The 56,725-nt window shown below is 74.8% G+C and carries 50 protein-coding genes (2 of these 50 only partly in view); 21 read left to right on the forward strand and 29 right to left on the reverse strand.

From position 1 onward, the window contains the following. Positions 1–116: the 5' end (the start) of a YncE family protein gene (locus ACPFP2_RS20375; protein ID WP_424090755.1), read on the reverse strand. The gene continues 1,174 nt to the left of window position 1, outside the view; 116 of the gene's 1,290 nt are visible here — the first part of the coding sequence; its start codon is at positions 114–116; its stop codon lies off the left edge, out of view. Positions 117–274: 158 nt separating this feature from the next. On the opposite strand from ACPFP2_RS20375, the gene ACPFP2_RS20380 reads away from it, so the two are divergent. After that, on the forward strand, positions 275–1,435 hold the full coding sequence (locus ACPFP2_RS20380; RefSeq protein WP_424090756.1) for a helix-turn-helix domain-containing protein: 1,161 nt from the start codon (positions 275–277) through the stop codon (positions 1,433–1,435). Positions 1,436–1,444: 9 nt separating this feature from the next. On the opposite strand, the gene ACPFP2_RS20385 is transcribed toward ACPFP2_RS20380, so the two are convergent. Next, complete coding sequence (locus tag ACPFP2_RS20385) at positions 1,445–1,948, reverse strand: ion channel (RefSeq protein WP_424090757.1); 504 nt, start codon at positions 1,946–1,948, stop codon at positions 1,445–1,447. Positions 1,949–2,021: 73 nt separating this feature from the next. Here ACPFP2_RS20385 and ACPFP2_RS20390 point away from each other — a divergent pair, with 73 nt between their 5' ends. Then, positions 2,022–2,474 (forward strand): N-acetyltransferase family protein, encoded by a 453-nt coding sequence (locus ACPFP2_RS20390; RefSeq protein ID WP_424090758.1) that lies wholly within the window; start codon positions 2,022–2,024, stop codon positions 2,472–2,474. A gap of 124 nt (positions 2,475–2,598) precedes the next feature. Here ACPFP2_RS20390 and ACPFP2_RS20395 read toward each other — a convergent pair whose 3' ends face one another. From ACPFP2_RS20395 to ACPFP2_RS20415, 5 genes are all read right to left on the reverse strand, one after another. Next, positions 2,599–3,318 (reverse strand): ABC transporter ATP-binding protein, encoded by a 720-nt coding sequence (locus ACPFP2_RS20395; RefSeq protein ID WP_424090759.1) that lies wholly within the window; start codon positions 3,316–3,318, stop codon positions 2,599–2,601. Next, positions 3,315–4,313: an ABC transporter ATP-binding protein gene (locus tag ACPFP2_RS20400; RefSeq protein ID WP_424090760.1), complete on the reverse strand. Its 999-nt coding sequence runs from the start codon at positions 4,311–4,313 to the stop codon at positions 3,315–3,317. The genes ACPFP2_RS20395 and ACPFP2_RS20400 overlap by 4 nt, the downstream gene beginning before the upstream one ends. Position 4,314: 1 nt before the next feature. Next, on the reverse strand, positions 4,315–7,068 hold the full coding sequence (locus ACPFP2_RS20405) for an FtsX-like permease family protein (RefSeq protein WP_424090761.1): 2,754 nt from the start codon (positions 7,066–7,068) through the stop codon (positions 4,315–4,317). Further along, entirely contained in the window at positions 7,065–10,265 is a 3,201-nt protein-coding gene (locus ACPFP2_RS20410; protein ID WP_424090762.1) for an FtsX-like permease family protein, read from the reverse strand. The genes ACPFP2_RS20405 and ACPFP2_RS20410 overlap by 4 nt, the downstream gene beginning before the upstream one ends. A gap of 89 nt (positions 10,266–10,354) precedes the next feature. Next, a complete protein-coding gene (locus ACPFP2_RS20415) occupies positions 10,355–10,756 on the reverse strand; it encodes a hypothetical protein (RefSeq protein WP_424090763.1) in 402 nt (133 codons plus the stop codon). Positions 10,757–10,797: 41 nt separating this feature from the next. Between ACPFP2_RS20415 and ACPFP2_RS20420 the strand changes: the two genes are divergently transcribed. Further along, the gene (locus ACPFP2_RS20420; RefSeq protein WP_424090764.1) at positions 10,798–11,091 is read left to right on the forward strand and encodes a hypothetical protein; all 294 of its coding nucleotides are present in this window, start codon (positions 10,798–10,800) and stop codon (positions 11,089–11,091) included. Between the two features lie 50 nt (positions 11,092–11,141). On the opposite strand, the gene ligD is transcribed toward ACPFP2_RS20420, so the two are convergent. Next, entirely contained in the window at positions 11,142–12,170 is a 1,029-nt protein-coding gene (ligD, locus tag ACPFP2_RS20425; RefSeq protein ID WP_424090765.1) for a non-homologous end-joining DNA ligase, read from the reverse strand. 47 nt (positions 12,171–12,217) lie between these two features. On the opposite strand from ligD, the gene msrB reads away from it, so the two are divergent. After that, entirely contained in the window at positions 12,218–12,628 is a 411-nt protein-coding gene (gene msrB / locus ACPFP2_RS20430; RefSeq protein ID WP_424090766.1) for a peptide-methionine (R)-S-oxide reductase MsrB, read from the forward strand. 16 nt (positions 12,629–12,644) lie between these two features. Here the strand turns inward: msrB and ACPFP2_RS20435 are convergent, their stop codons facing one another. Continuing rightward, entirely contained in the window at positions 12,645–12,920 is a 276-nt protein-coding gene (locus ACPFP2_RS20435) for a glycoside hydrolase (RefSeq protein ID WP_424090767.1), read from the reverse strand. 151 nt (positions 12,921–13,071) lie between these two features. Here ACPFP2_RS20435 and ACPFP2_RS20440 point away from each other — a divergent pair, with 151 nt between their 5' ends. From ACPFP2_RS20440 to ACPFP2_RS20460, 5 genes are all read left to right on the forward strand, one after another. Beyond that, positions 13,072–13,329: a Prokaryotic metallothionein gene (locus tag ACPFP2_RS20440; protein WP_424090768.1), complete on the forward strand. Its 258-nt coding sequence runs from the start codon at positions 13,072–13,074 to the stop codon at positions 13,327–13,329. 169 nt (positions 13,330–13,498) lie between these two features. After that, positions 13,499–14,104: a redoxin domain-containing protein gene (locus ACPFP2_RS20445; protein ID WP_424090769.1), complete on the forward strand. Its 606-nt coding sequence runs from the start codon at positions 13,499–13,501 to the stop codon at positions 14,102–14,104. Between the two features lies 1 nt (position 14,105). Continuing rightward, positions 14,106–15,002 carry a cytochrome c biogenesis CcdA family protein gene (locus tag ACPFP2_RS20450; RefSeq protein ID WP_424090770.1) on the forward strand — a complete coding sequence of 299 codons (897 nt, stop codon included), beginning with the start codon at positions 14,106–14,108 and terminating at the stop codon, positions 15,000–15,002. A 9-nt stretch (positions 15,003–15,011) separates the two neighbouring features. Then, entirely contained in the window at positions 15,012–15,467 is a 456-nt protein-coding gene (locus ACPFP2_RS20455; protein WP_424090771.1) for a GNAT family N-acetyltransferase, read from the forward strand. 65 nt (positions 15,468–15,532) lie between these two features. Next, positions 15,533–17,014 (forward strand): hypothetical protein, encoded by a 1,482-nt coding sequence (locus ACPFP2_RS20460; RefSeq protein ID WP_424090772.1) that lies wholly within the window; start codon positions 15,533–15,535, stop codon positions 17,012–17,014. Here ACPFP2_RS20460 and ACPFP2_RS20465 read toward each other — a convergent pair. From ACPFP2_RS20465 to hemE, 6 genes are all read right to left on the reverse strand, one after another. Then, entirely contained in the window at positions 16,989–18,362 is a 1,374-nt protein-coding gene (locus ACPFP2_RS20465; RefSeq protein ID WP_424090773.1) for an extracellular solute-binding protein, read from the reverse strand. The genes ACPFP2_RS20460 and ACPFP2_RS20465 overlap by 26 nt on opposite strands. After that, positions 18,359–20,926 (reverse strand): trypsin-like peptidase domain-containing protein, encoded by a 2,568-nt coding sequence (locus ACPFP2_RS20470; RefSeq protein ID WP_424090774.1) that lies wholly within the window; start codon positions 20,924–20,926, stop codon positions 18,359–18,361. Before ACPFP2_RS20470 ends, ACPFP2_RS20465 begins: the two co-directional genes overlap by 4 nt. Before the next feature lie 24 nt (positions 20,927–20,950). Next, a complete protein-coding gene (locus tag ACPFP2_RS20475) occupies positions 20,951–21,277 on the reverse strand; it encodes a CU044_2847 family protein (RefSeq protein WP_424090775.1) in 327 nt (108 codons plus the stop codon). Positions 21,278–21,535: 258 nt separating this feature from the next. Further along, entirely contained in the window at positions 21,536–22,237 is a 702-nt protein-coding gene (gene hemQ, locus ACPFP2_RS20480) for a hydrogen peroxide-dependent heme synthase (protein ID WP_424090776.1), read from the reverse strand. Continuing rightward, entirely contained in the window at positions 22,234–23,667 is a 1,434-nt protein-coding gene (hemG, locus tag ACPFP2_RS20485) for a protoporphyrinogen oxidase (RefSeq protein WP_424090777.1), read from the reverse strand. Before hemG ends, hemQ begins: the two co-directional genes overlap by 4 nt. Before the next feature lie 11 nt (positions 23,668–23,678). Beyond that, a complete protein-coding gene (hemE, locus tag ACPFP2_RS20490; RefSeq protein WP_424090778.1) occupies positions 23,679–24,821 on the reverse strand; it encodes a uroporphyrinogen decarboxylase in 1,143 nt (380 codons plus the stop codon). Positions 24,822–25,027: 206 nt separating this feature from the next. Between hemE and ACPFP2_RS20495 the strand changes: the two genes are divergently transcribed. The 6 genes from ACPFP2_RS20495 to ACPFP2_RS20520 all read left to right on the forward strand — a co-directional run bounded on the left by ACPFP2_RS20495 (position 25,028) and on the right by ACPFP2_RS20520 (position 32,755). Beyond that, on the forward strand, positions 25,028–25,600 hold the full coding sequence (locus tag ACPFP2_RS20495) for a DUF3000 domain-containing protein (RefSeq protein ID WP_424090779.1): 573 nt from the start codon (positions 25,028–25,030) through the stop codon (positions 25,598–25,600). A 127-nt stretch (positions 25,601–25,727) separates the two neighbouring features. After that, positions 25,728–27,041 carry a ribonuclease D gene (locus ACPFP2_RS20500; protein ID WP_424090780.1) on the forward strand — a complete coding sequence of 438 codons (1,314 nt, stop codon included), beginning with the start codon at positions 25,728–25,730 and terminating at the stop codon, positions 27,039–27,041. Between the two features lie 289 nt (positions 27,042–27,330). Next, the gene (locus ACPFP2_RS20505; protein ID WP_424090781.1) at positions 27,331–28,524 is read left to right on the forward strand and encodes a thiolase family protein; all 1,194 of its coding nucleotides are present in this window, start codon (positions 27,331–27,333) and stop codon (positions 28,522–28,524) included. Then, positions 28,521–30,590 (forward strand): 3-hydroxyacyl-CoA dehydrogenase NAD-binding domain-containing protein, encoded by a 2,070-nt coding sequence (locus ACPFP2_RS20510; protein ID WP_424090782.1) that lies wholly within the window; start codon positions 28,521–28,523, stop codon positions 30,588–30,590. The genes ACPFP2_RS20505 and ACPFP2_RS20510 overlap by 4 nt, the downstream gene beginning before the upstream one ends. A gap of 193 nt (positions 30,591–30,783) precedes the next feature. Further along, positions 30,784–31,809 carry a hypothetical protein gene (locus ACPFP2_RS20515; protein WP_424090783.1) on the forward strand — a complete coding sequence of 342 codons (1,026 nt, stop codon included), beginning with the start codon at positions 30,784–30,786 and terminating at the stop codon, positions 31,807–31,809. 169 nt (positions 31,810–31,978) lie between these two features. Next, entirely contained in the window at positions 31,979–32,755 is a 777-nt protein-coding gene (locus tag ACPFP2_RS20520) for a hypothetical protein (protein ID WP_424090784.1), read from the forward strand. 51 nt (positions 32,756–32,806) lie between these two features. Here ACPFP2_RS20520 and ACPFP2_RS20525 read toward each other — a convergent pair whose 3' ends face one another. The 3 genes from ACPFP2_RS20525 to ACPFP2_RS20535 all read right to left on the reverse strand — a co-directional run bounded on the left by ACPFP2_RS20525 (position 32,807) and on the right by ACPFP2_RS20535 (position 35,179). After that, on the reverse strand, positions 32,807–33,193 hold the full coding sequence (locus tag ACPFP2_RS20525; RefSeq protein ID WP_424090785.1) for a VOC family protein: 387 nt from the start codon (positions 33,191–33,193) through the stop codon (positions 32,807–32,809). Positions 33,194–33,365: 172 nt separating this feature from the next. Further along, positions 33,366–34,514 (reverse strand): sensor histidine kinase, encoded by a 1,149-nt coding sequence (locus ACPFP2_RS20530; protein ID WP_424090786.1) that lies wholly within the window; start codon positions 34,512–34,514, stop codon positions 33,366–33,368. Continuing rightward, positions 34,511–35,179, reverse strand: a complete 669-nt coding sequence (locus ACPFP2_RS20535; protein ID WP_424090787.1) for a response regulator transcription factor — start codon at positions 35,177–35,179, stop codon at positions 34,511–34,513. Before ACPFP2_RS20535 ends, ACPFP2_RS20530 begins: the two co-directional genes overlap by 4 nt. 133 nt (positions 35,180–35,312) lie before the next feature. On the opposite strand from ACPFP2_RS20535, the gene ACPFP2_RS20540 reads away from it, so the two are divergent. Continuing rightward, positions 35,313–36,665, forward strand: a complete 1,353-nt coding sequence (locus ACPFP2_RS20540) for a C39 family peptidase (protein WP_424090788.1) — start codon at positions 35,313–35,315, stop codon at positions 36,663–36,665. On the opposite strand, the gene ACPFP2_RS20545 is transcribed toward ACPFP2_RS20540, so the two are convergent. Next, positions 36,666–37,952 carry a PQQ-binding-like beta-propeller repeat protein gene (locus tag ACPFP2_RS20545; protein WP_424090789.1) on the reverse strand — a complete coding sequence of 429 codons (1,287 nt, stop codon included), beginning with the start codon at positions 37,950–37,952 and terminating at the stop codon, positions 36,666–36,668. An 85-nt stretch (positions 37,953–38,037) separates the two neighbouring features. On the opposite strand from ACPFP2_RS20545, the gene ACPFP2_RS20550 reads away from it, so the two are divergent. Further along, positions 38,038–39,930, forward strand: coding sequence for a hypothetical protein (locus ACPFP2_RS20550; protein ID WP_424090790.1), 1,893 nt, complete (start codon positions 38,038–38,040; stop codon positions 39,928–39,930). Between the two features lie 45 nt (positions 39,931–39,975). On the opposite strand, the gene ACPFP2_RS20555 is transcribed toward ACPFP2_RS20550, so the two are convergent. Further along, the gene (locus ACPFP2_RS20555; protein WP_424090826.1) at positions 39,976–41,871 is read right to left on the reverse strand and encodes a hypothetical protein; all 1,896 of its coding nucleotides are present in this window, start codon (positions 41,869–41,871) and stop codon (positions 39,976–39,978) included. A 411-nt stretch (positions 41,872–42,282) separates the two neighbouring features. Between ACPFP2_RS20555 and ACPFP2_RS20560 the strand changes: the two genes are divergently transcribed. Then, positions 42,283–43,476: a hypothetical protein gene (locus tag ACPFP2_RS20560; protein ID WP_424090827.1), complete on the forward strand. Its 1,194-nt coding sequence runs from the start codon at positions 42,283–42,285 to the stop codon at positions 43,474–43,476. Positions 43,477–44,071: 595 nt separating this feature from the next. Here ACPFP2_RS20560 and ACPFP2_RS20565 read toward each other — a convergent pair. Then, complete coding sequence (locus tag ACPFP2_RS20565) at positions 44,072–44,494, reverse strand: MarR family winged helix-turn-helix transcriptional regulator (protein ID WP_424090791.1); 423 nt, start codon at positions 44,492–44,494, stop codon at positions 44,072–44,074. A gap of 86 nt (positions 44,495–44,580) precedes the next feature. Here ACPFP2_RS20565 and ACPFP2_RS20570 point away from each other — a divergent pair, with 86 nt between their 5' ends. After that, a complete protein-coding gene (locus ACPFP2_RS20570) occupies positions 44,581–45,585 on the forward strand; it encodes a quinone oxidoreductase family protein (RefSeq protein WP_424090792.1) in 1,005 nt (334 codons plus the stop codon). A gap of 650 nt (positions 45,586–46,235) precedes the next feature. Here ACPFP2_RS20570 and dxs read toward each other — a convergent pair. The 4 genes from dxs to ACPFP2_RS20590 form a co-directional block, all read right to left on the reverse strand. Then, positions 46,236–48,185 (reverse strand): 1-deoxy-D-xylulose-5-phosphate synthase, encoded by a 1,950-nt coding sequence (gene dxs / locus ACPFP2_RS20575; RefSeq protein ID WP_424090793.1) that lies wholly within the window; start codon positions 48,183–48,185, stop codon positions 46,236–46,238. Positions 48,186–48,256: 71 nt separating this feature from the next. After that, positions 48,257–49,417, reverse strand: coding sequence for an anhydro-N-acetylmuramic acid kinase (locus ACPFP2_RS20580; RefSeq protein WP_424090794.1), 1,161 nt, complete (start codon positions 49,415–49,417; stop codon positions 48,257–48,259). 13 nt (positions 49,418–49,430) lie between these two features. Next, entirely contained in the window at positions 49,431–50,648 is a 1,218-nt protein-coding gene (locus ACPFP2_RS20585; protein ID WP_424090828.1) for a class I SAM-dependent RNA methyltransferase, read from the reverse strand. A gap of 71 nt (positions 50,649–50,719) precedes the next feature. Beyond that, entirely contained in the window at positions 50,720–52,792 is a 2,073-nt protein-coding gene (locus tag ACPFP2_RS20590) for an APC family permease (RefSeq protein WP_424090795.1), read from the reverse strand. Between the two features lie 162 nt (positions 52,793–52,954). Between ACPFP2_RS20590 and ACPFP2_RS20595 the strand changes: the two genes are divergently transcribed. Together ACPFP2_RS20595 and ACPFP2_RS20600 are read left to right on the forward strand one after the other, a co-directional pair. Beyond that, entirely contained in the window at positions 52,955–53,620 is a 666-nt protein-coding gene (locus ACPFP2_RS20595) for a potassium channel family protein (protein ID WP_424090796.1), read from the forward strand. Between the two features lie 3 nt (positions 53,621–53,623). Then, entirely contained in the window at positions 53,624–54,313 is a 690-nt protein-coding gene (locus tag ACPFP2_RS20600) for a potassium channel family protein (RefSeq protein WP_424090797.1), read from the forward strand. Between the two features lie 61 nt (positions 54,314–54,374). Here the strand turns inward: ACPFP2_RS20600 and ACPFP2_RS20605 are convergent, their stop codons facing one another. The 4 genes from ACPFP2_RS20605 to dut all read right to left on the reverse strand — a co-directional run. Then, entirely contained in the window at positions 54,375–55,058 is a 684-nt protein-coding gene (locus ACPFP2_RS20605) for a DUF3159 domain-containing protein (RefSeq protein WP_424090798.1), read from the reverse strand. Then, entirely contained in the window at positions 55,055–55,435 is a 381-nt protein-coding gene (locus ACPFP2_RS20610; protein ID WP_424090799.1) for an OB-fold nucleic acid binding domain-containing protein, read from the reverse strand. Before ACPFP2_RS20610 ends, ACPFP2_RS20605 begins: the two co-directional genes overlap by 4 nt. A 250-nt stretch (positions 55,436–55,685) precedes the next feature. Continuing rightward, on the reverse strand, positions 55,686–56,366 hold the full coding sequence (locus ACPFP2_RS20615; protein ID WP_424090800.1) for a DUF3710 domain-containing protein: 681 nt from the start codon (positions 56,364–56,366) through the stop codon (positions 55,686–55,688). Between the two features lie 25 nt (positions 56,367–56,391). Beyond that, positions 56,392–56,725: the 3' portion of a dUTP diphosphatase gene (gene dut, locus ACPFP2_RS20620; RefSeq protein WP_424090801.1), read on the reverse strand. The gene runs 200 nt beyond the window's last position; 334 of the gene's 534 nt are visible here — the last part of the coding sequence; the start codon falls outside the window, past its right edge; it ends in the stop codon at positions 56,392–56,394.

The following is a 56,725-nucleotide window of genomic DNA, read 5'->3' on the forward strand; positions in this document are numbered from 1 at the left end:
GTCACCGGGGCTCCGACGGCGGTGAGGGCGAGCACGGTGAGGGCGGCGACCACCGTGCGCCGGGCGCGGACACGGGACGCGGACGGCGGTACGCAGACGGGCGGTACGGGTGCCATGGACCTCTCCTGGAAGGCCGGTGCGCATCGACACTTGTCAGTGTTACCTTGCGGTAACACCCAGGAGACCAACCGGCCCGCCGCCCCGGATAGGGGCCGGACTCCAAAACCGGGGCGGTCCCTTGTGGCGGGACTACAACGGGAAGGCGGCAGCAGCGATGGCCGGCACCGGAAGCGCCACCTCCCTCGGCACGCTGCTGCGCGAGCTGACCGCCGACACGGCGGCCGTGGAGGAGGTGGTGCGGGCCGCCCGGGGAAACTCCCCCGAGATCGCCCGGCTCCCCCCGGCCGAGGTCCGCCGACAGGTCGTCGCCCTGCTCACCTGCGGCCTGACCGCACTGGAGCGCCGGGACGACCCGGCCGAGCGGGACTTCGCCGAGGCGCGTCGACTCGGCGCCGACCGGGCCGCGCAGGGAGTCACCGTCGCCGGACTGCTGCAGGGCGTACAGGCCGGGCGCAACCGGGCGGTGGAGCTGGTGGTCCGGCACGGCCGGGCGGCCGGGATCCCGGACGACGTGCTGGTGGAGGGGCTGCTCACCATCGGGCGGTACGCCGCCGCGCTGGAGCGCGCCGTGGTCGACGGGCACCGCCGCGCCGAACGGGACCTGGCCCGCGCCGGCCACGACGCCCGTACCCGGCTGCTGCGCCGGTTGCTGATCGGGCAGGAGCCGGTCGAGCGGGCGGCGGAGGAGCTGGGCCGGTTCGGGCTGCGCGCCGAGGGGCCGTACCACTGTCTGGTGGCCGAGGGTGGCGACCCGGTCCGGGCCCACGCGCTGACCCGGCGGCTCTCCCACTACGGGGCCGTCCTCGGCACGGTCGAGGGCCGGCTGGCCGGGCTGGCCCGCCGGCTGCCCCCGGCCGACCGACTCGACCCGGGCGTGCTGGTGGTCGCCGCGCCCGCCGGCCCGCTGGACCGGGCGCCGGCCATGTACGCCCTCTGCGTGGCCGCCCTGCGCGCGGCGGCCCGGCGCGGCCGGCACGGCCTGCACCAGGTGACGGAGCTGGCCGGCGAGACCGCGCTGGCCGCCCAGCCGGCGCTGGCCGAGCTGCTCGGCGCGACCCTGCCGGCGGGGCTGGACCCGAGCGACGAGTTCCACCGGGAGCTGGCCTCGACCGCGTTGACCTGGCTGGACCACGGGCAGCGGTTGGACCACGCGGCGGCCGCGTTGCACGTGCACCCGAACACGGTCCGGTACCGGCTGCGCCGGCTGCGGGAGCTGACCGGTTTCCCGGCGGTGGTCGAGACGCCCGGCGGCTGGCCGGTGCTGGAGACCGTCCGCTGGTGGTGGGCGCTGCGGACCTGGCGGGAGCGGGGCTGACGGCCGGGGTCACCCCTGCGGCGGACGCCTCTTCCTGGACCGCTCCCAGACCGGCACCGACCGCTCCGGCGAGGCGGGCGGCAGCGGCTCGAGCTCGGGCAGGTCGATGCCCTGCCGGGCGGCCAACTCCTCCAGCAGCGCCCGCATCCGGCGCACGTCCCGCTTCAGCTCCTCCTGCTCGTTGTGCTCGAAGGCGTCGTCGTCGACGATGAGCCGGCTGGCGAAGTGCGCGGTGATCAGGGGGATGACCAGCAGCACCATGGTGGAGATGAGCAGCGCCGCGAGGCTACGCCCCTGCCAGGTGGTCGGTGAGATGTCGCCGTAGCCGACGGTGGAGGCGGTGACCACCGCCCACCAGACCGCGTCGGCGGGGGTGCGGTTCTCCACCTGCCCGTAGATCACGCCCGCCACCACGATCATCAGCAGGTACGAAATGATCAGGGTGCGCGGCGAGTTCGCGAACCAGACCAGCCCGCGGTAGATCCAGCGGAACGGCAGCAGCAGGAGCTCCATGCCGCACCATGCTGCCCGCTGCGGGCAACCCCGGCGGGCACATCGGCCGGTGTCGTTGTGGCAGGCTGCGGCCATGACCGACGTGATCTTCCGGGAGGCGGTCCGGGCGGACCTGCCGACCCTCATCGCCCTGCTCGCCGACGACGTGCTCGGCAAGGCCCGGGACTTCACCGAGGTGGACGAGGCGTACGAGCGGGCGTTCGCCGACATCACCGCCGACCCGCGCAACCAGCAGATCGTCGCCGAGCGGGGCGGCGAGATCGTCGGCTGCATGCAGATCACCTACCTCCCGGGGCTTGGCCGGCACGGCGCCGAACGGGCCCTGATCGAGTCGGTACGGGTCCGCTCCGACCTGCGCGGGCAGGGGCTGGGCCGGCTGATGATGCAGTGGGCGATCGACCAGGCCCGGCAGCGGGGCTGCGCGCTGGTGCAGCTCACCACCGACAAGTCCCGCGACGACGCCCACCGCTTCTACCGCACCCTGGGTTTCGTCGCCAGCCACGAGGGCATGAAGCTCCCGCTCTGACGGCAGTGGCCGGACGGGCCGCGATCCATCCACGCCATCAGGTCCGTAGCGTCCGCGCACCCACTCCGAGGCCTGGCCCGATCCGCGATCCGACCCGGACCCGGACCCGGGCCGGGTCGGGCCGTCAGTCGTCGACGAGGTGGCCGTCGCGGAGGGTGAGGGTACGGTCGGCCAGTTCGAGCAGGGCCGGGTCGTGCGTGGCGACCAGCGCGGTCATCCCCCGGGCGTGCACCACCGCACGCAGCAGATCCATGATCGACCGGCCGGTCTCCGAGTCGAGCTGGCCGGTCGGCTCGTCCGCGATCAGCAGGTCCGGCTCGTTGGCCAGCGCCCGGGCCACCGCCACCCGCTGCTGCTGCCCGCCGGAGAGCTCGTACGGCCGCTGCGCCGCGTGCCCACCCAGCCCCACCAGCTCCAGCAGCACCGCCACCCGTTCCTCCCGCTCCGCCGCCGGCACCCGGGCCAGCCGCAACGGCACCCCGACGTTCTCGGCGGCGGAGAGGATCGGCACCAGCCCGAAGGTCTGGAACACGAACCCCACCGTGCCCCGGCGCAGCCGCAGCAGCTCCGCCTCCCCGGCGGCGGTCACGTCGTGCCCGGCCACGTGCACCCGGCCGCTGTCCGGCCGGTCCAGCCCGCCGACCAGGTTGAGCAGGGTGGTCTTGCCGGCGCCCGAGCGGCCCCGCACCGCCACCAGCTCGCCCCGGCCGGCCCGGAACGAGACGTCCCGTACGGCGTGCACGGCGTGCGCGCCCCGGCCGAAGGTCCGGCTCACCCCCTCGACCCGGACGACCTCGTCGACGACCGCGTCGACAGCCCCGAGGGTGGAAACCTGCTCGCTCATGCGTCACTCCGTTCGGTGCCGGCGCCCGTGTCGCCGGAGCGGACCTCGACGTGGTCCGGTTCGAGGTTCAGGCGGACCCGGTCGCGCAGCGACAGGGCGTCGACGAAGGACGCCGGCAGCTGCATCCGACCGCTGCGGTCGAGCACGGCGTACTCCTCGCTGACCAGTTCGGTGCTGCCGTCGGCGGTGACCCGCGCCGTCCGGCGTACCTCGGAGGAGGTCCGGCCGTCGCGGATCGCGACGGTCCGGCGGACCTGGGTGGCCACGGCCTGGTCGTGGGTGACCACCACGATGGTCACGCCCAACTCGGCGTTGATGGTGCGCAGCGCCGCGAAGACCTCCGCGCCGGTGGCCTCGTCCAGCTCGCCGGTCGGCTCGTCGGCGAAGAGCACCTCCGGGTCGTTCGCCACCGCCACGGCGACCGCGCAGCGCTGCTGCTCGCCACCGCTGAGCTGGCCCGGCCGGCGGTCGGCGCAGTAGCCGACGCCCACCATCTCCAGCAGCTCCTGCGCCCGCGTGCGCCGGGCCCGCCGGCCGCCGGAGCGCCCGGCCAGCCGCATCGGCAGCTCCACGTTCTCCCGCGCGGTCAGGTACGGCAGCAGGTTGCGGCCGGTCTGCTGCCAGACGAAGCCGACCACGTCCCGCCGGTAGCTCAACCGCCGCCGGTTCGACAGCGCCAGCAGGTCGTAGTCGGCGACCCGGGCGATCCCGGCGGTCGGGGTGTCCAGCCCGGAGAGGATGTTGAGCAGCGTCGACTTGCCCGAGCCGGACGCGCCGACGATCGCCACCAGCTCGCCCCGGTCGATGACCAGGTCCAGCCCCTGCAGGGCGACCACCTCGACCCCCTCGGTCTTGAAGATGCGAACCAGCCCGTCGCAGACGATGTGCCCGCGCAGACGGTCCCGGCCGCCGGCCCGCTCGGCCGCGCGGTGCGCGGCCCGCCGCTGCAACTCGGCCAGGTCCGGTACGGCGGTGCTCTCGGCGGTAGCGGTCATCTCAGCTCTCCTCTCCGAGCCGGAGCACCTCGCCGAGGCGCAACCGACGGTTGTTCACGGCCTCGACCGCGACGGCGAAGGCCAGGGCCAGCACGGCCAGCCCGAGCACCCCGGCGACCAGGCCGGGCTCGAAACGGACGGTCACCGGCGCCCCGCCCGTGAACGCGGACAGCCCCAGCACCGGATTGAGCAGCACCGGCAGCAGGGCGCCGACCACCGCCCCGGTCAGCACCGAGACCACCACCAGCGGAGCCAACTCGATCAGCAGCAGGCCCTGCCACTGCCGGCGGGACAGCCCCATGGTGCGCAGCCGGGACAGCACCTGACCGCGCCCCCGGGCCCCGGCCAGCACGGCGAACGCCAGGGCGAGCAGCCCGAGCAGGGCGCCCCCGGCCGCGCCCACGGCGAAGCCGAAGACGAGCAGCCCGTTGACTCCGCTGCCGCCGAGCCGTTCCCGCTCCGCCGCCCACGTCGTCACCCTCGGCGGCAGCGGGCGCTTCCCGCCGGTCACCGTCCCGTCGGTCTGGTAGCGGGTCTGGCCCTCCTCGGCGACCCGGGCCAGGGCGGCCGGGTCGACCGGGCGGTCGCCGGCGGCGAGCAGGAAGCCGGTCGGGGCCAGCGGGTACGGCCCGTCGGCCGGCAGCTCCGGCCAGGGCAGCACCACGAACCGGCCGATCTCCGCCGGCACCAGCGGGAACCGCGGGGTCGTGCCGGCGATGCGGAACGGCAGCTTGTTGCCCTGCACGTCCACCCAACCGGGGCGCTTCCCGGCCCGGTCGGCGAGTTCCGCGTCGGCCAGCGCGGCGGCGAAGTCCGGTGACACCAGCGCCGGCAGCGAACTCGCCCGATCGCCACGCAACGTCCCCGGCACCGCCACGTCGAGCCCCGACCGGCGGGCCACCTCCGCGAAGCCGGCCGGCTCCACCAGCAGCACGTACGCCTCACCTGCGCCGGCGGGGCTGCCGTCGGCGTCGGCGTACAGCCGCTGGCCCCGCTGGGCGAGCACGGGGGTGACCGCCCGGACCCCGGGCAGCCCGCCCAGCGCCGCCGCGGTGTCCGGGGCGAACCGGTCCCCGGCGACCAGCGCGTCGGCCGGCACGGCCCGGGTGACCGCCCGGTCCCGGCCGTCCTCGATGCCGACGGCCACCACCCCGCAGAAGGCCGCCGTCGCGATCGCCAGCACCACCACCACCAGCGGCGCGGCCACCCCGGCCCGGCCGGCACGGGCGGTGCCGAGGAAGGCCACCACCCCGCGTGCCCGGACGGCCAGCCGGCTGGCCAGCCGCAACGGCCACGGGTACGCGCGCAGCGCCAGCAGCGCGGCGGCGACCGCGAGCAGCACCGGCACCGACACCAGCAGCGGATCCACCTCCCCGCCGAGCGTCAGGCCCCGCCGGCGCAGCAGGAACGCGGCGAGCACGGCCAGCCCGACCAGGGTGACCTCCACGGTCAGCCGGCCCGCCCCGCCCCGGAACCGGAGCAGGTCCCGACGACCGCCCACGCCGCCGCGCTGGGCGGCCAGCACCGCCACCGGCAGCGCCACGGTGGCCAGCAACGCGGCGGCCACCGCCAGCCGGACGGCCGGGCCGGGCGTGTTGCCGTCCAGCGGGTCGGTCGGGAGGAGACCGCCCAGCAGCCAGCCCGCCACGGCGGCGGCCGGCACCACCAGCGCCGACTCGGCCAGGCCACGGCGCACCACCCGCAGCGCCGAACCGCCCCGGGCCCGCAGCAGGACGTACTCGTCGCGGCGGCGACGCACCGCCAGCCCGGCCGCCAGCGCGGTCAACCCGGCGAGGGTGGCGAGCACCCCGGCGGCGATGACGGTGAGCAGGGTACGGGCGGCGGCGAGCGCCTCGGCGTACTGCCGCAGCGGGATGTCGACGCCCTGGGAGAAGTGCAGCCCGGACGGTCGTTCACGGTCCACCTCGGAGAGGCCGGCGATCAGCGCGTCGAGCCGCCCCGGGGCGAGCCGGCCGGGGTCGACCCGGTAGCGGTAGCTGACGCCGGCCGCCCAGCCGCCCTCCACCCGGTTGTCCAGCCCGACCGGGTCGGTCAGCCCGACGAGCTGGAACGGCTGCCCGTCCCCGACCGGCGGGGTCAGCCGCAGCGCGGACGGCAGCCCGTCCCAGATGCCGTCGGCCGGGTCGTGGGGACGGAACACGCCGACCACCACCACGGGGGCGGCGCCGTACTCGCTGCCGTCCGGCCGGTACAGGGCCGCCCGCAGCCGGCTGCCGGCGCGCACCCCGAGGGTGCGGGCCACCGGCTCGGCGAGCGCGATCTCCACCGCCGCCTCCCGGCGGGTCCCCTGTCCCGCCCAGCGCCCCTCGACGAGGGTGGCCGCCTCGGGCAGCCCGGTCGTGGTGCGCAGGGCCAGGTCGAACAGGCCCTTGTCGCGGGTGAGTTCCGGGCCCTTCAGCCGGGCGAAACCGGTGTCGGCGGCGTACCAGCGCTCGCCGATCACGTCCCGCACCACCGGGGGCATGCCGGCGGCCAGGTCGTCGAGCGGGCCCCGGTGGGTGGCGGTCCAGCGGGTCGTGCCGGGCGGCGGGATCTCCGGCGCACGCCGGTAGAGCAGGTCCCGTCCCTGGCCCGGCACGTCGGCCAGCTGCTCCCGCAGGCCCTGGCCGGACAGCCGCTCCGCCAGCCGGGGCACCCCGGTCACCAGCACCGCCGTCACCAGCGTCAGCGCCATCAGGAGCAGGAAGTGTCCCCCGTACGCGCGGACCCTGCGCGCCACCGCCAGGACGCTCATCGTTCTCCCCCGATCCGGAGCTGGACCGCCGCGACGCGCTGCCGCAGGCCGGTGGTGAGCACCGCGCTGAACGCGAGGGCGGCCACCAGCAGCCCCAGCGCGGTGAGGCCGATCGGCGTCCACGGCACGGTGAACGCGGCCTCCGGCACGGGCCGCCCCGCGCCGGGGGTGAGGATCACCAACGGGGCCATGGTGGCGCCGACGCCCGCGCCGACCAGCAGGCCGACGGTCACGCCGATGCCGGCCAGGAAGGTCTGTTCGGCGAGCAGCGCCCGGGCCAGCACGGGTGGCCCGGCGCCCAGGGTGTGCAGCACCGCCAGCTCGGCCATCCGGCGTCGCCCGGTGGCCCAGACGTCCACGGCGAGGCCGACCAGGGCGAGCAGCACCGACCCGAGCGCCGCGGCGAGCAGTCCGGTCCGGGCGCCCCGCCAGTACGGGTCGCGGGCCGCCGCCTCGGCGGCCTCCCGCCGGTCGAGCACGGTCACGCCGGGCAGTTCCCGCACCGCCGCCGCGGCGGCGACGTGCCCGCCCGGATCGGTGCGCAGCCACCACTCCGGCACCGGCCGGACGGTGGCCCGCTGCCGGACCAGCCACTGCGTGGCGGCGGGCAGGTCGATCAGCATCGCTCCCCCGGCGTCCCCGGCGCCCGGCACCGCACGCAGCTCACCGACCACCCGCACCGGCACCGACGCGCCGGACAGGGCGAGCGGCACCACGTCACCGGGGCGGACGTCGAGGGCCGCCAGCACCTGCGGGGTGACCAGCGCCGGCACCGCCGCGCTCTCGCCCGCCGGGACGACCGCGTAGCGGATCGTCGGCTGGCTGGCGAAGCGTCCGCCCTCGGTCAGCACGACCGGATAGTCCACGTCCACCCCGACGGCGGAGACCCCGGTCGTCCGCACCGGCTTCTCACGCAGGGCGTCCACCAGGGACCAGTCGCCGGTCAGCTCCACCGCCCGGGCGGTCCCGGCGGCGTCCTCGACGCGCAGGCCGTCGACCTGGAGGCCGTAGCCGCGGGCGGCGGCGTCACCGGCGTCGGCCTGGAAGCCGGCCACCCGCCACGGTGGCCCGGCGGGCAGGTCGACGGTGAACGGCACGGCCCGGTCGTCGGCGGAGTTCGTGGTGGCCAGCGGCAGCCGCAGGGCGAGCCCGTCGGCGCGGGTGAGCAGCACCGTCACCTCGATGGACTGCGGCACGACCAGGTCGCGTACCGGGGTGCGGACGGTGCCGGTGAGCCGCCGCGCGTCGGCCGGCAACGAGACCCCGGCGGCCTCGTCGCGCTCGCGCGCCATCCGGTCGAGCAGCTCGCGCGGCGGCCGGTCGCCCAGCCGGTCGGCGATCCGGGCCACGTCACCGGCGGCGGCCGTGTCCAGGGCCAGCACCGTGGTCGGCAGGCTGGCGCGGCCCAGTCGGATCTCGTCGCGCCAGGCCGGCAGCACCTGCCGCACCCCCGCCGCGCCGGCCAGCGCGGCGGAGCGGTCCACCGGCGCGGCGCCACCGCGCTCGACCACCCGCAGGTCCGCGCCGACGCTGTGGTCGGCCTGGTCGGTCTGCGACCGCTCCCAGGTGTTGACCAGGGTCCAGGCCAGGGTGCTGGCACCGACGGCGAGGGCGAGCAGCAGCACGGGCCCGGCGTGCGGGCGGCGGCCGGCCTGCCACATGCCGAGCATGGTGGCCGTCCACGGCCGGCGGTCGACGAACCGCTCGGCGACCCGGGTGACCGGCGGCAGCAGCCGCAGCGCGAGCACCGCCCCGGCCAGCACGCCCAGGGTCGGGGCGACGGCGAGCAGCGGGTCGATGCCGAGTCGTCCACCCGCGCCGGCCAGCGGCGACGAGTACTGCCGCAGCTGCGTCCAGGCGAGCAGGGCGAGCAGCACCAGGGCCAGGTCGACGCCGGCCCGCTGCACGGTCGCGGCCCGGGTGGGGCGGGAGCGGGCGGCCATGTCGGCGACGTAGCTGCCGGCCCGGCGCAGCGCCGGCAGCACCATGGCGATCAGGCAGCCGACCGCCGCGGCGAGCGCCACCGTCCAGACCGTGCCGGCGCCACCGCCGCCCAGCCGCAGGTCGGTCAGCCCGTCCTCGCCGCCGACGCGGCGCAGCACCAGGCCGGCCAGCGGCGGCGCGAGCAGCGCCGCCGGCAGCACCACCAGGGTCGCCTCCCGTACGGCGAGCCCGGCGAGCTGACTGCGGGCCGCCCCCCGGGCCCGCAGCAGCGCGGTCTGGCCCCTACGGTCCTCGTTGAGCAGCGCGGCGACGAGCACCAGCGCGTACCCGCCGAGGACCACGATCAGCAGCAGCGGGGTGAGCAGCGCCGAACGCCCCACCAGGTCGGCCCGGCCGAGCCGGTCGATCAGCCGGTCCAGTCCACTGACACTCTGCGCCGACGAGCCGAGTCCCGCCTCCTCCGGCACGTCGCGCAGGGCGACGGCCACCGCCTGCCCGACGTCGGGCAGCCGGCTCGGCGCGACGCCGGTGAGGTCCGGCTCGACCACCCAGGAGATCGAGGTGGAGCCGGGAAAGGTACGGACGAAGTCCGCCGGGTCGAGGACGAACGGCCCGTACGAGCCGCCGTCGCTCTCGGCGGTGCCCACCGCCCCCGGCGCGAGCTGCCAGTAGGCGGCGGCCGGGTCGCGGGGGCGGAAGACCCCGGCGACCACCACGTCGGCGGCCCGGCCGGTGCTGCGGTCGGTCATCGGCACCCGGCTGCCGGCGGTGAGCCGCAGCGCGCCCGCCACCCGCTCCGGGACGGCGACCTGGGTCTGCGACGCCCCGGCGGTGGGCCAGGACCCGGCGACGAGGTCGGCGCGGGCGGGCAGGTCGTCGAGGGTGGCCAGGTCGGCGAAGACCGGATCGTCGTCGACCCGGGCGCCGCCCAGGTCGCCGGTGAGTTCCCGGCCGGTGCCGTGCCGGGCGGCCGACACGGTGACCGTCGCGTCGCCCAACCCGCGGGCGAACCGGTCCCGCACCGTCCGGTCGCGGGCGGCGGCCTCGGCCGCGTCCCGGCCACCGGAGCCGCTGATCAGCAGGCTGCGTTCGGCGGCCGGCGCGGCGGCGAGCATGGCCCGCTGACCGGCGTCGACCGCGCGGCGGCTGTAGTCGGAGAGCCCGGTGACGAGGGCGACCGCGACCAACGCTGCGGCCGTCGCCGCCAGCAGCAGACCCCGCGCCTCGCGGGCCCGCCTCCACACCAGTTTCATCCGACGCCTCCCCGTCCGCCCCCGTCGGGCCGACGACCAGACAGAGCGGGTGGGGCCGGAAAAGGTTCGCGCCCTTTACGTGATCGTTATCAGTCGGTGGTCGCCCACCGCAGGCCGGCCCGTCCGGCCACCGCGCGCAGCGCCTCGGCGAACCGGGCCACGTCGCCGTCGAGGACGGCCAGCTCGTCCGGACCGAGCAGGGGCAGGTGCCCGGTGTCGGTCACCGCCAGCACGCACGGGGTACACCCCTCGCTGGCCGCCCGGACCGGCGCGGAGCGCTCGTCGAGGTGCACCAGCTCGACCGGGACGCCCAGCTCGGGCAGGAGGTCGCGCCACTCGCGGCGGCGGCCGAACGCGCCGTGGGTGATGTCGCACAGCGCGCAGGAGGCGGTCCCGCGCACCTTGCCGACGAGGTAGGTCAGCTCGCCGCGCAGGCCGCCGTCCGCGTGGTAGACGCCGACCAGCCGCCGGATCACACTCGGTTCGGTCATGCCGGCAAGTGTGCCTGGCGTCGGTCTGCTTCGATCGGCTGATGGAATTCACCCTCGCCCTCCTGCTCGCGCTCGGGCTGGCGCTGCTCGTCGCGCAGTCGACCGGGCCCGGCCGCCGGGACGCCACCGCGCTGCGCCTGGCCGAGATCGAACGCCGCCTCGACCTGGTGATGCGGCACCTCGGCGTGGTGGACCCCGGGCCGGCTCTGCCCGGCGTCCGCGAGCACCTGACCCGGGGCGAGAAGATCAAGGCGATCAAGGCGTACCGGGCGGCGACCGGGGCGGACCTCAGGACCGCCAAGGAGGCGGTGGAGGCGATGGCCGAGGGCCGCTGAGCAGGCTTCCGGTGTGCCGGCCGGCGCCGGCGTCCACCGCCCGGGGGCGGTCAGCGCGGGCGGTCCCGGTCCCGGGAGGGCTGGACCCGCTTCGGCTCGCCGGGCATCTTCGGATGGTCCGGCGGGTACGGCAGGTCGCCCTGCCCGCCGGTGGCGTCCCGGTCGGCCCACTCCAGCAGCGCGGTGATGTCGTAGGGGGTGTCGTCGATGCCGGCGTGCGGGTCACCCCGCTCGGCCAGCCGCGCCGGCACGGTACGCAGGTCGAAGTCGTCCGGGTCGACGTCGGGCAACTCGTCCCAGTCGACGGGGGTGGAGACGGTGGCCCGGGCGTTGGCGCGCAGCGAGTACGCGCAGGCGATCGTCCGGTCCCGGGCCATCTGGTTGTAGTCGACGAAGACCCGGGCGCCGCGTTCCTCCTTCCACCAGGCGGTGGTGATCAGGTCGGGGCGACGGCGCTCCAGCTCCCGGGCCAGCGCGATGGTGGCCCGACGCACCTCGGTGAACGTCCAGCGGGGCTGCAGGCGCAGGTAGACGTGCACACCCCGGCCGCCGGAGGTCTTCGGCCAGCCGACCGCGCCCAGCTCGGCCAGCAGCGCCCGGACCTCGCCGGCGGCGGCCACCGCGTCGGCGAAGTCGGTGCCGGGCTGCGGGTCGAGGTCGATGCGCAGCTCGTCGGGGCGGTCGACGTCGGCGGCGCGCACCGGCCACGGGTGGAACACGATGGTGCCCATCTGGGCGGCCCAGGCGACGTGGGCGAGGTCGGCGGGACGCAGCTCGTCGGCGCTGCGCCCGCTGGGGAAGCTGATCCGCGCGGTACGCACCCAGGGCGGCACGCCCCGGGTGGGCACCCGCTTCTGGTAGAACGCCTCCCCCTGGACGCCCTCGGGGAAACGCTGGAGCGTGGTGGGGCGGTCCCGCAGGGCGCGCATGATGCCGTCACCCACCGCCACGTAGTAGTGGAAGACGTCGGCCTTGGTGAAGCCGCGCTGCGGGAAGATGAGCCGGTCGGGGCTGCTCAGCCGGACGGTGTGCCCGGCCACCTCGATCTCGGTCACCGTCGCCTTCGTGGTGCCACCCATCCCGCGACCATATGCGACACCTCCGACGTCCGGCGTACCGTTGACGGGTGAGTCTCGACGAGAACGAACTGCCCCGTACCGAGGACGAGTGGCGGGTCCGGCTGACCCCCGAGGAGTTCCGGGTGCTGCGGGAGGCCGGCACCGAGCGGCCGTGGACGGGCGAATACGTGGACACCAGGACCCCCGGCGTCTACCACTGCCGGGCGTGCGGGGCGGAGCTGTTCCGCAGCGACGACAAGTTCGACTCGCACTGCGGCTGGCCGAGCTTCGACGACGCCGTCCCCGGCGCGGTCAAGGAGATCCCCGACCACACCCTCGGCATGGCGCGCGTCGAGATCCGCTGCGCACGCTGCGACAGCCACCTGGGGCACGTCTTCGAGGGCGAGGGCTTCACCCCGAAGGACACCCGGCACTGCGTGAACTCGCTGTCGATCCGGCTGGAGCCGAAGCAGGGCTGATTCGGCCCGGGTGCGGTCAGAGCACCAGCAGGCTGCCCTTGTCGTCCACCTGGTCGGCCGAGTCGTCGTCCAGCCAGACGCCACCGGTGGCCAGGTAGCGGAAGCGGTGGCGGCCCGGGGCGAGCCGGACCGTCACCGTCCGGGTGCCGTCACGGCGGGCGACCAGCTCGTGCCGGCCGGGCTCCCAGTCGTTGAAGCTGCCGACCACGCTGACGGCGCCGGGCGGGGTGTCCCGGGGCAGGCAGAAGGTGACCCGGGTCTGGTTGCCGAAGAGCTTGTTCCGCTTGATCACGAGGTCCTCCGGGGTCGAGTACACCGGGACCAACGCACGACGCGCCGGGGACGAAACGCCGCCCGCCCCGATCGGCTCGTGGCATTTCGCTCCCGCCAACCCCACGTTGCCGCACCCTGTAGGTACTTGTCATGATTTGGGGGTTTCGAGCGTGGCTACCTGCGAGGTCTGCGGCAACGACTACTGGATGGCGTTCGAGGTGCGTACGGTCAGCGGCGACGTGCACACCTTCGACTGCTTCGAGTGCGCGGCGCACAAGCTGGCGCCGATCTGCGAACACTGCAACGTCAAGATCCTCGGCCACGGGGTGGAGGTCGCCGGCCGGTTCTTCTGCTGCGCGCACTGCGCCCGCCACGAGGAGACCCAGGGCGCCGAGATCCGCGACGCGGTCGGTTCCCGCCCGGCCTGACCCGCCACCCGGGATCACCGCCGACGGCGCCGGCGGGCGGCCCGCAGGCGGGCGCGGGGCGACGCGGCCCGGACCTGGGCGAAGGCCAACCGGCCCGGACGCGGGCGCGGGGGCGGGCGTAAGCGAGCGGTAAGGGCCCGGCGGCCACGGTGCCGGCTAGCATCCGGACATGCCCGCCGTCACCCGCCGAATCCTCCCGACCGTCCTCGCCGCGGCCGTCCTGGCCCTCACCGCCTGCGGCGCCTCCGAGCCGGCGACTCCCGCCGCCACCCCGGACACGGCCACCGCCACCCCGGACACGGCCGCGGCCGGCACCGCCACCCCGGCCGGCGGCACACCGGACGCCTCCGGCGACGCCGCCCGCCCGGCCACGCCCCCGAACCTGGACTTCACCGCCCGCACCATCGACGACCGGCCCTTCGCCGGGAGCAGCCTCGCCGGCAAGCCGGCGGTGCTGTGGTTCTGGGCGGCATGGTGCACCCGCTGCCGGGGCGTCGCCGACGACGTCGCCGCCGCGCAGCGGGACAACGCGGCCCGGGTCAACCTGATCGGCGTGGCAGGGCTGGGCAGCGGCGCCGACGCGATGCGCCGCTTCGCCCGTGACACCGGCGTCGAGGGGTTCCCCCACCTCGCCGACGACGACGGCGCGGTGTGGCGCCGGTTCGGCGTCACCAGCCAGGAGCAGTACGTCCTGCTCGACTCGGCCGGGAAGGTCGTCCACTCGGGGCCGTTGACCCAGGACGAGCTGCGCCGACGGATCGCGGAGCTGACCTGACATGCCGGACGCGTCCTACGGGCTCGCCCTCGGCGCCGGCCTGCTCGCCGCGGTGAACCCGTGCGGCTTCGCGCTGCTGCCCGCGTACCTCTCGGTGCTGGTGCTCGGTGACGGCCCGGCGGCCGACCGCGGACCGCTGCGGCCGGTGGGCCGGGCGCTCGCCCTCACCGCCGCGATGACCGTCGGGTTCGTCGCCGTGTTCGGCCTCTTCGGACTGCTCGCCGGGCCGGCCGCCGACGCCGTCGCGAGCCGGCTGCCCTGGGTGTCGGTGCTGATCGGCCTGGCGCTGGTGGCCGCCGGCGGGTGGCTGCTCGCCGGCCGGGAGCTGCCCACGATCACGCCGAAGGTGGCCGCCGGGCCCGCGGTCCGGATGCGGTTCACCTCGATGGCGCTGTTCGGCGCGGCCTACGCGGTCGCCTCGCTCGGCTGCACGATCGGCCCGTTCCTGGCCGTGGTGGTGGCCGGCTTCCGGGCCGGCAGCCCGGTCGCCGGCATCGGCCTGTTCGTGACCTACGCCCTCGGCATGGGGCTCGTGGTCGGGGCGGCCGCCCTGGCCGTCGCGCTGGCCCGGGAGTCGCTGGTGCGCCGCACCCGCCGGGCCGCGCCGCTGCTCGGGCGGATCGCCGGGCTGCTGCTCGTGCTCACCGGGGCGTACGTCGCCTGGTACGGCTGGTACGAGATCCGGGTCTTCTCGGGCGGATCCGCCGACGACCCGGTGATCGACACCGCCGGCCGGGTGCAGGCGGCGGTCAGCGGCTGGCTGGACGGCCTCGGCCCGTGGGTGGTGACGGCCGTCGCCGTCGCCCTGCTCGCGGTGGCCGTCGGCAGCACGGTGGCACGCCGCCGACGCCGGGGCGCCGACCCGGCCCCGACACCCGAACGGGTGGACGCGGCCTAACATCGCAGGGTGCCGCAGACCGTCGCCCTGCACGTCGCCACCTTCGCCGAACTGGACGCCCGCACCCTGCACGACCTGCTCCGGCTCCGCATCGACGTGTTCGTCGTGGAGCAGGCGTGCCCGTACCCGGAGCTGGACGGCCGCGACGTCGAGCCCGGCACCCGGCACCTCTGGCTGGAGTCCGGCGGCGCCCCGCTGGCGTACCTGCGGATCCTGGCCGACCCGGGCGGCGTGGCGCGCATCGGCCGGGTCGTGGTGGCGCCCGGGGCGCGCGGCGCCGGCCACGCCGGCCGGCTGATGACCGAGGCGCTGCGGCTGGTGGGCGACCGGCCCTGCGTGCTGGAGGCGCAGTCCCACCTGGCCGACTTCTACGCCCGGCACGGCTTCACCGCCACCGGCCCGGAGTACGTCGAGGACGGCATCCCGCACCTGCCGATGCGCCGGGACGGCGCGCACGCCCGGTGAACCGGTAACGTTCTGCCGCCCGGCGGCGTCCCGGCGGGCACGGCGACCGGTCGGGGGAGGACGCGGTGGACCACCTGTACGGCCACAGCCCGGAGACCTTGCGTATGTACGCGCTGGCCCGCAACCCGGCGGCTCCCGCCGACGTGTTGCTCCGACTGGTACGCCACCGGGGCTTACACCTGCTGGCCGACCGCGCCGACCTGCCGCCGGATCTGTACGACGCCCTGGTCGTCGAGGCCGACCACCGACCACTGCTCGACCTGCTGGAGATGTCGCTGGTGCCCGTGGGGCGGCTGGCGGCACTCGTGGACCATCCGAAGCGGCAGGTGCGCGCCGCCCTGGCGGCGCACGTGCACTGGCAGGTCCGGGACGGCATCGCACCGCCGGACGCCATCCTGGCCCGGCTCGCCGCCGACCCGGAACCACTCGTCCGGCTGACCGTGGCCCACGACATGCCCACCCTCCCCGCCGCCGTCCGCCAGGCCTTGCTGGCCGACCCCGACCCGGTGGTGCGGGCGACCGCCGTCGACCACTGGGCGGACGCGCCCGACGAGATCGTCGACCGGCTGCTCGACGACACCGACCCGACCGTTCGCGCCGCGGCGGTCCGCCGGGGCTGCCGGACCCGACCGGAGCTGGTCGCGCCGGTGCTGGCCGTGGAGGAGCCGAAGGGTTGGCCCGCGCGCTGGGTGGCCGAGGAGGCGGCCCTCGACCGGCCGACGGCGCAACGGTTCGCCCGCCACCCGGACCAGGCGTGGCGCGCCGCGGTGGCGTACAACCCGCACCTGCCGGCGGATCTGGTGGACGAACTGGGCCGGGACCCGTCACTCCCGGTCCGGCTCGCCGTGTCGCTGCGCCCCGAGCTGACCGAGCAGCAGCGCGCCGCGATCGACTACCAGGTCGACCCGGGCACCCGGGTGACCGTGCCGACCTGGTTCTCCCGGCGGCTCGACGACCTCGACCTGCTGCGGCGCTGCGCGCACTCGGCCCACGTCGGGCTGCGCCGGTTCGCCGCCACCAGCCGGTGGCTGCCACCGGACCTGGTGGCGCTGCTCGCGGCAGACGAGGACTTCGCCGTCCGGCTGATGCTCTGCGAGCATCACCCGGACCCGCCCGGTGGTCTGCTGCTGGCCACGTACCTGGAGCGCGAGGCCTACTCCCTCGCCCGACTCCTGCGGCACCCGAACTTCCCCACCGTGGGGCTGGCCCGGCTGGCCGACTCGCCCGCGCCGAGGGCCCGCGCGCTGGTCGCCCACGACCCACAGGCCCCGCCGGCGCTGATCGAACGGCTCAGCCACGACGACACCCCCGAGGTCCGCTCGGCGATGGCCCGCGACGGGCGGCTGCCGTTGCAACGACTCATGCAGCTCTTCGACGACCGGGAACTGGCCGGCTCGGCGGCGGCCAACCCCCGGCTGCCGGTGCCGATGATGCTGCGCGTGCTCACCGACGCGGGCGTGCCCGAACTGACGGCGGACGACCCTGCGGCCGGGATCGTGACCCGCACGGCCCCGGGCGACCTCAACCACCCTGCAACGCCTGGTTGAGCTGCGCCTCGAAGTTCTCCGGCAGGCTCCCGTCGCCTTCCAGGGCCCGCCGGACACCCTCCCGGAACACCCGGCTGAACTGGAAGTAGTGCGGCACCCGGGGCCGGATCCGGGCCTGCCCCACCGCGTCGGCCAGCAGCGGCAGGTACGGGAACTGCTCGCGCAACTGGGCGTCGGCGTACACGTCGGCCCGGGTCGGCGCGAAGCCGCCGAGCGCGAAGAGCTTGCGCTGGGCCTCCTTCCTGGTCAGGAACTCGACCAGCGCCTGGGCCGCCCTCGGCTGTCGGGTGTGCTTCGCGACCGCCAGGTTCTGCCCGCCCAGCGCCGACGGGCCGGGCAGCAGGGTGACCTCGAACGGCACCGGGGTGGCCGGGGCCGCGTCGGGTGCGGTCAACGACCGGTAGTTCAGCGGCCAGTTGCGCATGAACAGCGCCCGGCCCTCCCGGAAGTCCCGCAGGCTGCGGCCCTCGTCGCCGGGGACGGCGAAGGCGTCGCCCACGAGCAGCCCGGCCGGCCTGGCGGCGGCCACGTCGCGCAGCCGCCGCTCCCACCGGTCCCGCTGGAAGACCACCCGGTTCTGCGTCTCGTCGACGAGCCGGTCCACCTCGGCGGACCAGATCAGCTCCATGCCGTTGACGGTCAGCCCCTCGTACGGCCCGAACTGCCCGACGTAGCCGGCCATCGACGCCTGCGCGCCCCTGCCGGGCCCGGCGAGGGCGCGGCCGCGCTCGATGACGGCGTCCCAGTCGAACCGCGGGTGCCCCGACCCCGGCCCGGCCGCACCGAGCAGGTCGGACCGGTAGAAGAGCAGGCCCGCGTCGGTGTTGAACGGCAGCGCCCAGAGTGAGCCCTGGTAGCGGCAGCCGTCGAGCACCTCCGGGACGAACGCGTCGAGATGACCCGCGCCGAGCCGGGACTCGTCGATGGGACGCAGGTACCCGGCGGCCGCGAACTCCGCCGTGAAGGTCACGTCCAGGTTGTAGATGTCGACGTCGTTCTCCGGATCCTGCCCCGGGTTCGTGGCCTGCGCCTGGGCGACGGCGGCCATCTCGCTGTGCTGCTGGTCGGTGGTGACGGGCGCCGGCCGGATCCGGGCCGGGCTCTCCGGGTGCAGCTCGTTCCAGAGCTTGACCAGCTCGTCGCGCTGGCCGCCGGGGCTGGTGTCCTTGCCGCTGAGGATCACCAGTTGCCCGCGCTCCAACGGCTGCTCGCGGGTCGCCGCGTACCACCCGACGGTGGCGACGACGCCGACCGTCGTGCCGACCGCCACCCCGAGCAGGAACCCGGACGGGACCCGCCACCGGCGGGGGCGGACGACGGGCGGGCCGGTCGGTTCCGGATCGGTCACTGCTCGGCTCCCTTCTCCCACAGTTGACGGAACAGCCCGGCGAGGGCCCGGTCCACCGTCCCGGCCGCCGCCTGCACGCACGCGCCGCCGGTGGCCAGGGTGGTCTGCCGGAGGGTGCGGGCCCGGAGCCGGTCGTCGCAGCTCGCCTCGCCGACGGCGATCACGTAGAGGCGTACCGGGGGGTCGCCGTCGAGCCGGGGCGCCAGCGCTCCGCTGGCGGTGTCCCGACCGTCGGTGAGCACCACCACGGCCCGCAGGTGCTCGTCACGCGGGTCACCGCGCCGGCGCACCTCCCGCACCGCCGCGTCGATGGTCCGGTACAGCGGGGTGTCCCCCGCCGGCACGGTACGACGGAGCCGGTCGAGCAGGGAGGCGTCCCGCGCCGGGTCGGCCCGGCCCACCTCCCGCAGCCGGGCCACCGACCCCCGGTGCGCCGTCGAGAACGCCCACACGCCGACCTCGTCCCGACCGCCCAGCTGGTCGAGCGAGCCGGCGACCCCGTCCACGGCAACGTCGAAGCGGGTGCCCCGACCCGCCTCCGCCAGCATCGATCCGGACGTGTCCAGCGCCAGCAGCACCCGGGCCGGCCGGCGGGCCTCCTGGTACCGGCGGTCGGCGGCGCCGAGCGCCAGCGGGTCACCGGCGTCGGTCAGCTGCCACTGGGGGTTGTCCAGCAGCCACCCGGGCAGCACCCCGTTGATCTCGCTGAGCACCGGGCCGGCCCGGTCGAGGTCCGGCACCCGGAAGCCCCGGGCCAGCAGCGCGTCCCGGCCGACCCCGGTCAGCCAGCGCAGGAAGTCCTGCGCCGCGGCGCGGGCGCCGGCGCTCTGCGTCGGGGCCGGCCAGTCCAGCAGGACCATCCGGTGCTCCGCCGCCGGGGTCACCTCCGGGTAGAACGCCAGCAGCGACCGGTCCCACGGCGGGCGGCCACGCTCCACGCAGCCGCCGCCGAGCCGCTCGCCGAGGTTGAACTGGACCAGGGCCTGCTCGGTGGTGATCAGCGCGGGCAGCGCGGGCTCGGCCGGGTCCAGGGCGAGCTGCCGCTGCCGGCACAGCACGGCGGCCAGGCTCCCCAGCGGGAACCCGTGACCGTCCTGGGCGACCGCCAGCCGGCGCTCCAACTGCCGGATCCGGGTCGCGTCGGGCGCGCCGTCGTAGAGCGCCACGTCGACCATCCGGGCCTCGGGCGACACCATCGGGTCGGGGCGGACGACCTGCCACCCGGTGCCGGCCACCCGCCGGCCCGAGTCGGTGGGCAACGGCTCCTCCCCCGGCGCGCGGCTGGCCTTGGCGAACAGCTCCGGCCAGGAGAGCGCGCGTTGCCGGTCCGGGTCGTCGCGCCCGGACTCGACGCGGCCCCGGGGCACCGCGAGGACCAGCGGGGAGCGGGCGACGACCCGGTACTCGCGGACCGTGGTCAGGCCCAGCACCTGCGCCGCCGGCAGCTCGGCCCCGGGGAACCAGACGTCCGGGCGCGGCCCGACGTCGGCCGGGTACCAGCCCGGCGTACCCGGGTCCCGATCGCCGGCCGGCCGGCCGGCGGCCGCCGACCAGCCGAGCCTGAGCCCCTGGGCCACGTCCCCGGCGGCGGCGGGGTAGACGAAGACGTTGGTCGGGCGGCAGCCGCCGGCCCGCGCGGTGGCCCACGACTCGTACGCGGCGGCCACCGACTCGTAGGTGGTCAGGTCGTCCGGTGCGGCCGCCACCCGCAGCTCGACCGGGGTGGCGCAGGTGGTGAGCGGCTCGGGCGCGACGACGAGAGCGGCCAGCAGCAGGGCCACCAGCACCGCCGCGACCCGGCGTCGGGGTCCCGGCCGGTCCGGGGCGGGGGACGGGTCGGTACGCCACCGGCTGAGTGGCTGCCGCCAGCGGGGCAGCACCCGGGGCCGGCCGAACTGGTCGGGCACCGGCAGGCGGCGGATCGGGATCATGAAGGCGGCCGGGTAGTCCAGCTGCGGCCGCAGCCACTTGTCGACCGCGACGACCATGCCGATGACGCAGCGCATCCGGCTGTCCCACACCGGCGCCCCGGAGAAGCCCGGTTCGATCCGGTACCCGGCGTCGGTGCGGTTGGCGAGCTGGATCCAGCCACCGCCGACCGGCCCGACGACCCGTCCCTCGAACCACCGCCCCTCGGCCAGGGACCGGGGGAAGCCGAAGACGCGGCAGGTCCGGTCGCGGGTGCCGGCCTGGCCGGGGCGGGCGAGCCGGACCGGCCGGGCGTCGGCGGGCGCCGGCCCGAGCAGTTGCAGGACGGCGACGTCGCCCGAGCCGTCCGGGCCGGCCGGCTGCCAGTGCTGCGGGAGCACCACCGCGGCGACGTGCCGGTCCGGCGCGACCAGCGGGAAGGCCAGTGTCACCAGGGTGAGGCCGGTGCCGCCGGGCGGAGGGTGATCCGGGCCGGTCGCCGCCTGCACCACGTGGGCGCAGGTCAGCAGCCGGGTGGAGTCGATCAGGAAGGCCGCGCCGTGGACGACTCCGGCGTCGTCCAGCACGGCGGCCACCGCGAGCTGGGCGTCGTCGGGCACCGGCCGGCCCGGCGGCTGCCCTCTCGCTGCGTGCATGACGTGTCGCCCGGCGCCACCGGCTCAGGCGGTGTCGCCGGGCCGGTTCCATTCGAGCTGGACCTTGAGGTTGGCCTCGGAGGTGCCGCTGGCGACGACGAGCCCGGCCTTGGCGGTGAGCTTCACGCCGAACTCCACGCAGACCCGGTCCGGCGGTTCGGCGGCGTCGCGTACGGTGCGCAGGACGGTGGCGGTCAGCGGGCGGAGCCTCTCCAGCACCGACTCCCAGGTCTCGTGCGCCCGGGCCACCGCGTCGCCGGCCCGGCCGACCGGGGTCACGCCCTCCTCGTCGGGGACCTCCACCCGGATGGCGCCACCGCCCTCCAACGGGAACTCGACGAGCTGGGACAACCTGGCCTCCCGACGGATCCGACGGCACGGAAAGTTACCGCGATGGATCTGTCACGTTACCGTCGGCGCTCCCGCCCGGCCGTCCCGGAGACGATCAGGACAACCGGCGGTCCGACATCCGACAGAACGCTTGCCCGGCGGCGCGATGCGCCGGCGGCGAGGGCAACGGAGGCGTGCACACCGGTGCCGCGCCCGCCCGGCCGGCCGTCGACCGGTGCCGGTGGCCTCCCGCCGCGCGGCAGGCCACCGGACCGCCGGTCAGACCAGGCAGTTGACGATGTCGGCGACCGAGCGACGCCGGCCGGTGTAGAACGGGATCTCCTCCCGCACGTGCCGGCGGGCGCCGGAGGCGCGCAGGTCGCGCATCAGGTCGACGATGCGGTGCAACTCGTCGGCCTCGAAGGCGAGCATCCACTCGTAGTCGCCGAGGGCGAACGAGGCGACGGTGTTGGCCCGCACGTCCGGGTAGCCGCGGGCCAGCCGGCCGTGCTCGGCGAGCAGCTCACGCCGCTCGGCGTCCGGCAGCAGGTACCACTCGTACGAGCGGACGAACGGGTAGACGCAGAGGTACGGGCGGGCCTCCTCGCCGGCCAGGAACGCCGGGATGTGGCTCTTGTTGAACTCGGCCGGCCGGTGCAGCGCCATCTGCGACCAGACCGGGGTGAGCGCCCGCCCCAGCGTGGTCCGCCGCAACCGCAGGTACGCGTCCTGCAGCGCGTCGCTGGAGGAGGAGTGCCACCAGATCATCAGGTCGGCGTCGGCGCGCAGGCCGGCGACGTCGTACAGGCCGCGGACCACCACGTCCTTGCCGGCCAACTCCTCGAACAGGGACTCGACCTCGCCGGTGACGTTCTCCCGCAGCGACGGCAGCGGGCTGGTGGCCCGGAAGACCGACCACATGGTGTAGCGGATGCTGGCGTTGAGCTCCTTGAGCCGGGCCGCGTTGGTCTGCTCGGTCATTGACCCGATCCTCCCAGTGCTTCGATGATCTCCCCGGCCGCCGTCTCGCCGGAGCGGACGCAGACCGGGATGCCGACCCCGTCGTGACCGGCGCCGGCCAGGACCAGCGTCGGGTGGGCCGTGCGCAGCGCCGCCCGGGCGGCGGCGAGGCGGTCGAGGTGACCCGGGGCGTACTGGGGCAGGGCCCCGCCCCAGCGCTGCACGTGCCCGGCCAGCGGCGCGGGCAGCGCCACCCCGAGCACCTGCGACAGTTCCCGGTGCACGGTGGCCAGCAGGTCGTCGTCGGTGAGCTGGAGCTGCGCCTCGTCGCCGTACCGGCCGACGGAGGCGCGGACCAGGGCGACGCCGTCCGGCCGGGCCAGGTGCCCCCACTTGGTGGTGAAGAAGGTGGACGCCTTGATCAGCAGCCCCTCGGTGGCCGGCACCAGGAAGCCGGAGAGCGCCGGCAGTTCCGGTCGGGGCAGGGCGAGGCTGACCAGCGCGACGCTGGCGTAGTCCAGGGCGCCGACCGTGGCGGCGACCTCGGGGGCGACGCCGGCGAGCAGCCGGGCGGCGGGGCGGGCCGGCACGGTGAGCACGACCGCGTCCGCCTCGACCAGCTCCGGGTCCCGGGTCGGGCCGACGGTCAGCCGCCAGCCGGCCGGGCCGCGGGTGAGGTCGCGGACCGTCGCGTCCAGCCGGATCTTCGCGCCGCTGGCCGTCGCCGCCGCCTCCACCAGCCGGCTCATCCCGCCGGCGAGGGTGCCGAAGATCGGCCGGGGCGGGCCGGGCGCGGCGGCCTGCGCGGTCCGGGCCGAGGCGGCCTGCGCCGCCCGTACCGCCGCGGTCAGGGTGTGCTCGGCGCGTGCCGCACGGGCCAGCGCGGGCATGGTCGTCACCAGCGACAGGTCGTCCGCGCGGCCGGCGTACACGCCGCCCAGCAGCGGGTCGACCAGGCGGTCCACCACCTGGTCGCCGAACCTCGGCCGGACCAGCGCGCCGACGCTGACGTCCTCGTCGGGGCCGAGCAGCGGGCGGCCGCCGTCGCGGTCGGCCGCCGCGTCCGCCTCGGCGACCTCGGCCACCTTCGCCAGGTCACCGGGTACGCCCATCAGCGTGCCGCCGGGGATCGGGCGCAGCCCGGCGTCGACCACCAGCGCGGCCTGCCCGACGCTCGGGTGCACGATCTCGTCGGCCAGCCCCAGCCGGCGGACCAGGGCCACCGCGGCGGAGTCGCCCCCGGTGGCCGGGTCGCGCATCAGGAACGACTCGGCGCCGAACTCGACCGTCGAGCCGGCCAGCTCACCGGTGCGCAGCTTGCCGCCGAGCGCGCCGGAGCGCTCGTACACGGTGATCTCGGTGCCGGCGGGGGCGCGGTCGCGCAACCGGACGGCGGCGGCCAGCCCGGTGATCCCGCCTCCGATCACCGCGATCCGCCAGGGCTGCCGCATCGTCGTCCTCCCTAGTCGGTCGGTCGCGCGGACACCTCGTGCACCAGCGCGACCACCCGGGTCAGCACGTCGGGATCGGTCTCCGGCAGGACGCCGTGACCGAGGTTGAACACGTGGCCGGGCGCGGCGCGGCCCTGCTCCAGGATCCGCCGCACCTCGGTCTCCACCACCGACCAGGGGGCGAGCAGCACGCACGGGTCGAGGTTGCCCTGCACCGCCCGGTCCGGGCCGATCCGGCGGGTGGCCTGGTCCAGCGGGGTGCGCCAGTCCACGCCGACCACGTCGGCGCCGGCCTCGCCCATCGCGGCGAGCAGCTCGCCGGTGCCCACCCCGAAGTGGATCCGGGGCACGCCCTGCGACTGCTCCGGCTCGGCGCGTCCGTCGCCGCGCCGCGACCCGGAGCAGTCGTCGGCCAGCCCGGCCAGCACCGCCGCCGAGTGCGGCAGCACGTAGCGGCGGTAGTCGGCCTCGGACAGCGCGCCGGCCCAGGAGTCGAAGAGCTGCACGGCGGAGACCCCGGCGTCGACCTGGACCTTCAGGAACGCCTCGGTCACCTCCGCCAGGCGGGCGCAGAGCGCGTGCCACAGCTCCGGCTGGCCGTACATGAGCGCCTTGGTCTTCGCGTGGGTCCGCGACGGCCCACCCTCGACCAGGTAGCTGGCCAGGGTGAACGGGGCGCCGGCGAAGCCGATCAGCGGGGTGTCGCCCAGCTCGGCGACGAGCAGCCGCACCGCCTCGTCCACGTAGGACACGTCGTCGCGGGTGATCGGGCGGATCCGCTCGACGTCCTCGCGGGTGCGCACCGGCTCGGCCACCACCGGGCCGGTGCCGGCCACGATGTCCAGGTCGACGCCGGCCGCGGCGACCGGCACCACGATGTCGCTGAACAGGATCGCGGCGTCGACCCCGTGCCGGCGCACCGGCTGGAGGGTGATCTCGGCGACCAGGTCCGGCCGGCGGCAGGAGTCCAGCATCCCCACGTTGGCCCGGATCTCCCGGTACTCGGGTAGCGAGCGGCCGGCCTGGCGCATGAACCAGACCGGGGTGTGCGGGACCGGCTCGCGGCGGCAGGCCCGGACGAAGGCTGAGTCGGCCGGCCCGCTGCGGCGGGGTTCTCCGTCTCGGGCGGCAGTGCCCGTGGTGTCGGTGGTCATCGCGGCAATCGTGCCACGCGGCCGGGCGGGCGCAGCGGGCAGCGCCGCCTTTTGTGACCCTCGTCCGCAGGGCCGTACGGCCCTGGCGCGGCGGGCGCGACGGTGTCCCGCCGGGTGGCGTCCCGGCGGGTCGGGCGGGGTGGGACCGCGCCCACCATCGGCGTGCCGTCCGGGCGGGCGGCCCGGGCGCGGCATAGGCTGCCGACATGGCCCCCCCGATCGCGCTCCCGGAGACCTTCGTCCGCGCGGTCGCCGGGCTGCGGTCGGTGACTCCCCGGGCCGAGATCGTGCTGGAGGAGGTCGGCGCGCCGCAGCGGCTCGCCCCGTACGCCTTCGCCCTCTCGGCCACCGTGCTGCGCGACGACGACGAGGTGGCCACCGGACGGCTGATCCTGCTGCACGACCCGGCCGGGCACGAGGCGTGGCGGGGCACCCTGCGGCTGGTCACCTACGTCACCGCCGAGCTGGAGGTCGACCTCGCCGCCGACCCGCTGCTGCCCGGTGTGGGCTGGACCTGGCTGATCGACGCCCTGGACGCGCACGACGCCCGGTACCGCGCGGCGGGGGGCACGATCACCCAGACCCTGTCGACGAAGTTCGGCGAACTGGCCGGCCCGCCGGCCGCCGGGGACATCGAGATCCGGGCGTCCTGGACGCCGCTCGGCGACGACCTGGCCCCCCACCTGGAGGCCTGGTGCGCACTGCTCGCCTCCACGGCGGGGCTGCCGCCGCCCGGGGTGACCGCGCTCTCCGAGCGCCGGCCGGCCGGCGCCGCCTGACCCGGTCGCCCGGTCGCGTCGTGTCGACCCGGTCGTCCCGTCCCGTCCGGCCATCCGCCGGACACCTCACCGACACACGTCGGACCGGCTGCGCACACCGGATGGCGCGGCGCACTAGGGTTGTCAGGTGACCGACGAACCACCCCTGCGCCGTCGGGCCGCCGAAAGCCGTACGGGAGACGCCTCACCCTCGGCCGCGCCGGAGCCGGAGAACGCGGGGACCGACCAGCCCGACGGTGGCCCCGTCCCACTCACCGCGCCGCGCGACGGCACGCCCCAGCCGGTGGCGACCCCGGCGGCGCTCGACGAGGTCGTGGCCCGCTTCGCCGCGGGCGCCGGCCCGGTGGCCCTGGACGCCGAGCGCGCCTCGGGGTACCGCTACAGCCAGCGCGCCTACCTCGTGCAGCTACGCCGGGAGGGCGCGGGGACCGCGTTGATCGACCCGCTGCCGCTGCCCGACCTGACCGTGCTCGACGAGGCGATCGGCGGGGCGGAGTGGGTGCTGCACGCCGCCAGCCAGGACCTCGCCTGCCTGGCCGAGGTGGGGCTGCGCCCGCGGCGGCTCTTCGACACCGAGCTGGCCGCCCGGCTGGCCGGCTTCGAGCGGGTCGGCCTGGCCGCCCTCACCGAGCAGCTGCTCGGCTACACCCTGGAGAAGCACCACTCGGCGGCGGACTGGTCGAGCCGGCCGCTGCCGGAGTCCTGGCTGACCTACGCCGCCCTGGACGTGGAGATGCTGGTCGACCTCCGGGACGCCCTGGACGAGGAGCTGGCCCGCCAGGGCAAGTCCGAGTGGGCGGCCGAGGAGTTCGCAGCGCTGGTCCGCAACGGGGCGCGGCCGCCGCGGGCCCGCGCGGAGCCGTGGCGGCGCACCTCGGGCATCCACCGGGTACGCGGGGCGCGGGCGCAGGCCCGGGTCCGTTCCCTCTGGTACGCCCGGGACCAGATCGCCGCCCGGCGCGACGCCGCTCCGGGGCGGGTGCTGCCGGACTCGGCGATCGTCGCCGCCGCCGAGCTGGACCCGAAGGACGAGAAGACCCTGCTCACCCTGCCCGGGTTCGGTGGCCGCTCGGTACGCCGGCTGGCGCGCACCTGGCTCGCGGCGCTGGACGACGCCCGTCAGCTGCCGGAGGACGCCCTGCCGGTGGCCCCGACGGTGGAGGGGCCGCCCCCGCCGCACCGCTGGGCGGAGCGTGATCCGGTGGCGGCCGGCCGGCTGGCCCGCTGCCGCGAGATCGTGGTCCGGGTCGCCGGCGAGCACGACCTCCCCCCGGAGAACCTGATCACCCCCGACTCGATCCGTCGGCTGGCCTGGCAGCCCCCGGACGAGATCACCGAGGACACCGTCGCCGAGGTACTGCGCGGCTTCGGCGCCCGCGAGTGGCAGCTCCGCCTGCTCGTCCCCGCCCTCACCGAAGCCCTCCCCACCCCCACCCCCTGACCACCCAGCCCCCACCCGACCACCGGGTTGATCAGGACGTTCGCGTCCGCGACACGTCGTGCGGCGGACGCGAACTTCTCGATCAACAGGGCGGGGCGGGGGCGGAGAGGCAGGAGGTGACGGTGGGAGATGAGCGAAGGGTGTGGGGTGGGCCACACGGAGGGTGGTGTCGAGGTTGGTTACTGACGAGTAGCATCCGGGGAAACGCCAGTGCCGGCCGACCTTCGTTCGGTCCGTAGCGCCGCCTGGCGGCGCGCAGGGCGAATCATGGTCGAAGAGGAGGCTCCAAGTGCCCCGTGAAGTTAGGGATGTCGTCTTCGTCGACGGCGTCCGCACCCCGTTCGGCAAGGCGGGTGGCATGTACGCCAACACCCGCGCCGACGACCTGGTGATCCGCTGCATCCGCGAGCTGCTGCGCCGTAACCCGCAGCTGCCGCCGGAGCGGGTCGAGGAGGTCGCCATCGCGGCGACGACCCAGATCGGCGACCAGGGCCTGACCATCGGCCGCACCGCCGCCCTGCTGTCCGGCCTGCCCAAGACCGTGCCCGGCTTCTCCATCGACCGGATGTGCGCCGGCGCGATGACCGCCGTCACCACCGTCGCCGGCGGCATCGCCATGGGGGCGTACGACATCGCCATCGCCGGCGGTGTCGAGCACATGGGCCGGCACCCGATGGGTGAGGGCGTCGACCCCAACCCGCGGATCATCGCGGAGAAGCTGGTCGACCCGTCCGCCCTGGTGATGGGGGCCACCGCGGAGAACCTGCACGACCGGGTCCCGCAGATCACCAAGGAGCGCACCGACGCGTTCGCGCTCGCCTCCCAGCAGAAGACCGCCAAGGCGTACGCCAACGGCAAGCTCCAGGGCGACCTGGTGCCGGTCGCGGTCCGCGACCCGGAGGCCGGCTGGGGCCTGGCGACCGTGGACGAGGCGCCCCGGGAGACCTCGCTGGAGAAGCTCGGCACCCTCAAGACCCCGTTCCGCCCGCACGGCAGGGTCACCGCGGGCAACGCGGCCGGCCTGAACGACGGCGCCACCGCCAGCCTGCTCGCCGCCGAGGAGACCGCCCGCGAGCTGGGCCTCCCGATCGCCATGCGGCTGGTGTCGTACGGCTTCGTCGGCGTCGAGCCCGAGGTGATGGGCGTCGGCCCGATCCCGTCGACCGAGAAGGCGCTGCGCATCGCCGGGCTGACCATCGACGACATCGGCCTGTTCGAGCTGAACGAGGCCTTCGCCGTGCAGGTGCTCGCCTTCCTCGACCACTTCGGCATCGCCGACGACGACCCGCGGGTCAACGCGTGGGGCGGCGCGATCGCCATCGGCCACCCGCTGGCCTCCTCGGGCGTGCGGCTGATGACCCAGCTCGCCCGGCAGTTCGCCGAGCACCCCGAGGTCCGCTACGGCCTCACCGCCATGTGCATCGGCATCGGCATGGGCGGCACCGTGATCTGGGAGAACCCGCACTGGGAGGGCAACAAGTGAGCGCGCTCGCCGCACCGAACGAGGTCGTCACCAAGGCGCTGCTGCGCCAGGTGAACGTGCCGGGGCTGGACCGTCCGGCCGCCCTGATCACGCTCGACAACGGCTTCGACCACACCAAGCCGAACAGCTTCGGCCCGGGCGGCCTGACCAGCCTGGACGAGGCGATCACCGCCGCGCTGGCGGCGAACCCGGCGTTCATCGCGGTCACCGGCAAGCCGTACATCTTCTGCGTCGGCGCGGACATCACCAGCCTGCCGCAGCTCGCCGACCGGGACCAGGCGCTGGAGGTCGGGCGGCTGGGCCACCGGGTCTTCGCCCGACTGAAGGACAGCGAGGTCCCGACCTTCGCGTTCGTCAACGGCGCGGCCATGGGCGGCGGCCTGGAGCTGGCCCTGCACTGCCACTACCGGACCCTGTCGGCCGGCGCGGCGGCGCTCGCGCTGCCCGAGGTCTCCCTGGGCCTGGTCCCCGGCTGGGGCGGCACCCAGCTGCTGCCGAACCTGATCGGCATCCCGGCGGCGACCCAGGTGATCATCCAGAACCCGCTCATGCAGAACAAGATGCTCAAGCCGAAGCAGGCCGCCGAGATGGGCATCGCGGACGTGCTGCTGGAGCCGGCCGACTTCCTGGAGCGGTCCCTGGAGTGGGCCGCCGGGGTCGTCTCCGGCAAGGTCACCGTGACCCGGCCCGAGGTCGACAAGGACATGTGGGCGGGCGTGCTCTACTTCGCCCGGCAGACCCTGGACCAGCGGCTGCACGGCGCGGTCCCGGCCGCGTACAAGGCGCTGGACCTGCTGGAGACGGCGAAGGACGCCGACTTCGCCACCGGCACCGCCGCCGAGGACGAGGCCCTGGCCGACCTGCTCTTCTCCGAGGAGCTGCGCAGCGGCCTGTACGCCTTCGACCTGGTGCAGCGGCGGGCCAAGCGGCCGGCCGGCGCGCCGGACAAGGGCCTGGCCCGCCCGGTCACCAAGGTGGGCATCGTCGGCGCCGGCCTGATGGCCAGCCAGCTCGCCCTGCTCTTCGCCCGCCGCCTCCAGGTGCCGGTCGTCATGACCGACCTGGACCAGGCCCGCGTCGACAAGGGCGTCGGCTACGTGCACACCCAGATCGAGAAGGCCGTCAGCAAGGGCCGGATGGACAAGGGCACGGCCGCCAAGCTGTACGGCCTGGTCAGCGGCTCGGTCGACAAGGGCGTCTTCGCCGACGCCGACTTCGTCATCGAGGCCGTCTTCGAGGACCTGAACGTCAAGAAGCAGGTCTGGGCCGAGCTGGAGAAGATCGTCAAGCCGGAGGCGGTGCTCGCCACCAACACCTCCAGCCTGTCGATCACCGCGATGGCCGAGGAGCTGGAGCACCCGGAGCGGGTCGTCGGCTTCCACTTCTTCAACCCGGTCGCCGTGCTGCCGCTGCTGGAGATCGTCCGCGGCGAGCGGACCGACGACGCCACGCTGGCCACCGCGTTCGCGGTCGGCAAGCAGCTGAAGAAGTCGAGCGTCCTGGTGAAGGACGCCCCGGCGTTCGTGGTCAACCGGCTGCTCACCCGCTTCCTCGGCACGGTCTTCGCGGCCGTCGACCAGGGCACCCCGCTGGAGGTGGCGAACCGCGCGCTGGACCCGCTGGGCCTGCCGATGCGGCCGCTCGCCCTGCTCCAGCTGGTCGGCCCGGCCGTGGCGTACCACGTGGGCGGCACCCTGCACGCCGCCTTCCCGGACCGGTTCGCGGTCAGCGAGAACCTCAAGCGGATCGCCGACTCGGGCCAGCCGATCGTGGTCGACGACCAGATCAACGACGAGGTCGCCAAGCTGCTCGTGGTCGGCGACCAGCCGCTCACCGAGGAGCAGGTGCGCCAGAACGCGCTCGACGCGCTGGCGCAGGAGATCCGGCTCATGCTCGACGAGGGCGTCGTCGCCGAGGCGCAGGACATCGACCTGTGCATGATCCTCGGCGCCGGCTGGCCGTTCCACCTGGGCGGTGTGACGCCGTACCTGGACCGGACCGGCACCTCCGAGCAGGTCACCGGCCGGCGGTTCCTGCCGCGCGGGGTGGCCAGCCTGCGCGCCTGATCCTCCGCTCCCCCGCGACCGCGGTGGTCGGCACCCCCTGCCGGGGGTCGCCGGCCACCGCGGTCGTCTGTGCGGCACGGTCGGACCGGGGGCGGCGACGGTTTGCGGTACCGGGTCAGACTCGGTGCGGGGCAGCGGAGCCGGCCCGCGGCTCGCTACCATCACGCGTTCTCATCTTCGCCTGGAGCTGATCATGTCCACACCGCCGGTCGACCCCTGGTCCACGCAGCCGGAGCCCGGATCGTTCCCGCCCCCGCACCAGCCCCCGCCCGGGGACTGGCCGCCGGGCAGTCATCCGGGCGCCCAGCCGCCGCCGCAGGCGTGGCCGCAGGTCCCGCAGCAGGGCGGTCACCACGAGCCCACCCAGGCGTACGGGTACCCGCCCGCCCCGCAGCCCACCTCGCCGTACCCGGCGTACCAGCCGGGGCAGGCGGGGGTGCAGCCGCCGGTGTCGCCGGCCGGCTACCCGGGCGTGCAGCCGGCCGGGTATCCGGCGGTGCCGCCGGACGGCTTCGCCGGCGCCCCGGCGTACGGCCTGCCGCCCGCCCCGCCGCCGCAGAAGTCCCGGATGGGGTTGATCCTCTCGCTGGCCCTCGTCGGGCTGCTGGTGCTCTGCTTCGGCGGGGGCGGGCTGGCGTACGTGGCCCTCTCCGGCGACGACGAGAAGCCGGCTCCCACCCCCAGCCCGTCGCTGGGCGTCACGGCCAGCGCCGAGCCGGAGCCGAGCCCGTCGGAGTCCGAGGAAGAGGTCGAACCGGCCCCGGAGATCCGGCTGGTCACCCCGAAGACCCTCGCCGGCCGGGCGAAGAACACCGAGCCGCAGCTGCGTCGGATCGCCGACGAGATGGTCCGGGACATGAAGAGCGACGTCACCAACGAGACCGGCGCGGTGGGTGCCTTCTACGGCAGCGCCGCCAAGCGGAACATGGTGATGATCTCCGGCGTCTCCGGCCCGGTCCTCTTCCCGGAGAAGGAGCTCGACGACGCGATCAAGAGCCTCTCCACCTCCCTGTCGGTCAAGAAGGTCGCCTCGATCAGCCCCGGGCCGCTGGGCGGGGTGGCCAAGTGCGGCGACGGCAAGAGTTCCGGCATCGCGCTCGGCGTCTGCGTCTGGGCCGACGAGGGCAGCGTCGGCATGATCGTGATGTTCTTCTCCTCCGCGTCCAAGGCCAAGGCCGAGTTCGCCACCATCCGGGGCCAGGTCGAGAAGCGGTCCTGACGGACGGATCCGCAGGTCGGAGCGGCCGTGGCGTCCCCTGTGGACGACTGCGGCCGCCGCCACCGGACACCCCTGGCGCCCCGGTCGGGCGGGGTGGGACGGGACAGCGGGCGGGTGGTGGCCCGGCCTAAGATCACCCGTCCTCACCTGACGATCTGGAGCTGACCTGATGTCCCAGCCGCCGGCCAATCCCTATCCCTCGCAGCCGGACAACGGCGCGCCCTACGGTTCGTACCCGCCGCCGCAGCAGCCGGGTGGCCACCCGGCCCCGCCGCAGTCCGGCGACCACCCGCAGCAGCCGACCGTGTACCCCGCGCAGCCCGGCCAGCCGTACGGCAACCAGAGCGGCCCGCCGCAGAAGAAGAAGTCCAACGTGGGCAAGATCGTGCTGATCTCGCTCGCCGTGGTGCTGGTGCTCTGCCTGGGCGGTGCCGCGATCGCGTTCTTCGCCGTCAAGGACGAGGTCAAGGAGGGTGTCGAGGCCATCAACACCCGGGTCGTCGCGCCGGACACCCTCGCCGGCCGGGCCAAGTCCACCGACCCGGCGCTGACCGAGGGCGCCAAGCAGCTCGAGGCGGAGCTGAACAAGACCCTCCCGGACGCGACCAGCACCGCCGGCGCGTTCTACGGCACCCCCGCCAAGAAGGACCTGGTCATGGTCGCGGCCGCCTCCGGCCTGAACGCGGACCCGGAGAAGACCCTCGAGGACACCATCACCGGCGCGGGCCAGAGCGACGTCAAGATCGCGCAGATGAAGACCGTCGACGCCGGCCCGCTCGGCGGGGTGGCGAAGTGCGGCGACGCCGAGACCGCGAACGTGCCGCTGGGCGTCTGCGTGTGGAGCGACAAGGGCAGCCTCGGCATGATCATCGTCTACTTCAAGAGCGGGCAGGAGGCGGCGGCCGAACTGCCCGCCATGCGCGCGGCGATCGAGCAGAAGAACTGACCCGTACGGCGTGACCGGGGCCGGCGTCCACCTGGACGCCGGCCCCGTCCGTCAGCCGGCGGTGGCCGCCCGTTCGGCGGCGCTGCGCAGCACGCAGAACTCGTTGCCCTCCGGGTCGGCCAGCACCACCCAGCCGGAGCCGTCGGCCCGACGGTGGTCGGCCACCAGGACGGCGCCGACGCCGAGCAGCCGCTCGACCTCCTCGTCCCGGCTCCGGTCGGCGGGTTCGAGGTCCAGGTGCAGACGGTTCTTCACCGTCTTACCCTCCGGCACGGCCAGGAAGAGCACCTCCGGCCCGCCCGGCGGCAACAGCATCGCCTCCGGGTCACCCGGGAAGTCGTCCGGCTGGCGGGGGCACTCGAAGACCTGGGCCCAGAAGCCGGCCAGGGCGTACGTGTCGCGGCAGTCGATGCCGACGTTGTGGATCCGTGCACTCACGGTGGTTCCTCCGCAGATGGCTGGAAGCGCCCCGCGTGAGTGGGATGTCAGCGGCGGACCGGGCGGGGCGCGGTGATCGACATGGTGGACATGGGACCGCACCTCCTCTCGCCCGTCGGGCTGACTCCGGTGATCATGCCAGCGATCGTCCCTGTCGCACAAGGGGGCCCGCTCACGTCGCGGTGGTGGTGTCCGCCGCCGGCAACGTGACCGTCACCTCCAGACCCCCGCCGCGCTGGGCGACGACCTGCACGTTGCCGCCGTGCGCGTCGCAGACCGCCCGGACGATGGAGAGCCCCAACCCGGAGCCGCGGGCGCCGGTCCGCTCCCGGCCACCCCGCCGGAACGGCTCGAACAGCCCCGGCACGTCGGCCTGGTCCACCTCGAACCCGGTGTTGCGGACCACCAGCCAGGACGTCCGCCCGTCGGTGCCGGTACGCACCCAGAGCCGGCCGTGCAGGTGGTTGTAGCGCACGGCGTTCTCGATCAGGTTGCCGGCCAGCCGGTCGAGCAGACCCGGGTCGCCGACCACCGGGGCCGGCTTGAGCGAGGTCTGCACCCGCAGCCCGATCCGCTCCACCTCCCGGGACATCGCCGACAGCGCGTTGGCCGTACCGGCGGCCAAGTCGCACTCGGTGCGTCGGGCGAGCCCGCGCCCGGCCTGGGCCTCGCTGCGGGCCAGCACCAGCAGCGCGTCGACCAGTCCGTTGGCCCGTTCGGAGGCGTCGCGGACCACCGTGGCCATCCGGCGGTACTCGGCGGTGTCCGCCTCGCCGTCGCTGAGCGTCACGTCGATCTCGGTCCGCATCACCGCGAGCGGGGTACGCAGCTCGTGCGAGGCGTTGGCCACGAAGCGTCTCTGCGCCTCGAAGGCGGCGGTGATCCGGTCCAGCATCGCGTCGAAGGTGCGGGCCAACTCGGCGACCTCGTCGTCCGCCCCGGACCAGCCGATCCGCTGGTCCAGGGTGGCCTCGCCGAGCCGGCGGGCGGTGGCGGTGACCTGGTGCAGCGGACGCAGCGCCCGACCGGCCACCAGGTACGCCCCGGCGACCCCGACCACGCTGATCGCCAGCAGCGCAATCAACCCCTTGACCAGCAGTTCCTGCGAGGCGGCGTCGACCAGTTGCCGTTGCCACACGGCGGCGTCGAGGGACCGGCCGTCGGCCAGCAGCACGGTGGTGCCCGGGCGCAGCTCGTCGCTGGGACGCAACGCGTCGCGGACCAGCAGCCAGGCCAGCACCACCAGGATCGCGCCCGCGCCGACCAGCAGCACGCCGTTCAGCAGGGTCAGCCGCAGCCGCAACGTGGGACGTAGGCTCACGCCACCACCTCCGCCGTGCGGTAGCCGGCGCCGACCACCGTCTCGATCAGCTGCGGGTCGCCGAGCTTCTTGCGCAGGGTCATCACGGTCACCCGGACGATGGTGGTGAACGGGTCGGTGTTCGCGTCCCAGACCCGCTCCAACAGCTCCTCGCTGGAGACCACCGCGCCACGCGCCTTCACCAGCTCGCAGAGGACCCCGAACTCCTTGTTGGTCAGGTCCACCGGCACGCCGCCGCGGGTCACCACCCGACGGGCCGGGTCGATCACCACGTCGGCGACCGCCAGCACCGGCGGCGCGGCCGGGGTGGCCCGCCGGCCGAGCGCCTGCACCCGGGCGACCAGCTCGTCGAAGGCGAACGGCTTGGGCAGGTAGTCGTCCGCGCCGAGCCCCAACCCCTCCACCCGGTCGGCCACGCTGTCGCTGGCGGTCAGCATCAACACCCGGGTCAGCGTGCCGGAGGCGGCCAACTCGGCGCAGATCTGGTCGCCGTGCATGCCGGGCAGGTCCCGGTCCAGCACCACCACGTCGTACCGGGTGACGAAGGCCGCCTCGTGGCCGGCGTCGCCGTCGTACGCCACGTCGACCGCCATGCCGCGCTTGCGCAGCCCGCGCGCGATCGCGTCGGCGAGGTTCCGCTCGTCCTCGACCACCAGCACCCGCATCCCGACCTCCTCGCCGACCTGTCCGACAACCTAGCGCCGGCCGCCAAACCACCCTTCACGCACCGCCGCCGTTGCCGGCGCCGGCCGGGGTACGTCATGCTGCCGTCGTCGATCGTCGAGGACCGGAGGCGCCATGACCGGGCGGGACGTCGCCTACCGGGGGTTCCGGTTCACCGCCGGGGCCTGCCCGGGCACCGCCGACGGGGTGCGGGCCACCGCGCACGGGTTGACGCCGGCCGGCCGGCGACGGCCCGACCCGGACGGTAGTCGGCACGAGCGCGGCAGCTGGACCTCTCCCCCGGTCTCCGCCGGCTTCGGCGTACGCGAGATCGTGCCGTCGTGGACCGCGCGGACGCCGCCGGGCTGCTGGATCGAGGTGGAGGTGCGCGGCTGGCACGACGACGCCCCGGCCACCGGCTGGTACCGGCTGGCCCGGTGGGCCGAGGGCGAGGAGCCGGCCCACCGCTGTTCGGTGCCGGGCCAGCGGGACCCCGACGCCCACGTCGACACCGACACCCTGGTGGTGGACGCGGCGACGGTGACCGGCTGGCAGGTCCGGGTGACCCTGCTGCGCCCGTGGGGCGCGTCCGCGGGTCCCACGCTGCACACCGTCGGCGCGGTCGCCTCCGGCGCCCCGGAACCACCGTCCCGCCCGTCAGCCGACGGGACGGACGGCCCCGCACCCGGCCCGACAGGCACCCCCGCAGCAGGCCCGACGGACAGCCCCGCACCCGGCCCGACAGGCGCCCCCGCAGTCGGCCAGACAGCCAGCCCGACAGGCGCGCCGACAGAAAGCCCGGCAGCCGGCGTGCCGGCAGGGCCGGCAGGCAGCGGCGTGGGCGGGCCGGCGGCGGGGCGGGCCGGCGCGAGCGCCCGGGGCACGGTGCTGGACGTGCCGCGCTTCTCCCAGCGCCGGCACACCGGCGACGAGACGCGCTGGGGCGGCGGTGGGGACTCCTGGTGCAGCCCCACCTGCACCTCCATGGTGCTCGCCTGGTGGGGCGCCGGGCCGGCACCGCAGCGCTACGCCTGGGTCGACCCGCCCGGCCCCCGACCGGTGGTGGTGCACGCCGCCCGGCACTGCTACGACACCGCGTACGACGGGTGCGGCAACTGGTCCTTCAACACCGCGTACGCCGGGCTGCACGGGGTGGAGGCGTTCGTCACCCGGCTGCGCTCGCTGGTCGAGGCGGAGGCGTTCGTGGCCGCCGGGATCCCGCTGGTGCTCTCCGCCGCGTTCCGGGCCGGCGAGGTGCCCGGGCTGGACTACGACACCCGGGGGCACCTGATGGTGCTGGTCGGCTTCACCGACGCCGGTGACCCGGTGCTCAACGACCCGTACGCCCCCGACGACGAGTCGGTGCGCCGGACGGTCGACCGGGGCCGGTTCGAGGCGGCCTGGCAGGGCGGCAGCGGCGGGGCCGCGTACGTGATCCACCCGGCGTCGGTGGCGTTGCCCCCGCCGCCCGGGCAGGCCAACTGGTGATCAGCCGGCGAGCCGCCAGACGCCGTACTCGCCGCCGAGCATCCGGCACAGCAGCACCTCCCGCCCGGCCTGACAGTTGCCGGAGACGCCGGTGAGCAGGTCGCGGCGGTGGACCCGGCCCCCGGCGACGTCGAGCTCGCCGAGCACCAGCCGCCCCGTGCCGGCCGGGCGTACGGCGGTCAGCCGCCCGTCCGCCGGGTCCCAGCCGATCAGTTCCCAGATGCCGAGGTCGGCGGCGACCCGGCCGGTCGCCGCGTCGAGCACCGTGTAGGACTCATAGTTGCCGGCGGCCTGCTCGCTGACCAGCAGCCGGTCGCCCTGCGTGGTCAGCATCCGGCCCCAGCGGGTCACCCGCCACCGCGTCGCGCCGGTCGCCGGGTCGAGCGCGGTGATCCCGCCGGTCTGCCCGTGCGCGCAGATCAGCGCGCCGCAGGACTCGAAGTACCCCACCAGGCCGAGCCTGATCTCCCAGCGGCGGTCCAGCTCGGCCAACCCGTACGCGGTGACCAGCGCCGCGTTCTGCCGGACCATCAGCAGCAGGTCGCCGACCGGCTGAACGCGCTGCCAGACGGACAGTCCGTCGGGGCGCAGGTCCCGGCTGACCAGGCGCTGCCCGCTGCGGGCGTCCCAGACCTCCACCGGGCCGGCGGAGGGGTTGAGCACGATCCGGTCGAGACCGTCGGGGCGGAAGCGGAAGCTGGTGGCGTCCGGCAGCGTCGGCACCGACCAGCGGACCCGGCCGGTGGCGGGGTCGACCGCGCTGACCGTGCCCGATCCGTCCCGGACGCCGGCGTAGAGCAGCAGCGGGTCGCCGGTGCTGGCGAGGCTGCCCGGCAGGTCCCAGCGCGGCCGGCCGGTGGCCACGTCGAAGGCGTAGCTGCGGGCCGCCCCGTCCCGGGACGTGTCGGCGTTGACCACCACCACGTCGCCGACGACGTACGCCGACGCGGCGCCGACGCCGGTCGGCAGCGACAGGGACGCCCGCCACAGCGGGGTGAGCGGGCCGCGTCCCCGCGCCGGCACCGCGTACGCCGTCAACTCCCCCGCCGACCCCTCCGTCGGCGCGACGAGGAAGACCCGGTCACCGTGGACGAAAGCCGTCGTGGTGGGGGCCGTCGGCACGGTGAAGAAGGCCGGCCGGTCCGGTGCCGCGGCTCCGGCCAGCGTCAGCAGCGCGACCACCAGCACCGCGACGATGCGGGCCGGTCGCCCGACGGTCCGGGGCGGACGGTCGCGGGGGCCGGCCACCGGCTCCTCGCGCACGTCGCCCAGGTCGATGAGTGCCACGCCCCGACCTCCCCGCCTCCGCACCCACGCCGCCGCCCCACCGGCCGGCGGGGGCGACCCGTCACCGCCTGTACGATGGCCCGTCGTGGCTGTGCCGGTGGTAGATCCCTCGTTGAACCCGACGTCCGCGACGGACGCGGTCGAGCCCTCGGCGGCCGACCCGACACGGCGGCCCCGTCGGCGGCCGCGCCGGGCCGACGTCCTGGCCATCGGAGCCTATGTGCTGCTCGGCGTTTTCGTGTGCCTGAACTACTGGGTGGACGTGCAGCACCGGGTCTCGTCGCACCTGCCGACCGACCACAGCTGGTTCGAGTGGCTCTTCTCCCACGGCGCTTACTCGGTGCGTCACCTGGAGAACCCGCTGTTCAGCGCGCGGCAGAACGCCCCGGACGGGGTGAACATGATGGCCAACACCTCGCTGTTGGGCATGACCATCCCGCTGGCGCCGATCACCCTCCTCTTCGGACCCCAGGTGACGTACGCGCTCTACCTGGGCGGCGCGCTCGCCGCGACCGCGGCCACGTCGTACTGGATGCTCTCCCGGCACCTGGTGCGCTCGCGGGCGGCGGCGTTCGTCGGCGGCGCCTTCCTCGGCTTCGCCCCGGGCATCGTGCACCACGCCAACGGGCAGCCCAACTTCGTCTCCAACTTCCTGCTGCCGGTGATCGTGGCCCGGGTGCTGCGTCTGGGCCGGCCGGGCCGGTGGCGGCGCGACGGGGTGGTGCTCGGGCTGCTGGTGGCGTACCAGATCTTCATCAACGAGGAGATGCTGCTGCTCACCGCGTTGGCCTGCCTGGTCGTCGTGCTGGCGTACGTGGCGCAGCGGCCACGCGCGGCGCGGGAGCGGGCCGGCGGCTTCCTGGCCGCGCTCGGCCTCGGCGGCGGGATCGCCCTGGCGCTCACCGCCTACCCGATCTGGTGGCAGTTCAACGGCCCGCAGTCCTACCGCGGCCTGCAGGGCGGCGTCTTCCACAACTGGGGCGAGGACCTGATGGCCTTCGTCACCTTCGCCCGCGACACCGTCGCCGGTGACGAGGCGGTGGAGAAGACCATCGGCCTGACCGAGCAGAACACCTGGTTCGGCTGGCCGCTGGTGCTGGTGGCGCTCGCCGCGCTGGTGCTGCTGTGGCGGCGGTCGCTGGCCGCCCGGATCGCCGGTGTGCTGGTGGTGCTCTTCACCGTCGCGGCGATCGGCCCGAAGGTGCGCTTCGACGGCGTGGAGACCACCGTCGACGGCCCGTGGGCGTACATCCCCGACGACCTGCCGCTGGTGGAGATGATGATGCCGACCCGGCTCGCCCTGGTGGTGACCGCGGCGGTCGGCGTCCTGCTCGCGCTGGCCTGGGACGCGGCGGCGCGGTACGGCCGCAAACCGGCCCCGGCGCCGCGCGCCCCGGGAGACGACGCCGACCCGGCCGGCGGCGTCGGGGCGGGCCGGAGGCCGGTCCGACGCCGCTGGGTCCGGCCGGTCGGGTACGCGGCGGTCGCGCTCGCCGTGCTGCCGCTCTTCCCGCGCCCGCTGCCGGCGCAGCACGTGGACCCGCCGCCGCGCTTCATCACCGCCGGTGGCTGGCGGCCGTACGTCCCGCAGGGGCGCACGCTGGTTCCGGTGCCGATCCCGAGCAACGTGCACGGTCTGCCCACGCTGCGCTGGAGCGCGCTGACCGGGCACGAGTTCCCCGTGCCGGGCGGCTACTTCATCGGCCCGAACGAGAACGGGGAGGGCGTCTTCGGCGCACCGAACCGGCCGACCAGCACGCTCGTCTACGCCACCATGGACTCCGGCGAGGTCCCGGCGCTGACCGAGGAGAACCGCCGCCAGGCGGTGGAGGACCTGCGCTTCTGGAAGGCGTCGGTGGTGGTGCTCGGCGCCCATCCGCGCGAGGCGGTGCTCCGCGACCTGATGACCGGCCTGCTCGGGCCGGCGCAGCGGGTCGACGACGTGTGGCTGTGGGACGTGCGCCCGCTGGTCGGCTGAGCCCGCCCGCCGGGCCGGCCCGTCGCGGGACCGGCCCGAGCGGTGTCAGGAGGCGGTGGTCCGGGCCGAGAGCGGCCGGACGTCCCACACCCACACGTCCAGGTCCTTGCGGGCCGGCCCGACGAGCTGCTCGACGGTGCGCCGTAGCGGCTCGGCGTTGTGCTGGCGCAGCGGCAGGACCAGCACGGCGGCGTTCCAGTGCCGCAGCTCGTCCAGGCTGCGGCGGCGCTGCCGGTCGTCGAGCTTCGGGGTGCGTCCGGTGGTGGCGACCTCGTCGAGCAGGTCCCCGATCCCGCTGGGCCGGCCGCCGAAGCGTCCCGGGTCGCCGGTGTTGCCGTTGCGCGGGGCGAGGAAGTAGCCCCCGGGGATCTTGAAGTCGAGGTTGGTGGAGGCGGCCCAGCGCATGCCGTGGGTGTTGCCCATGCTCGGCACGGGCACCGGCACCAGGGTCTGCCCGGGGCCGACGTACTCCCGCCAGTGGCCGGCGGTGATGAAGTCCGGCACCGGCGGGCGGGTGGTCACCTTCAGCGGCATCGGCACGATCGGCAGCAGGGCGAGGATCAGTGCGCCGACCGTCACCGTCTTCGCGTGCCGCCACTCGGGGCCGCGCAGCGTCCAGGCCCGCTGCACGGCGAGCGCCAGCAGCATCCCGATCACCACGCTGGTGATCATGGCGAACCGGGTCGGCACCACCGCGTCGAGCAGCGGCAGCCGGACCAGCAGGTCCCAGGGGCCGGTGACGAGTTCCCGGTCCCACCAGGACACCCGCTCGCCGAGGGAGAGCAGCGCGAAGAAGAGCCCGGTGGCGGCGAGCGCCCGGACCAGCACCTCCCGGCGCAGCCAGATCACGATGCCGACGGCGAGCAGCGACAGGCTCCAGCCGAAGAAGGCGTTCTCCTCCGAGTAGTTCGGCGCCAGGTTGACGTTGGCCCGCTCGTGGCCGCCGAAGGTGGGCGAGCCGGGGGCGAAGAAGGCGGCGATGTCGTTGCCGTAGTCGCGGACCGCGTCGCTGAGCCCGTGGTACGCCATCGGCCCGGCGAACTGGATGTAGAGCGGGTACGCCAGCAGCGAGCCGGCGACCACCGTGCAGACCGGCAGCCCCTTGGCCAGTGGACGCCACGCCGCCGACCAGAGCGTCCGCCGCTGCGCCACCATCGCGACGAGGAAGACACCGCAGGCCAGCGCGGTGAAGAGCAGGATCTCCTCGTTGATGAACGCCTGCGCGGTGACCAGCAGGGCGAGCAGCACGCCGTCGCGGACCGGGCGGGTCGACCGGGTCAGCACCATGACCCGCCAGACGATGAACGGCAGCAGCCACTGGGAGATGATGTTGGGGTGCCAGTTGGCGTGCGACAGCATCGCCGGTGAGAACCCGCAGAACCAGGCGCCGACCGCGGCGGCCAGCCGGCGGCGCACGAGGTGCCGCGAGAAGACGTGGTACCAGGTCGCGGCGGTGCCGGCCAGGCCGAGGGTGACCAGCACCACGAAGGACACGGCCGGCCCGAAGAGCAGGGTGATCGGCACCATCGGGATGCCCAGCGCCAGCACCGCCGTGTTGGCCATCAGGTTGACGCCGTCGGGGTAGTTGAACTGGTCGGTGTAGAACGGGAAGTCCCCGTGCAGCACCACCCGCACCGAGTGGGCGAGGAAGAACTGCACCTGCGCCGGGTCACTGCTGTAGAGCGAGGCGACCCGACCGGCCGGGTCCACCCAGATCTGGCTGGTCACCCAGAACGCGGCCAGCAGGAACACCCCGTAGACCGCGAGGTCCTTGCGCCGCGCCGTCCAGCGCCAGCGCCGGGACCGCCCGGCCTGCGTCGCGCCGGCACGCTCCGCCCCCGCCGGCCCCTTCCCGGGTACGACCACCGTCCGGCCGCCACCGGCCGGCGCGTCGGTCGTCGGCTCCGCCTCGGGGCGGGCGGAACCGGGGGGCGCCTGCACGGGCGCCGGCCCGGCCGACGGCGCGAGGCCGGCGGAGGCCAGGAGGCCGGCGGACGGCGCGGGGCCGGGGGCGGCGGCGGAGGCCGTGGGGCCGCCTGCGGCGTCGCCGGCCGGGGTGCGGCCGACGGGGTTCGGGGCGGGGGCGTCCGTCGCCGGTGGCGGCGGCGCGGTGGCGGTGGCCGTCGCGCCGCGGCCGGGGCCGCCGAAGGCGTCGGGGTCCGGTGCGGATGCGCCACGGGGCTCGACAGACGTCACAGTCGGCGGAGTCTACCGGAGCCGAAAAATCAGACGAAATCCACGCGGGAGTCCCTTGTGGCCGGAGGTCGGCGGGGCGGACCAGCGCCGACCGGCCGCCGGCCGTTGCGTACCATGTGGGCTTCCGACATCGGCGAGGCGATCGGGGGCGTACAGGTGGCTTCAGTCCGCCGCCGCGGCACGACGGTCACCGCACTGCTCACGCTGGCGCTGACCGTGACCGCCTGCGGCCCGGTCGCCGAGCGTCAGGCCCGGGAGCTGCGGGTCGGCTACGACAGCCTGGACGGCACGCTGCGGGTGTGGCCGCCGCGCGGCTCGCTCGCCGGTGACGCCGCCACCACCGAGGCGGTGACCGAGGCGGTGCGCGCCTGGCGGTCCCCGATCGACGACCGGGCCCACCTGTCCTCCTCCGGCATCCTCTGGTCCGGCGAGGTGGACGGCGCCCGGCTGGCCCTGGTCGCCGCCGACGTGCCCGGTGAGGGGGCCTCCTGGCTGCTCCAGCTCACCGGCGCCGACGGCCGGTACGCGGTCGACCGGGCCACCGAGTACACCGACCCCGGGTATCTCGCCTACGCCGACGTACTCCCGGTGCACCTGGCCGACAGCCGCCGCTACCTGGTCTCGGGGCGGGTGGAGCGACTGCTCGGCCCGGACGGCCGGGCGCTGATGGTCACCGACGGACTGACCGGCCGGGTGCCGGTGCCGCAATGCGCGGCGGTGCCGGTGACGGCGACGCTGCGCGCCACCGAGTCGCTGCCGCGCGGCCGGGCCGCCGACCGGCTGCTCGACCTGGGCACCGCCACCACCGACCCGCGCTACCCGTTGGTCCGCGACGACACCGGCTCCGGCCGGCGGGCCCTGGACGGGCTGGACACCTGTGTCCTCGCCGGCGAGCAGGGGCCGTTCGGCAGCATTCCGCGCCGGATCGGCGACCGGGACGCGCCCGCCTCGGTGCCCGAGTCCTGGCCGGTGGAGAAGGTGGCCGTGCGGGGCATCGGCGAGATGGCGCTGGGTGGCGGCGATCCGGGCGACCTGGAGCAGCTCACCTGGGAGACCGCCGCCGGCACGGTGACCGCGGTGGTCTACCGTCCGGCCGGCGACGGTACGCCGGTGGTCTCCCCCGCCGACCGGTCGAACCCGCTGCAGACGTACGTGCTGCCGGTGCCCGGGCAGCCGCTGGTGGTGCTGACCTGGCGGGGCAACCGGGACTCCGCCCTGTCGGTGCCACCCGGCACGCCCCGCCTGGTGGACCGCCCCGGCCTGGTGGTGGTGCCGATGCCGGAGGCGAAGCAGACCTTCAGCCTGGCCACCGCCGAGAAGACCTACTACCGCTCCGTCGGCGGCCGCTGATCCCCACCACCTGATCACCGGGTCCTGGCGGACGCCCGGGGTCCTGGCGAGGTCGGAGTCCTGGCGGAGGCCGGCGTTGCCGGTCGGCAGGCCCGGCGGCGGCGCTGGATCCCCGGGGCCGGCCCGCCGCCACACGGCACAACCCTCTCAGGCCTCTGCGCAGCAGTGGATCGGAGGGGCTTGCCGGCGGTGCGGACCCCTCTGCGGGACGCTACCGACCTGATCGCACAGATGGATCAGGCCGAGCGGCAGGTGGTGACCGCTGGTCCACCGGTGCGATCAGGTCCGCGGCTGCCGCCTGCCCCTCGGTGTGCTCAGCAGCGACCGCCCGATCATGGGTGCGACCATCATCCTCAGCACCGCCCGATCATCGGTGCGATCAAGTCGGTAGCGTCCCCGCCCAACCCTCGACGCACCGGTGAGCGGCAGCCACTCGGAGGAGAAAGACTGCGACCGGCTCCTCAGAGCGTGTTTGAGAAGTTGTTGATCAGGTCCAGGTGAAGGTTCGGCTGGCTTGCTGTTGGGCCGGTGGCCGAGTACCGGCCGACATGAAGCCGTTGGATCCACCTTGATGGGGTGGGCCGCAGGGTGCGTGTCAGCCCAGTGCTTTGCGCAGCAGCGCCGTCAACTGGTCCTGTTCGTCGGGCGAGAGTCGTCCGACCGCCGTGCGGGCGAAGGTGAAGGCTGTTGCGAACCGGTGGTTGATCTCGTCTCCTCGGGGGGTTCGTGCGACGAGTCGTACGCGGCGGTCCTGGGGATGTGGTTCGCGGGTCACGAGGCCGAGCGCTTCGAGCCGCGCGACGATCTGGGTGATGTTGGAGGCATCGCAGCCGAGCTCCTCGGCCAAGGTGCCCATGCCGCGTCTCTCATCGAGTCGCCCGAGCACACATGCCTGTGCCGGGCTGAGCGACAGCTCGGCTGCGGCCGCCTCGTAGGCGCGGTCGTATACGTCGACCAGGTCGAACAAGGCGGCCTCGGCCTCGGACGAGGTGACTACGGGTCCGTTCGGCAGTGCCATGGCTCCCAGCCTAGAACAATTACTTGATTCACTCAAATAGCTGTGATCCAATGATCCTTAATTCACTCAAGCAATAAGGAGGGCCGATGGACGTGGACAGCAGAGTCGAGCGTGCAGCGGGCGGCGCGATCGTGGAGCCGCAGATGAACGCGGTCGCCCTTGACCGGTTCGGCGGAGTCGACGAGCTCTCGTCACGCCGGATGCCGCTCCCGGAGGTTGGCGACAACGACGTCCTCATCCGGGTGGAGTTCGCAGGGGTAGGGTCCTGGGACGCGGGCGAGCGAGAGGGGGACTACGACGGCATTTTCGGTGTCGCATCAACCTTCCCCTATATCCTCGGCTGGGACGCAGCGGGCACGGTGGCCGCGGTCGGACGCAACGTCACCCGGATCGACGTGGGCGAGCGTGTCTACGCTGCGACGATGCCGGTGCCGCGTGGCGGTTTCTACGCCGAGTACGGCGTCGTTGAGGCGGAGTTCGTGGCGCGCGTGCCTGACCGGTTGCCGACCGAACAGGCCGGCGCGATGGCTTGGGATGCCCTGACCGCACTGAGCGGCCTCGATCTGCTCGGCCTGCGGCCGGACCAGACGCTTATGGTCTTCGGGGCCAGCGGGGGTATCGGGCACATGGCCGTGCAGCTGGCGCGGCACAGCGGCATCCGGGTGTTGGCCGTGGCCTCTGGTGACGACGGTGTCGCCCTGGTCCGGCGGTTGGGGGCGGACGACGCCGTCGACGGCCGCAAAGACGATGTGTTGGCTGCGGCTTTCGAGTTCGCACCAGGCGGGCTTGATGCAGCTCTGGTCACCGTGGGAGGCGAAACTGCCGAACGGTCTCTTCGCGCGATCAAGAACTCCGGGCGGATCGCGTGGCCGAACGGTGTCCTGCCCGTGCCGGTAGCGTCGCCGGGCGCGACGCTGTCCCACTTCGATGGGGATCGAAGCCGCGCCGCGACCGATCGACTGAACGCGATCATCGAGGCGAGTTCCTTCGAGGTCCACGTCGCCCGGACCTTCCCCTTGGAGCAAGTCGGGGATGCGCATCGCGTCCTAAATGATCACTATGTCGGGAAGCTGGCCCTCAAGGTCGGATAGGACGCAACAAGCGGCTCGAGGCTCCGGCTGTCAACTGACGAAGCTTCGCGACTGCCGTCCGGTCCCCGTTATTCCCGTGCTGGTCTGGAACAACGGCGACTCTGGCGGCCCGTGAAGGTCGGTGAGCCATGCGGTCAGAGGGCCGGACGGTGAGCAGGAGTAGCTCCTTAACCAGGTCCCACTGGGCTTCGGTCAGATCGGACGGGTACCCACGGCGCGATGACAACTCGACACCCTGCCCGACCCGGCCGCCACGGTCACGCCACCACATCGTCCAGATAAGAACTTCTCAAACACGCTCTCAGCCGCCGCCCGATCCATCGATGCGATCAAGTCGGTAGCGACCGCACGGTCCCCATGGTCGAGCCGGCACGGCCTCTCGGTCCCGCGTGGCGACCGACGTCAGGCCCCGCACGGCGGAGCGGATGCTCGGTGCCCGGCGCGAACCGCCCGAGCCAGACCCGCCACCGCCCCATACCCGCCACCGCCCCAACCCGCCACCGCCCCAACCCGCCACCGCGCCGGACTCGCCATCGCGGCCGGATCGCCCGCCGGCGGCACGGACGCCGACGGGCGGCCCTGGGAGCACCAGGACCGCCCGTCGGGGAGGACCGTCACGGGCCGCCGGCGGCGTACACCGGCGGTCGGAGTCAGTTGGGGCTGGCGTCGCGGGCGGGCAGGCGGACCGGCTCGACCGGCTCGGCGTCCAGGCCGGAGATCCAGCCGGTGACGTCGCGGGCCACGTCCTGGGCGGTGAGCCGCAGGTCGGACAGGATCTGCGCGCGGGTGCCGTGCGGGTGCCAGTCGGCGGGGACGCCGAGGTCGCGCAGCGGGACCCGGACGTCGGCGTCCCGCATCGCCTGGGCGAGCGCGTCGCCGACACCGCCGACCCGGACGCCGTCCTCGACGGTCACCACGAGCCGGTGCGCGGTGGCCAGCTCGACCAGCTCGGCCGGGACCGGGCGGACCCAGCGCGGGTCGACGACGGTCACGCCGTAGCCCTGCTCGGCGAGGCGGGCGGCGACCTCCATGCCCAGGTGGCCGAAGGAGCCGACCGCGACCAGCAGCACGTCGGTACGCGCCGACTCGGCCAGCACGTCGACCGTGCCGACCCGGCGGACGGCCGGCAGGTCGGCGGCGACGGTGCCGGTCGGGAAACGGACGATGGTCGGGCCGTCGTCGACCGCCACCGCCTCGCGCAGCTCCTCGCGGAGGCTGGCGGCGTCGCGGGGCGCGGCGATGCGCAGGCCGGGCACCACGCCGAAGACGGACATGTCCCAGATGCCGTAGTGGCTCGGCCCGTCCGGGCCGGTGATGCCGGCGCGGTCCAGCACGAAGGTGACCGGCAGCTTGTGCATCGCCACGTCCAGCAGGACCTGGTCGAAGGCCCGGTTGAGGAAGGTGGCGTACACCGCCACCACCGGGTGCAGGCCGCCCATGGCCAGGCCGGCGGCGGAGGTGGCGGCGTGCTGCTCGGCGATGCCGACGTCGTACACCCGGTCGGGGTGCTTGCGGGCCAGGGTGGCGATGCCGGTGGGCTCGGCCATGGCGGCGGTGATGCCGACCACGTCGGGCCGGGAGTCGGCGATGGCGACCAGCTCGTCGGCGAAGACCTGGGTCCACTTCACCGACGGGGCGGCGAGCAGCTTGCCGGTCTCGGCGTCGAAGGCGCCCGGGCCGTGCAGGCAGTCCGCCTCGTCCTCCTCGGCCGGCCGGTAGCCGTAGCCCTTGCGGGTGACCGCGTGCACGATCACCGGCCCGCCGAAGTGCTTGGCGGCGCGCAGCGACGACTCGACGGCGGCGATGTCGTGCCCGTCGACCGGGCCGACGTACTTGATGCCGAGGTCCTCGAACATCGCCTGCGGGGCGACGGCGTCCTTGATGCCCTTCTTGACCGCGTGCAGCACCTCGTACATCGGCTTGCCGACGAACGGCGTGTTGCCGAGGGCGTCCTTGACGGTGTCGAGCACCTTCTCGTAGCCGGGGTTGAGCCGCAGCGAGGAGAGGTGGTCGGCGAGGCCGCCGATGGTCGGCGAGTACGACCGGCCATTGTCGTTGACCACGATGACCAACGGGTTGCCGGCGGTGGCGATGTTGTTCAGCGCCTCCCAGCACATGCCGCCGGTCAGCGCGCCGTCACCGACCACGGCGACCACGCTGCGCTGCTCGCCGCGCAGGGCGTACGCCTTGGCCAGCCCGTCGGCGTACGACAGGGCGGTGGAGGCGTGCGAGTTCTCGATCAGGTCGTGCTCGCTCTCGGCCTGGCTGGGGTAACCGGAGAGGCCACCGCGCTGGCGGAGCTTGTCGAAGCCCTCCTGCCGGCCGGTGAGGATCTTGTGCACGTACGCCTGGTGGCCGGTGTCGAACAGGAGCCGGTCCCGGGGAGAGTCGAAGACCCGGTGCATCGCCAGGGTCAGCTCCACCACACCGAGGTTGGGGCCGACGTGCCCGCCGGTGCGGGAGACCTTGGCGATCAGGAAGTCACGGATCTCGGCGGCGAGGATGTCCAGCTGCTCGGCGGTCATCCGCTTCACGTCCTGCGGACCACGCACCGTGCCCAGCAGCCGACCCTGGTTGGCCGTGCCCTCTTCAACACTCATGACGGAAGAGTCTATCGGCCGCCCGACACTCCGCAGCTCGGCCGTGGATCAACACAGTCTGCTCCCAGGGTTCACCGCTCGATGACCAGCCGCCGCGGCGGTGTCGCCGCGGCCGTCCCGTGCGGCGGGCCGGCCGGCGTCCACGAGCCCAGCACGGCGGCGTGCCGGGCACCGGTCACCGAGGGGACCGCTCCGGGCAGCCCGTGCCAGGAGAGCCAGCCGAGCAGGGCGAACGCGTACGCCTCCTTGGCCTGGGCCGGTACGCCCAGTTCGTCGGTGACGCGCAGCCGCCACCGGCCCCGCCCGAGCGCGACCAGCCGGCCCAGCAGTGTGGGATTGCGCACCCCGCCGCCCGCGGCGATGACCTCGGTCACCCGGTGCCGGTCGCACTCGGCGGCCACCGTCCGGGCGGTCAGCTCGGTCAGCGTGGCCAGCACGTCGTCCGGGGCGACCGCCTCGCCCAGGGCGGCCAGCCGCTCGTCGAGGTAGCCGGCGTGGAACAGCTCCTTGCCGGTCGACTTCGGCGGCGGCGCGGCGTAGTACGCCTCGGCGAGCAGCACCTCCAGCAGCCCGGGGTGCACCCGGCCGGCCGCCGCCCGGACCCCGTCGACGTCGCAGGGGCGGCCGAGGAAGCGCCGGGCCGCCGCGTCCAGCAGCGCGTTGGCCGGGCCCACGTCGTACCCGAGCACGGGCGCGCCCGGCGCGACCACGGTGAGGTTGGCGATGCCGCCCAGGTTGAGCGCCGCCCGCGGCCCGGCGGCCGGGTCGAGCAGCAGCGCGTCGAAGGCCGGGACGAGCGGCGCGCCCTGACCGCCGGCGGCGACGTCCGCCGAGCGCAGGTCCGCGAGCACCGGTACGCCCACCCGGGCGGCCACCCGGGCCGGCGCGCCGAGCTGGAGGGTGCCCCGGACGGTCCCGCCGTCGACCCAGTGGAAGACCGTCTGCCCGGGCGAGACGACCAGGTCGGCCTGCCCGCCGGCCAGTTCCACGCCGAGCGCGGCGGCGTCGGCGAAGACCTCGCCGAGGGCGTTGTCCAACCGGCAGACCGCCTCGATCGTGGTGGCCGCCGGGGGCAGCAGCGTCCCGATCCGCTCGCGCAGGGCGTCGTCGTAGCTGCGCTCCCGGTGCCCCAGCGGACGCATCCGCAGGGTGTCCCCGTCGGCGGTGAACTCGGCGGCGACCACGTCCACCCCGTCGTACGACGTCCCGGACATCAACCCGACGATCTTCATCGGGCCAGGCTAGTCACTGCTCCGGCGGCAGGAACAGCCCGACCAGCTCGACGTGCTGGGTCATCGGGAACAGGTCGTACCCGCGCAACGCGGTGAGCCGCCAGCCCGCTTCGGCGAAGGTGCGCACGTCGCGGGCGAAGGCGGCCGGATCGCAGGCCACGTACGCCACCGCGCGCGGCCCGGCCGCCACCACGTCCCGCACCACCGCCGCGCCCGCGCCGGAGCGGGGCGGGTCGAGCACCACCAGGTCGACCGGGCCTGTGATCCGGCGGCGGGCCAGCGCGGTCTCCACCCGGGCCGCGACCACCTCCACCCGGGGCAGGTCGGCCAGGTTCTCCCGGGCGGCGGCCACGGCCTGCGCGGACGACTCGACCAGGGTGACCCGGGCGTCCGGGCCGACCCGCCCGGCGAGCGCGGCGGCGAACAGCCCGGCCCCGCCGTAGAGGTCCCAGGCCGACTCGCCCGCACGGGGGTCGAGCAGGTCGAGGACGGCCGCCACCAGGGTGTCGGCGGCGGCGGGGTGGACCTGCCAGAAGCCGGCGGCGGGCAGCTCCCAGTCCCGGCCGGCGGCGACCTCGCGGACGGTCCGCGGCCCGCTGACCGTGGTGGCCACCCCGTCGGTGACGGCGGCGACGCTGACGTCCCCGCCGGTGCTGGCGACCGTCTCCACCGCCTCGGCGTCCGGCCAGCGCGCGCCCGAGCCGGTGAGCACCGGCAGTTCCTGGATGGCCGGGTGGGCGATCAGGCAGCGGTCGATCGGGACGACCTCGTGCGAGCGGTGCTTGAGCAGCCCGGCCCGGCCGGCCGCGTCGACCGCGTACCGGACCCGGGAGCGCCAGCCGAGCGGCCCGCCGGGCAGCGCCTCGACGGTCACGCCGAGCGCGTCCACCTCGGCGTCGGTGAGCCGGCCGAGGCGGGTGAGCTGTTCGCGCACCACGTCGGTCTTCCAGGCGAGCTGGGCGGCGGGGGCGACGTGTTGCAGGTCGCAGCCGCCGCAGCGGCCCGGCTTCGCGTACGGGCAGGGCGGCTCGACCCGGTCCGGGGACGCCTGGAGGATCTCGACGGCGTCGGCGCGGGCGAAGCCCTTGTGCAGCTCGGTCACCTCGGCGAGCACCCGCTCGCCGGGCAGCGCGTGCCGGACGAAGACCACCTGGCCGTCGACCCGGGCCACGCAGTGCCCGCCGGGGGCGACCGCGCCGACGGTCAGCTCGACCCGCTCGGCCTCCTCCAGCGTCCGCCGCTCCTGTTCGACCGGCGTCGCCCCGGCGCCGGGTTCGGGGCGGCCCGCGCCGCGTCCGGCGGTCACGGGCGGTCCCCGGTGCTCGGGCCGCTCTCGCCGGGCGGGGCGGAGGTCACCGGCGGGACGCTGGGCGGCAGGGTGCTGCGCGGCGCCACCCGGGGACCCCGGGCCGGGGTGCGGCTCAGCGTCTCGTCCAGCCGGTCGAGGTTCTTGTTGGCGGTGGAGGCGAGCTGCCACGGGACGCTGGTGACCATGACGCCGGGCTCGAAGAGCAGGCGTCCCTTGAGCCGCAGCGCGCTCTGGTTGTGCAACAGGTTCTCCCACCAGTGTCCGACGACGTACTCGGGGATGAAGACGGTGACCACGTCGCGCGGCGACTCGCGCCGGGTGTTGGCGACGAAGTTGAGGATCGGCCGGGTGATCTCCCGGTACGGCGAGTCGACCACGGTCAGCGGGACGGGCAGCTCGCGCCGCTCCCACTCCTCCTGGAGCTGGCGGGTGTCCTTGTCGTCGACGTTGACGGTGACCGCGGTCAGCGTGTCCGGCCGGGTGGCCCGGGCGTACGCGATGGCCCGCAGGGTCGGCTGATGCAGCTTGCTGACCAGCACGATCGCGTGGTTGCGGGCGGGCAGCACGCCGCGGACCTCGGTCGGCTCCAACTCCTCGGCGACCCGGTCGTAGTGCCGCCGGATGGCCAGCATGAGCAGGTAGATCACCGCCATCGCGGCGATCGCGATCCACGCGCCGAGCAGGAACTTGGTGACCAGCACGACGATCAGCACGGCGCCGGTCATCGCCATGCCGAACGTGTTGATCGCCCGGGAGCGGATCATCCGCCGCCGCGCCTCGGGGTTGCGCTCGGTGCGCAGGTGCCGGTTCCAGTGCCGGATCATGCCGGCCTGCGACAGCGTGAAGGAGACGAACACCCCGACGATGTAGAGCTGGATGAGCTTGGTGACCTCGGCCTGGAAGGCGACGATCAGCACGATCGCGAAGACGGCGAGGAAGACGATGCCGTTGGAGAAGGCCAGCCGGTCGCCCCGGGTGTGCAGCTGACGGGGCAGGTAGCGGTCCTGGGCCAGGATCGAGCCGAGCACCGGGAAGCCGTTGAACGCGGTGTTCGCGGCCAGGAAGAGGATCAACGCGGTCGCCCCGGCCACCACGAACAGCAGCACCGAGCCGGAGCCGAAGACGGTCTCGCCGAGCTGGGTGGTGACGGTCTTCTGCACGTACCCGTCGGGGCCGGAGATGATCTGCAGCTTCGGGTCCTCGACGAACTGCAGGCCGGTCAGCCGGGACAGCCAGATGATGCCGACCAGCATGCTCACCGCGATGGTGCCGAGCAGCAGCAGGGTGGTGGCCGCGTTCCTGCTCTTGGGGGCCTTGAACGCGGGCACGCCGTTGGAGATGGCCTCCACGCCGGTGAGCGCCGCGCAGCCGGAGGAGAAGGTGCGCAGCAGCAGGAAGACCAGCGCGAGGCCGGTCACGCTGTGCTCGGCCTGGATCTCCAGCCCGGCGCTGGGGGCCCGCAGGTCGTGACCGAGCACGAAGACCCGGATCAGCCCGGTGAGGATCATCCCGCCGATCACGATGATGAAGCCGTAGGTGGGGATCGCGAACGCGGTGCCGGACTCGCGCAGGCCGCGCAGGTTCATCGCGGTGAGCAGCACCACCGCGATCACCGCGATGAGCACCTTGTGGGTGGCCACGAAGGGCACCACCGAGCCGAGGTTCGCCACCCCGGAGGAGACCGACACCGCGACGGTCAGCACGTAGTCGACGAGCAGCGCGCTGCCCACCGCCAGCCCCGCCCGGGGCCCCAGGTTGACCGTGGCCACCTCGTAGTCGCCGCCGCCGGAGGGGTACGCGTGCACGTTCTGCCGGTAGCTGGCGACCACGGTGAGCATCACCACGACGACCGCGAGCGCGATCCACGGGGAGAAGAAGTACGCCGACGCCCCGGCGATGGAGAGCGTCAGCAGGATCTCGTCCGGGGCGTACGCGACGCTGGAGAGGGCGTCGGAGGCGAACACCGGCAGGGCGATGCGCTTGGGCAGGAGGGTGTGCCGCAGCCGGTCGGACCGGAACGGTCGACCGACGAGGAGTCGCTTCAGCAGCGAGGTGGGACTGGCCACAAGCGCTAAGGGTACGACCACCAGGGTCGAGGGGTCGGGGGTGCCTGATCACGTCCGTCCGGCTCCGCGCGGTACCGTTCGATCCCCCGCCGGCGCGCCGGACGTGGCAGGCTCGCAATCGACGCCGCCCGCCGTCGACGGGTGGCACCAGGGAGGGACACCGTGCATGTCGTGATCATGGGCTGTGGTCGGGTCGGCTCGACCCTCGCGCACAGCCTGGAGTCCCGGGGGCACTCGGTGGCGGTGATCGACCAGGACGCCGACGCGTTCCGCCGCCTCGGCCCCGACTTCGGCGGCATCACCGTGACGGGGGCCGGTTTCGACGGCGAGGTGCTGCGCCAGGCCGGCATCGAGCGGGCGGACGCCTTCGCCGCGGTCTCCAGCGGCGACAACTCCAACATCATCTCCGCCCGGCTTGCCCGTGAGACGTTCGGTGTCTCCCGGGTGGCGGCCCGCATCTACGACCAGCGTCGCGCGCAGGTCTACGAGCGGCTGGGCATCCCGACCGTGGCCACCGTGCGGTGGACGGCCGACCGGATGGTGCGGCACCTCGTCCCCGAGGGCAACGTGGAGATCTTCCGCGACCCGACCAGCACGGTCTCGATCATCGAGGTGCCGGTGCACAAGGACTGGGTGGGACGGCCGCTGCGCCAGTTGGAGGCGGCGGCCGGGGCGCGGGTGGCGTACCTCACCCGGTTCGGCATCGGCACGCTGCCCAACGGGTCCACCGTCGTGCAGGAGGGCGACCAGCTGTACGTGCTGGTCACCGACGACATCGCCGCCTCGGTCACCGCGGTGGCCGCGACGCCGCCCGAAGGAGGGCACTGAGCCATGCGGATCGCCATCGCGGGCGCCGGCAACGTGGGCCGCTCGATCGCACAGGAGCTGATCGACAACGGCCACCAGGTGATGCTGATCGAGCGCCAGCCCCGGATGCTCCGCCCCGACCGGGTGCCCGCCGCCGACTGGGTGCTGGCCGACGCCTGCGAGCTGGCCAGCCTGGAGGAGGCCGACGTCGCCGGCTGCGACGTGGTGGTCGCGGCCACCGGCGACGACAAGGTCAACCTGGTGGTGTCGCTGCTGGCCAAGACCGAGTTCGCGGTGCCCCGGGTGGTCGCCCGGGTCAACCGCGCCGAGAACGAGTGGCTCTTCACCGAGCAGTGGGGCGTCGACGTGGCGGTGAGCAAGCCACGGGTGATGGCCGCCCTGGTCGAGGAGGCGGTCACCGTCGGCGACCTGGTCCGGCTGATGACCTTCCGCCAGGGTGAGGCGAACCTCGTCGAGATCACCCTGCCGCCGACCGCGCCCTACGTCGGGCAGCCGATCCACGCGGTGCCGATCCCCCGGGACGCGGCCCTGGTGGCGATCCTGCGCGGCAAGCGGGTGCTGGTGCCCAGCCCGGACGACCCGATCGAGGCCGGCGACGAGCTGATCTTCGTGTGCACCGCCGAGGTGGAGGACGACGTCCGCGCGGTCATCCTCGGCCCGGACAGCGTCGAGCGGACCCGCAACAACAGGTGAGCCGCGGTCGGTGGCCGGCTGTCGCCCGCGCCCCTGGGAGGCCGGTGGGCGTCCGGCCGGCTCAGGCGCCGGGCAGGGGCTGCGGCGCGGTCTGCCGGGTCACCCGGCGAACCGTCCACACCGTGATCAGCAGCAGCAGCGCGTACGGCGGGTAGCCCAACGCCAGCCGGGCCACGCCCAGCGCGGTGTCCTGGTGGGCCAGGTAGAGCCCGGCCTGCACGCCCACCTTGGCCAGCCACACCACGCCCCAGAGCACGGTGAGCCGGGTGAAGGTGCGCACCAGCACCGGGTCGTCACGCCACTCCGAGCGCCCCTTGGCGACCAGCACCGACCAGATCCAGCCGACGATCGGCTGCCGGATCGCCGCCGAGACCAGCAGCGCCACCCCGTACGCGATGCCGTAGAGGATGCCGGGGAGGTAGAAGTCCCGCTCGTCGCCGGTACGCCAGGCGATGGCGGCGCCGACGGCGATGCCGAAGAGCCCGTTGACCGCGTGCCGGATCGGGCGGCGCTGGGCCAGCCGGACGCCGGCGATCGCCACCGCCACCGCCACCGAGGCGATCACCGCGGGGCGCAGCTCTCCGATGATGTTGGCCAGCACGAAGACGACCACGGGGATGCTGGACTCGACCAGCCCCCGCCAGCCGCCGAGCTGGTCGGCCATCTGCTCGGCGATGCTGGGCAGCCGCTCGTCGTCCATCGCGTCGGTGCGCGGCTCGGCGCCGGGGTGCTGTCCGGTCGTCACTTCGGCGACTCCAGCTCGTAGTACGGGTTGTAGATGACCTTGCGGTCGTCGCGGACGGCCATCCGGCCCCGGGCGGTCAGGTGTCGACCGGGCTCGATGCCGGCGATGTGCCGGCGCCCCAGCCAGACCAGAGTCACCACGCCGCTGCCGTCGTAGAGGTCCGCCTCCAGCGTCGGCAGGTTGGTCCGTGGGGTGTAGACCACGGTACGCAGCCGCCCGGCGACCGACACCACCTCACCCCGGCAGCACTGCCGGGCCGGCGTGCCGCCGGACTCGGCGCTCTCCCGCTGGAGTTCCTGCGCCTCGATCTCGGCCTCGCTCGCGGTGAGCCGGCGCAGGATCCGCCGCAGCGACCCTCGGCCCTGGTCGGTCGACATGACCTCCGCGTCACCCTCTCCACGCCGGCCGGGACGCCCCGGCACTGGTCCGGCCCGGGGATGCCGGGACCGTCCCGCCAGCGTACGCCGGTTCGGCCCGGGTGCGGGTCGGGCGTCCGGCGCGGGAGGTGTCCGGCGGCCGGCGAACCGCCCGGCCGGCGGGCGCGTACGAGCAGAGAGCTGCCCCGACACGACCGGGCCCGACGCCGTCGGTGGACGACGCCGGGCCCGGTGACGATCGTGCGGGTCGTCAGGCCTCGCGTGGGGCGGGCGCCGGCGCGCCACCCGCGGCGGCCTGCTCCTGCTCCTGCTCGGCGACCTCGCGGGGCAGCCGCAGCGGCAGCGGCTCGCGCACCGGCTTCGCCTCCTGCCCGCGGTCGACCACCAGACCCTCCAGGCACACCGAGAGCGGACCAGCCGCGGCCGGGTCGGTGGCGGCGGCGCCCTGGTAGACGCCGCGGACCATCCAGCGCGGTCCGTCCACGCCGACGAAGCGCAGGTCGGTCAGGCCGTCCGGGGTACGCACCCGGGCGTGCAGCTCGGGGCCGTACTCGCCCTGGACCTCCTGGGCGGCGGCGCCGTCGGCGAAGAGCGACTGGCGGATCTCCTCGCGCACCTCGTCCCAGATGCCCTCTGAGCGCGGCGCGGCGAAGACCCCGAGCTGGAGCGCGTTCTCCCCGTGCACCAGCACGACCTGCTGGATCACGCCCTGCGGGTCGGCCTGCACCCGCACCTCGACACCCGGCACCGCCGGGATGTGCAGGCTGCCCAGGTCGAGCCGCTGCACGTCGTCCGGCGCCTCGGAGATGTCGTAGGGACCGCGCGACGTGTCCGCCGTCGTCCCCTCGGCGTCGTACGAGTCGAGGACCTCGCCGGCCCGCTCGTCACGGGCGTGCCGCCCGGCATCGGCCCGCTTACGGCTGAAGATCACTTCGCCCACCCTCCGCTGTTCGCACTCACCCTGCCACCTCTTCCGTCTGCCCGCCCGCCCGGCCGACGAGTTCCGGCCGTCCGGCCGGGCCCCCGGGTGGCGGCACCAGACCGGCGTGCCCGCCGGTCGAGCCGTGCCCGCCGGCGCCACGCCGGGATCCGGGCAGCTCGGCCACCGGCTGGAAATCGACCCGCTCCACCCGCTGCACAACGAGCTGCGCGATGCGATCGCCACGGGAGATCTTCGCCGGTGTGACCCGATCATGGTTGATCAGGTTGACCAGGATCTCACCCCGGTAGCCGGCGTCGACCGTACCGGGCGCGTTCAGCACCGTCACACCGAGTCTGGCGGCCAGACCG

It is taken from the genome of Micromonospora citrea (assembly GCF_049629545.1).
Taxonomy (GTDB): domain Bacteria; phylum Actinomycetota; class Actinomycetes; order Mycobacteriales; family Micromonosporaceae; genus Micromonospora; species Micromonospora citrea_A.

Excerpts from the sequence above, each read along its gene's own strand:
- ACPFP2_RS20380 (WP_424090756.1), top strand. The coding sequence starts at position 275 with ATGGCCGGCACCGGAAGCGCCACCTCCCTCGGCACGCTGCTGCGCGAG.
- ACPFP2_RS20385 (WP_424090757.1), bottom strand. The coding sequence starts at position 1,948 with ATGGAGCTCCTGCTGCTGCCGTTCCGCTGGATCTACCGCGGGCTGGTC.
- ACPFP2_RS20390 (WP_424090758.1), top strand. The coding sequence starts at position 2,022 with ATGACCGACGTGATCTTCCGGGAGGCGGTCCGGGCGGACCTGCCGACC.
- ACPFP2_RS20395 (WP_424090759.1), bottom strand. The coding sequence starts at position 3,318 with ATGAGCGAGCAGGTTTCCACCCTCGGGGCTGTCGACGCGGTCGTCGAC.
- ACPFP2_RS20400 (WP_424090760.1), bottom strand. The coding sequence starts at position 4,313 with ATGACCGCTACCGCCGAGAGCACCGCCGTACCGGACCTGGCCGAGTTG.
- ACPFP2_RS20405 (WP_424090761.1), bottom strand. The coding sequence starts at position 7,068 with ATGAGCGTCCTGGCGGTGGCGCGCAGGGTCCGCGCGTACGGGGGACAC.
- ACPFP2_RS20410 (WP_424090762.1), bottom strand. The coding sequence starts at position 10,265 with ATGAAACTGGTGTGGAGGCGGGCCCGCGAGGCGCGGGGTCTGCTGCTG.
- ACPFP2_RS20415 (WP_424090763.1), bottom strand. The coding sequence starts at position 10,756 with ATGACCGAACCGAGTGTGATCCGGCGGCTGGTCGGCGTCTACCACGCG.
- ACPFP2_RS20420 (WP_424090764.1), top strand. The coding sequence starts at position 10,798 with ATGGAATTCACCCTCGCCCTCCTGCTCGCGCTCGGGCTGGCGCTGCTC.
- ligD (WP_424090765.1), bottom strand. The coding sequence starts at position 12,170 with ATGGGTGGCACCACGAAGGCGACGGTGACCGAGATCGAGGTGGCCGGG.
- ACPFP2_RS20445 (WP_424090769.1), top strand. The coding sequence starts at position 13,499 with ATGCCCGCCGTCACCCGCCGAATCCTCCCGACCGTCCTCGCCGCGGCC.
- ACPFP2_RS20450 (WP_424090770.1), top strand. The coding sequence starts at position 14,106 with ATGCCGGACGCGTCCTACGGGCTCGCCCTCGGCGCCGGCCTGCTCGCC.
- ACPFP2_RS20470 (WP_424090774.1), bottom strand. The coding sequence starts at position 20,926 with ATGCACGCAGCGAGAGGGCAGCCGCCGGGCCGGCCGGTGCCCGACGAC.
- hemQ (WP_424090776.1), bottom strand. The coding sequence starts at position 22,237 with ATGACCGAGCAGACCAACGCGGCCCGGCTCAAGGAGCTCAACGCCAGC.
- hemG (WP_424090777.1), bottom strand. The coding sequence starts at position 23,667 with ATGCGGCAGCCCTGGCGGATCGCGGTGATCGGAGGCGGGATCACCGGG.
- hemE (WP_424090778.1), bottom strand. The coding sequence starts at position 24,821 with ATGACCACCGACACCACGGGCACTGCCGCCCGAGACGGAGAACCCCGC.
- ACPFP2_RS20495 (WP_424090779.1), top strand. The coding sequence starts at position 25,028 with ATGGCCCCCCCGATCGCGCTCCCGGAGACCTTCGTCCGCGCGGTCGCC.
- ACPFP2_RS20515 (WP_424090783.1), top strand. The coding sequence starts at position 30,784 with ATGTCCACACCGCCGGTCGACCCCTGGTCCACGCAGCCGGAGCCCGGA.
- ACPFP2_RS20520 (WP_424090784.1), top strand. The coding sequence starts at position 31,979 with ATGTCCCAGCCGCCGGCCAATCCCTATCCCTCGCAGCCGGACAACGGC.
- ACPFP2_RS20535 (WP_424090787.1), bottom strand. The coding sequence starts at position 35,179 with ATGCGGGTGCTGGTGGTCGAGGACGAGCGGAACCTCGCCGACGCGATC.
- ACPFP2_RS20540 (WP_424090788.1), top strand. The coding sequence starts at position 35,313 with ATGACCGGGCGGGACGTCGCCTACCGGGGGTTCCGGTTCACCGCCGGG.
- ACPFP2_RS20565 (WP_424090791.1), bottom strand. The coding sequence starts at position 44,494 with ATGGCACTGCCGAACGGACCCGTAGTCACCTCGTCCGAGGCCGAGGCC.
- ACPFP2_RS20570 (WP_424090792.1), top strand. The coding sequence starts at position 44,581 with ATGGACGTGGACAGCAGAGTCGAGCGTGCAGCGGGCGGCGCGATCGTG.
- dxs (WP_424090793.1), bottom strand. The coding sequence starts at position 48,185 with ATGAGTGTTGAAGAGGGCACGGCCAACCAGGGTCGGCTGCTGGGCACG.
- ACPFP2_RS20580 (WP_424090794.1), bottom strand. The coding sequence starts at position 49,417 with ATGAAGATCGTCGGGTTGATGTCCGGGACGTCGTACGACGGGGTGGAC.
- ACPFP2_RS20600 (WP_424090797.1), top strand. The coding sequence starts at position 53,624 with ATGCGGATCGCCATCGCGGGCGCCGGCAACGTGGGCCGCTCGATCGCA.
- ACPFP2_RS20610 (WP_424090799.1), bottom strand. The coding sequence starts at position 55,435 with ATGTCGACCGACCAGGGCCGAGGGTCGCTGCGGCGGATCCTGCGCCGG.